This is a genomic window from Streptococcus alactolyticus (genome assembly GCF_012277075.1).
GTDB classification, from domain to species: Bacteria; Bacillota; Bacilli; order Lactobacillales; family Streptococcaceae; genus Streptococcus; species Streptococcus alactolyticus.
The window spans coordinates 57672-115342 of sequence record NZ_JAAXMT010000004.1; the positions used below are offsets into that span (position 1 = coordinate 57672).

The window sequence follows — 57671 nt, forward strand, 5'->3', positions numbered from 1 at the left end:
AATAAAATCAACGCCAGGGTTAAAGTAATTGGCAGCCTTGAAATGAGCCACGGTTTCCACTTCACCATAATCCACGTGCAGCGCTGCTTGAATGAGTTTTTCGCCGTAACCTGTCACGCAAGAGCGCGCGATATAGGCTTCCTGTGGCAATTGGTGGTAAACTTCTTTCAAAATGGCAATGACATTTTCCAGCGGTTGTCCTTGGTTATTGCCGTAATGTTGGAACAAAATAGCGCCGTCAGGGTCAGTCAACACCACTTTTGAAGTGGTCGAACCTGCGTCAATGCCCAGAAAAACAGGCCCAGAAGCTTGGGCAATGTCTTTGTAGGTCACGCTGGCTTGGTTGTGACGTGCTCGCCAAGCGTCCAATTCGGCTTGGTCTTTAAAGAGCACATCCAAGGTATTTTTAGGGACCAAGGCTTGTGAACTGTTGGTCTTGAGGTTGTTAATGATTTCTGACAAGGCTAATTGAGCTTGTTCTTCGTCTAAGGCAGCTCCCATTGCCACAAATAGTTGTGGGTGTTCAGGGAAAATCACATTTTCTGGCTTAATATCAAGCGTTTCGATGAAACGTTGACGCAATTCGCTCATAAAGAACAAAGGTCCACCAAGAAAGGCAACATTCCCTGTGATTTTACGTCCTGATGCTAATCCAGCGATGGTTTGATTGACCACGGCTTGGAAAATAGAGGCTGCAATGTCCTCTTTGCGTGCGCCCTCGTTAATCAAAGGTTGAACGTCAGTTTTAGCAAAAACCCCGCAACGACTGGCAATAGGGTAAATGGTTTCGTACCCCTTGGCCAGTTTATTAACCCCATTGGCATCTGTTTTCAAGAGTTCTGCCATTTGGTCAATAAAGGCACCTGTTCCACCAGCACACGTACCGTTCATGCGTTGTTCAAGCGCGTCCCCAAAGAAGGTCATTTTGGCATCTTCACCGCCTAGCTCAATGACCACATCTGTTTCAGGAATAAAATGCTCAACGGTTGTTGTGGCCGCTATAACTTCTTGTACAAATGGAATTTTGGCCACATCTGCCAATCCCATGCCCCCAGAACCTGTGATGGCAATACTGACCGTTTGGTCGCCAATTTCTGAAATGGCATCGTTTAAGACCTTAATGGTTGCTGTTTTGACATCTGAAAAATGCCGTTCATAACGTGAAAAGACGAGCTTTTCATGATCATCGAAAATCACAACTTTAACCGTTGTCGATCCGACATCTACACCTGCTTTATACATATTCCAGTATCCTCGATTAGTGATTTAGACTTTGTTTTGCCTTTTTCTTTTACATAGGATAAGAAAAACAGATAGGCTTAACAACATTCTGTTGTTTATTCAACAAAGTGTCTGCTATAATACTATTATAAAATAGTCCTAATAAAATACAATCGTTAATTTTGATGGTTATGTTGTTTAAACAACACAAGGTGCTAAAACTGTTGATTATCTTGGAGGAAGACGGATGAAATTTACAGATATTCGCTATTTAAGAACCGAGAAGTTGATTTTTGATGCCTTTGCAAAACTTTTGAGTGAGAAATCTTATGAAAAGATTACGATTCAAGACATTGCGGATGAGGCTATGATTAACCGCGCCACTTTTTATGCCCACTATGCTGACAAAGACGAGCTTCGTGATGGGATTCACCAACAAATTGTGGAGCAAATGTCAGATATGATTGAGGCAGCACAAATCGCCAAAGGTGACACAGTCAAGGTCAAACGTGCCGAAAAACTCTTGGCAGACTTTTACCGAGGACTTGAAAAAAATCCATCGATTGCTAAAATTGTCTTGCGTAGTATTTCCCAAGAAGTCATGCAAGAACAATTTGGAAGCTTAATGCATGACAAGTACGACCATTTACTGGCCAAGCTAAATGTGACGGAATCAGGCAAGAAAGTTCCAACAGAGTTTGTGGTGGCTTATTTGACCAGTATTTTCACAGGGACTTTGCTGTGGTGGATTAAGTCAGATTTTGCCATGCCAGCAAAGGAATTGTCACGTTTGGTTTTGACCCTGATTAGCAATGGTCATTTGACGGTAATGGGGGTTATCATTGACCGTGACGATTGTGACTAAGAGCTTGTGAGAGCAACAAAGAAAGAGGGTAATTATGAAAAATGACAATAAGGTTCGTGATGCTATTGACCATCGCTTATACCCAGTAGCAGAAGGTAGCTTTTTATCTGAAATGGACACGCGTTTGCACCACCTTCTCAGACAAAGTCATCCTGATCTGCAAGACGGTGATTTTATCAGTTATAAACAGCTGACGCCTTATCGAATGCAGCTTTTAGAGGAAATTATCGACCAAGCCAACTGTAAAAATGAGTTCATTCGTGAGGCGGTTCACGGGGTGGCAAATGATGAAAATTACGCTGCCTTGGATATCCAAGACCAATTGGATAAGAAAATTACTTTTGGGCAAAAAATCGCGGACGACGTGGCTCGGTTTGGGGGTTCTTGGACCTTTATCATTTCCTTTATCGTCTTTATGGTAGTTTGGATGCTAATCAATATCATTCAACCGTTTGGGATTGCTTTTGACAAATACCCATTTATCTTGCTTAATCTCGCCCTATCAACTATCGCAGCCATTCAAGCCCCTTTGATTATGATGAGCCAAAACCGTGCCTCAGATTATGACCGCTTGCAAGCCAAAAAAAACTACAATGTTAACAAGGTGTCTAAAGAAGAAATCCGATTTTTGCACAAAAAATTGGACCACTTGGTGCAACAAGACCAGTCAGATTTACTGGAAATTCAAAAATTGCAAACCGAAATGCTGGCCTCAGTCACCAATCAGGTAGTGGATTTGAAAGAGCAAAACCAAATCTTGCGAGAAGAAATCGCTAAATTACAAAAAGCAACCGAGAAGAAGTAGGAACATTTAGCGTGCAGACTGGCTTAAATTTGTTATAATAAAAGCAAAAGAATCAGGGGAGAAGGACTATGTCTGATAAAACTATTCATTTAGTCATTGTAACTGGGATGAGTGGCGCTGGAAAAACAGTTGCCATTCAATCCTTTGAAGATTTAGGGTATTTTACGATTGATAATATGCCCCCTGCCTTAGTGCCTAAGTTTATTGAATTGGTGGAACAATCAAGCGACAATAATCGCGTGGCACTTGTGGTGGATATGCGTAGCAGGCTCTTTTTTAACGAAATCAATTCTGTCTTAGACCAAATTGATGCCAGTCCCAATATTGACGTAAAAATCTTGTTCTTAGATGCCACAGATGGTGAATTGGTATCACGTTACAAGGAAACGCGTCGTAGCCACCCACTAGCAGCGGATGGCCGCATTTTGGACGGGATTAAATTGGAGCGTGAGTTGCTAGCACCTCTAAAAAATCTGAGCCAAAATGTGATCAATACCACAGATTTGACCCCACGCCAGTTGCGCAAAACCATTTCTGAGCAATTTTCAAGTGAGCAAAACCAAGCTTCTTTCCATATTGAAGTGATGAGCTTTGGTTTCAAATACAGCCTGCCTTTGGATGCGGATTTGGTTTTTGACGTACGTTTCTTGCCAAATCCCTACTACAAACCAGAATTGCGTAACTTAACCGGATTGGACAAGGATGTCTATGATTACGTTATGGACCACGAGGAATCCGAAGCCTTCTACCAACATTTGATTGGCCTTTTAAAACCAATCCTACCAGGCTACCAAAAAGAAGGCAAATCAGTCTTAACCATTGCGATTGGTTGTACAGGAGGTCAACACCGTAGCGTTGCCTTTGCCCATCGCCTAGCAGAAGACTTGAAAACAGACTGGGTGGTCAATGAAACCCACCGTGATAAAAATCGTCGTAAGGAGACTGTTAATCGTTCATGAGAAAATCGAAGGTTACTGTTATTGGAGGCGGAACGGGGATACCTATCATTTTAAATAGTTTAAGGCACGAAGAGGTGGATATCACTGCTATTGTAACGGTTGCAGACGACGGTGGCAGTTCAGGAAAATTGCGTTCGGTGATGCAATTGCCCCCACCAGGTGACTTGCGCAATGTGCTAGTTGCCATGAGTGATATGCCTAAATTTTACGAAAAAGTCTTTCAGTACCGGTTTGCAGATAGCGACGGTGCTTTGGCAGGACACCCTTTGGGCAATCTGATTATTTCAGGAATTGCTGAAATGCAAGGCTCAACCTACAATGCCATGCAATTGTTAACCAAGTTCTTTCACGTTACAGGCAAGATTTACCCTGCAAGTGAGAACCCTTTGACCCTGCATGCGGTTTTCAAAGACGGTCATGAGGTGACTGGGGAGAGCTACATTGCTGACTACAAGGGCATAATTGACCATGTTTATGTGACCAATACCTACAACAACGAAGAGCCAACTGCCAGCCGTAAAGTAGTCGAAACCATTTTAAACAGTGATATGATTGTGCTGGGGCCAGGTTCTCTCTTTACTTCGATTTTGCCTAACTTGGTTATCCCAGAAATCAAGCAAGCTCTGCTGGATACGTCTGCTGAGGTGGCTTATGTGTGTAATATCATGACACAATACGGCGAAACCGAGCATTTTACCGATGCCAACCACGTGGAAGTCTTGAACCGTCACTTAGGACAAGATGCCATTGACACCGTTTTGGTGAATATCCAAGAAGTGCCGCAGGATTATATGAATTCCAACCAATTTGACGAGTATCTGGTTCAGGTGGAGCATGATTTTAAAGGACTACGCCAGCAAGTGAAACGTGTGATTTCATCGGATTTTCTTCGTTTGGAAAATGGCGGTGCTTTTCACAATGGGGACTATGTGGTGCGAGAATTGATGAACCTATTGAGGTCAAAAGAAAGATGAGTTTTACAGTAAAAGTCAAAGAAGAATTGATTAACCAATCGCGGTTTGACAAGAGCGAATTATCAGCCATCATCAAAATGTCAGGGAGTTTGGGGTTAAATGGCAACCGTTTGACTCTGTCTATCACTACTGAAAATGCCAAAATTGCTCGCCACATCTATGCTTTGATAGAAACCCTCTACAAGGTTCAGCCAGAAATTCGTTACCACCAAAAGACTAACTTACGCAAAAATCGTGTTTACCATGTCTTTGTCGCGACGGACGTCAAAGACATTTTAAATGATTTGCAGTTGGCAGATTCCTTTTTTGGTATCGAAACAGGTATTAATCCCTTGATTTTAGAAGATGATGACAAGGGACGGGCTTATTTACGAGGGGCCTTTTTGGCGACAGGAACCATTCGGGACCCAGAATCAGGCAAGTACCAGTTGGAAATTTTTTCCGTTTACCAAGACCACGCGGAAGACTTAGCTAATCTCATGCGAAAATTCATCTTGGATGCCAAGGTCATCGAGCACAAGAGTGGTGCAGTGACGTATCTGCAAAAGGCTGAAGATATCATGGATTTTCTCTTGATTATCGGTGCGGTGGATTCCAAGGATGTGTTTGAAGAAGTGAAAATCATGCGTGAAACTCGCAACGATGTTAACCGTGCCAACAACGCTGAAACGGCCAATATTGCCAAAACCGTGATGGCCAGCATGAAAACTATTAACAATATCATCACCATCATGGATACCGTTGGTCTGGATACCTTGCCAATTGAATTACAACAAGTGGCTAAAATCAGAGTGGCTCACCCTGATTATTCGCTGCAGCAAATTGCTGACACCTTGGGCAACGGATTAACCAAGAGCGGCGTCAATCACCGTTTGCGTAAAATCAATAAATTAGCAGAAAGTTTATCATAATTAGGAGGAAGATGACTTATGTCATGTACAACGATTTTAGTAGGAAAAGACGCTTCTTATGATGGCTCAACCATCATTGCGCGAACTGAAGACTCACAAAGTGGCGAATTTACCCCAAAACAATTTATCGTGGTGAAACCTGAGGACCAACCTCGCCACTACAAATCAGTTTTGTCATCATTTGAGATTGATTTGCCTGACAATCCCATGCGTTATACTTCTGTGCCAGATGCCTTGCGCAAGGACGGGATTTGGGGAGAAGCAGGTATCAACGAAGCCAATGTTGCCATGAGCGAAACTGAAACCATCACGACCAATGCGCGTGTTTTAGGAGCTGATCCGCTCGTTGCATCAGGAATTGGTGAAGAAGATATGCTGACTTTGGTATTACCTTATGTTCGCACAGCGCGTGAAGGGGTAAAACGCCTTGGTGAAATTCTTGAAACCTATGGAACTTACGAGTCAAACGGCGTGGCCTTTTCAGATGTCGATGAAATCTGGTGGCTAGAAACCGTTGGAGGACACCACTGGATTGCCCGTCGTGTGCCAGATGATTGTTACGTGACCAATCCTAACCAACTAGGTATTGACCATTTTGAATTTAACAATCCAGACGAATATATGTATTCAACTGGTTTGCGTGATTTTATTGAGGATAACAACCTTGATTTGACTTATTCAAATGAGCATTTCAACCCACGTTATGCCTTTGGTAGCCAACGTGACAAAGACCGTCACTACAACACTCCACGCGCTTGGGCTATGCAACGTTTCTTAAACCCTGAAATCAAACAAGACCCTCGCAGTTTCTTCATTCCTTGGGCACAAAAACCTTATCGCAAAATCACTATCGAAGACGTCAAATACGTGCTTAGCAACCATTATCAAGATACGGAATTTGACCCTTACGGACCAGAAGGCAATAAGGTAACCCAACGTGCCTTCCGTACCATTGGTATCAATCGTACCAGTCAAACCGCTATTCTTCAATTGCGCCCTGACAAACCACATGACACCACTGGTATTCAGTGGCTGGCCTATGGCTCAATGCCATTTGGTACAATGGTGCCGTTCTTTACTCAAATTTCAACAACACCAGCCTACTTTTCCAATACAGGTGCCAACGTGTCAACGGATTCCTTCTACTGGGCAAACCGTTTGATTGCTGCCATTGCTGACCCGCATTTCCACCAACACGAAGGGGATATCGAAGCCTACGTTGAAAGCACAATGGCGGCTGGTCATGCTCGCATTGGTCGTGTCGATGCTGCTTTGGCTAGAGGCGAAAAAGTAGATTTTGACGCTGAAAACCAAGCCATGAGTGATGACGTACAGCAACAAACCCAAGACTTATTGAATAAGGTTCTTTTTGATGCAAGTAACTTGATGACCAATCATTTTTCAGTTAGTGACTAATATTAAACTAGTAAATCCTTTGGGAGCCAGTCTCCCAAAGGATTTTTTGCTATTTTGAAAAGAAAACCTTGCAAAAACGGGAGAATATGATATACTTAACCAGTAAAATATTAACCAGTTAATAAAAGGAGTGTTATGAAAAGACTGTTTGTAACGATTGTCGCAGGTGTTGCCTTGCTTTTACTTTGCTTGACAGGAGCCAACAAGCCTGTCGCTGCAGATGATAAAATCAGCGTGGTAACCACTTTCTACCCAGTGTATGAATTTACCAAGGCGGTCACAGGTGACACAGCTGATGTTACTATGTTGGTAAAAGCAGGAACGGAACCCCATGATTTTGAGCCATCAACCAAAAATATTGCCACTATTTCAGATGCTGATGTTTTTGTTTATCTAGATGACAATATGGAAACCTGGGTGGATAGCGTGGTATCTTCTGTCAAAGCCCCACAATTGACCGTAGTGAAAGCAACAGGTGATATGTTGCTCTTGGCTGGCACGACTGAGGAGGAAGAAGAAGGGGAAAGCCACGAAGGGCACTCTCATGCCTACGATCCCCATGTCTGGTTGTCGCCCAAGCGTGCAATGATGTTGGTGGAAAATATCCGAGATGCCTTTATCGCCAAATACCCTGATAAAGCTGAAGTTTTTACCAATAATGCAGCAGCCTACCTAACAGAACTAAGTGACCTTGACGCTTTGTACACGGATAAATTGTCCCAAGCCAAGCAAAAAAGCTTCGTCACTCAGCACGCAGCCTTTGGCTACTTGGCTTTAGATTATGGTTTGACGCAAATTCCGATTACAGGTATTTCAGCAGATAGCGAACCGTCAGCCAAACGTTTGGTTAATCTGGCTAAATATGTCCAAAAATACGATATCCACTATATTTATTTTGAAAAAAATGCCTCAAGTAAGGTAGCAGAAACCTTGGCGGATGAAACAGGTGTTAAGACCGCTGTCCTCAATCCCATTGAAAGTTTGACCAGCAAAGAGATGAAATCAGGCGAGAATTACATTAGTGAGATGAAAGCCAATCTCAAGGCTCTGGAATTGACGACAGATGTTGCTGGTAAGACCATTAAAGCAGAAGAGGACACCGGCAAAACCGTAGAAAACGGCTATTTTAAAGACAAAGATATCACCGACCGTTCTTTGAAAGATTGGTCAGGAAAATGGCAGTCGGTTTACCCTTATCTCGTTAACGGTGATCTCGACCAAGTCTGGGAATACAAGGCTCAGTTGTCAAAAGGGGAAAAAACAGCTGAGGAATACAAAGACTATTACACCACAGGCTATCAGACCGACGTTGACCACATCAATATTAATGGCAAAAAGAATACCATCACCTTTATCAAAGGCGACCAAAAGTATCAATTTACTTATAAATACAGTGGCTATAAGGTCTTGACCTATGAAAAAGGCAATCGTGGCGTGCGTTACCTATTTGAAACCGACGATCCAAATGCTGGTGAATTCAAATACGTGCAATTTAGCGACCACAATATCTCTGAAACAGATTCGACCCATTTCCACATTTTCTGGGGTGGTAAAAGCCAAAAAGCCCTCTTGAAAGAGATGTCGCATTGGCCTACCTATTACCCTGATAATTTGACTGGAAAAGAAATCGCCCAAGACATGGTTGCTCACTAATCACAAAAGCTTGAAGTTAGAAACTTCAAGCTTTTGTGATTAGTGCCTTGAATTGATAAGAAACGTACACAAAAAACCACTCGATTTCTCGAATGGTTTAAGTCGTAAATCGTACTTCTTATTTGAAGCCGTATTTTTTGTTGAAACGATCCACACGACCATCTGCTTGAGTGAATTTTTGACGACCTGTGTAGAATGGGTGTGAATCTGATGAAATTTCCACACGGATAAGTGGGTAAGTAGCACCTTCGAATTCTACAGTTTCGCTAGATGATTTAGTAGAACCGCTAAGGAATTTGTAACCAGTAGTTGTATCCATAAATACTACTGGACGGTATTCTGGGTGAATGTTTTGTCTCATTTTAAAAAAGATTTCCTTTCTGCCATGATACTTTCCGCATCATAGTTATTTAACTCTTACATTTTATCAAATAAATACGTCCTTGGCAAGTCTTTTCTCCAAATAAATAGAAAAAATAGGACGGTTTTCTAGTCTTTTGTGGCTTGCAAGAGGTCTTTGATTTCTTGGAAAATGGATTCGTTTTCTTCCAAGCTGTAAGAGTTGGCCCCGCTGGCAAGAGGGTGTCCGCCACCGTCGTGACGTTTGGCAATTCCGTTGATGACTTGTGTTTTACTTCTGAGGTGAACGCGATAATGACCGTCAGCTTGCTCAACGAAAACACCCCAAGATTGAACGGTATCGATTTTGCCAGGAAGGTTCACGATAGCAGAGGTTTCTGCTTCGGTCACGTTAAATTCCTTGAGCACGTCTTGTGTTAATAGCACACGCGCAGCCCCATTATCATCTACTTCAAGGTGTTCCAAAACATAACCTTGGAGTTTAGCAATTTTCAATGGGAAGGAATCCATTTGACGGCTCAATTGTGCAAAATCAAAGTCGTAGCTTCTAAGTTTGGCCGCCATTTGGAAGGTTTTGCTGCTTGTTGCAGGGTAGAGAAAGCGTCCTGTATCACCAACAATACCACAATACAAGAGGCGTGCGGCAGACGTTGGCACGGTCAAATGCGTGCTTAAAGCAAGGTCGGTAATGATTTCACTGGCACTAGAAGCACTCGTATCCACGTGCATCAAATCTCCGTAAGGGTCATCATTTGGGTGGTGGTCAATTTTAATGAGAAATTGACCTGTGTGGTAACGCTCGTCATCAACTCGAGGGCGATTAGCCGTATCAGTGACAATAACCAAGGCATTAGCATAGTCATCGTCGCTGACCTCGTCCATTTGGGCTAACCAAGCAAGGGTTGGTTCATCTTGACCTGTTGCTAAGACGGTTTTAGTTGGAAAATTCTCCCTAATAATATCACGCAAGCCCACCTGACTACCGATAGCATCAGGGTCAGGTCTTTGGTGACGGTGAATAATAATGGTGTCATAGGCTTTAATAGCGTCCACAATTTCTGCGAATGTATTCATAATGATATCTCCCATCGTTTTAAAGATTCTCTTATCTTTTCATTATACCACACTTTAAAAATGACCTAGGCCATGAATTTTGATAAAAACTTTACAAAAACAAGATAGAAGACAAGAACGTTCGTCATGTATGATTAATAGAGTAAAAAAGATGTGGAAGGAACCAAAAAGTGTGGTAGAAATTGCATTAAAAAATATTTGCAAAGAATACAAAAATAAGAATTACGCCGTACGAGATGTTAACTTAGATATTTACGATAAAGAGTTTGTGATTTTTGTTGGACCGTCTGGGTGTGGCAAGTCAACAACTCTTCGCATGATTGCTGGTCTTGAAGAGATTAGCGACGGGGAACTTTGGATTGATGGGGAACTTAGTAATTACTCAGAACCTAAGGAAAGAGATATGTCCATGGTTTTCCAAAACTACGCTCTTTACCCAAGCATGACGGTTTATGGCAATCTGGCTTTTGCCTTGAAAGTTCGGAAAACGCCTAAAAAAGAAATCGACCAAAAAGTGCATCAGATTGCTCAAATTCTTGATATCGAACATTTGTTGGACCGCCGTCCATCAGATTTGTCAGGTGGGCAAAAGCAACGTGTGGCCATTGGTAGTGCCATTATCCGCCGTCCAAAAGTTTTCCTCATGGATGAGCCCTTGTCAAACTTAGATGCCAAGTTGCGTGCGCAAATGCGTATCGAACTAGCAAAATTGCATAAGGAATTGGGTATCACGATTATTTATGTGACGCATGACCAGACCGAAGCCATGACCCTAGGAACCAAAATTGTTGTCATGAAAGAAGGGGTCATTCAACAAATCGCGGCACCGTCTGTGCTTTACAATAACCCAATCAACCGATTTGTCGCAGAATTTGTTGGTTCACCGTCAATGAATTTCTTTGAGGCTGTGGTTCAAAAAGAAAAAGACCGTGTGGTTCTCATCTTTGGTGAACAACAAGATAAGAAAGTTTACCCAACGCAAGCCGATAGCCTTCGCTTGAAAGATGTTGTTGGCAAAACCGTGCAATTGGGTATTCGTCCTGAGGATATCCACGAAAAAGCAGAAGCTAGACAAGGTGGCTTTGATACCTTTAGCCAAGGCATCGTGGAACGTGTGGATTCGCGTGAGTTACTTGGTTCTGAGGTTATTCTTTACTTCCGTGAATCAGAGCGCAACCACTGTGTTCGCCTAAGCCCTGACAATAACACAGCGGCTGGAGAATCCATTGAATTGTACTTTGACCCTGAGAAAATTCACGTGTTTGATTTAGAAACGCAAGAAAACTTGTTATATAGAGAGGAGCTGTGACGTGGGAAAAAAGATTAAAAAAATAAGCGTGGGTCCTTATGGTTACCTGGTTCCAAGTTTGCTTATTTTTGCCGTATTCCTATTTTATCCATTTTTCAAAACCATTTACCTAAGCTTTTTCAAGACCAATAAACTGGGTGAAGCCAAGTTATTTGTTGGTTTTGAAAACTACCAAAACTTGCTGCAATCGGATTCTTTCCGCAACAGTTTGGGCGTTACCTTGATTTTTGTGGCGATTGTTGTTCTTGGAGGAATGTTCCTGGGCTTGATTACCGCTCTACTATGCAACAAAGCTTTTCCTGGTATTCGTGCCTTTAGTACGGTTTACGCTTTGCCAATGGCGATTGCCTCAAGTTCGGCAGCCATGATTTTCCAAATCATGCTCCACCCAGCTGTCGGAATTGTGAATAAGCTTTTGGGCTTAGATATCAATTGGTTAAATGATCCTAATACAGCGCTTTACTGTGTGGCTTTCCTAACAGCTTGGCTAAATAGTGGGATTAACTTCCTGTATTTTTCAGCAGGACTTGGTAATATCGACGATAGCATCTACGAACGTGCCTCTCTTGATGGGGCAAGCCCGCTACAACAATTTTTCCACTTAACCTTACCAGGTTTGTCACCAATCATGTTTTATACCCTTGTGGTCAACATCATTCAAGCCTTCCAGTCATTTGGACAAATCAAAATCTTGACAGAAGGTGGGCCAAACGAAACAACCAACGTGATAGTGTACTCTATTTACCGTGATGCCTTCTTTAACTACAAGTTTGGTAGTGCAGCGGCACAATCGGTTATCTTATTTATCATTATCATGCTCATCACGCTTGTGATGTTCAAAGTTGAAAAGAAAGGAGTGAAATACTAATGGAACAAATGGGAGAAATGGAACTCTATTGTCAAGAAACGCTCACGCAAGAGCAAATTGTTGATATCAAGGAAACTATGCGTGCCAAGGCTCTAGCTAAGAAAAGGGCTAAAACAGGTTTTCGCTTGTTGACCAATATCGTGGTGGCTTTGATTATTTTGTTGCCGCTCTTGTACGCAGTAAGCATTGCCTTTATGCCATCTGGTGAGTTGTTTACCACTAAGCTAAACCTCTTCCCGAAAAATCCGACCCTTGATAACTTTAAAAATGCCATCACGCAAGTACCGTTGATGCGATTCATCCTGAATTCTTTCATCATTGCGAGTTGCATTACGGTTGGTCAGATTATTTCTTGCTCGCTGGCTGCCTTTGCCTTCTCGTTTTTAGAATTCAAAGGAAAAGGCATTCTCTTCATGATTGTCATGGCTACCATGATGGTGCCTGGAGAGGCAACTATTATCTCAAACTATTTAACCGTTGGTAAGCTTGGATTATTGGATACTTATCCTGTACTGATTGTCCCTTACTTGACGTCGGCGATGGGAATTTTCCTCTTCCGCCAATTCTATATGACTTTCCCTAAATCTTTGTATGAATCAGCTAAATTAGACGGTTGCTCTAACTTGACTTTTATCATCAAAATCTTGCTTCCTTTGACCAAACCAGCGATTGGTGCTATGGCGGTTTACACCTTCATCAACGCATGGAACCTTTATATGTGGCCATTGTTGGTAACAGGTTCTGAGTCAATGCGAACTGTTCAGATCGGGATTAGTATGTTAAATAGTGTGGATTCGCAATCTATCACTTTGATGATTGCTGGTGTTGTGATGATTATCATCCCATCTATCGCTATCTTTGTTGTTGGTCAAAAACAACTGATTCGTGGCCTTTTCTCAGGTGCCGTTAAAGGTTAAGAGAAAAGCATCCGACTTACTCAATTTAATGTGTTAATTAAAATTTTTTAAGGAGATATATAAACCTAATGAAGAAAAAAATCATGGCAGGGCTTCTTGCTACAACAATGACGCTTGGTACTTTGACTGGTTGTGGTAGCTCATCAACCTCATCAAGCAAAACGGACAACGTTGAAGTTGAAACCGTTGAAATGGCTGCAGCTAACGAAGTTAGCGGTACAGAAATCACTTTCTGGCATTCTATGGGTGGCTCTGTTGCCAAAGCAATGGACGAATTGGTGGACCGTTTCAACGAAGAAAACGAATACGGTATCACGGTTAACGCTCAATACCAAGGGGAATACGATGATTCGCTAAACAAATTGAAGAGTGCGCAAATCGGAAACATGGGAGCAGACCTTGTCCAAGTTTATGAAATTGGAACACGTTTCATGATTGAATCTGGTTGGACTGTTCCAATGCAAAACATGGTTGACGCTGATAACTACGACCTTTCTCAAATCGAGCCAAACTTGTCAGCTTACTACACTATTGATGACCAATTGTACTCAATGCCATTTAACTCATCAACACCAATCATGTACTACAACAAGGACATCTTTGACAAAGCTGGCATAACAGAAATTCCAGATAGCTTGGAAGAGCTTAGCGAAGTTGGTGGTCAATTGATGGAAAAAGGTGGCGCTGACCAAGTTATCTCTCTTGGTATTTATGGTTGGTTCTTCGAGCAATTCATCAGCAAACAAGGCCTTGATTACGCAAATAACGGCAACGGTCGTGAAGACATTGCCACAGCAGTTGCCTTTGACGAAAATGGAGCTGCTGAAAACATCCTTTCAATCTGGAAAGAATTGAACGACAAAGGTTATGCACCAAACGTTGGTCGTGGTGGCGATGCTGGTCTTGCTGACTTCTCATCAGGTAAATCAGCTATCACTCTTGGTTCAACAGCATCACTTAACCAAATCCTTCAAGACGTTAACGGTAAATTTGAAGTAGGAACAGCTTACTTCCCTAAAATCAGCTCATCTGACGAAGGTGGCGTATCAATCGGTGGTGCATCACTTTGGGCTTTGAACAACAACGATCCGAAAAAACTTCGTGCAACTTGGGAATTTGTTAAATTCTTGATCTCACCAGAATCACAAGCTTTCTGGAACGCTTCAACTGGTTACTTCCCTGTAACAGTAGCTGCCCACGAAGAGCAAGTCTTCAAAGACAACATTGCCAAATACCCGCAATTTGAAACTGCGATTGAGCAATTGCACGCTTCTTCACCTGAATATGCTGGTGCATTGCTAAGTGTATTCCCTGAAGCACGTTCTATTGTTGAAACAGAAATTGAAAAAACCATCAATGGTGAACAAAGTGTTGATGAAGCTGTTGAAAGCATGTCATCTTCAATCAACGACGCTATTGAAGAGTATAACCTTGTAAATGAATAATAGAGTGCTACAATAGAGTTATGAAGCAGGGCGGATGAGGTATTATCCCCCTGTTTCGTTTTTTATGAGCATTATTAAAGAATTGTTGGGAGTGAGAAAATGAAAACCGTTAGTATTTTTGCCCATAGAGGAGCCAGTCATCAGGCTCCTGAAAACACCCTTGAAGCCTTTCAAAAAGCCGTTGACCAAGGAGTTGATGGTATTGAATTAGACGTTCAAATGACCAAAGACCAAGTGCTTGTGGTTGCCCACGATGAGCAGTTGGAGCGTGTCAGCAATGGAAAAGGTTACCTAAAAGACCATACTTTACAAGAATTGCGCGCCTTGGATTTTTCATGTGGACACGATGAATACAGTCAGGTAAAGATTCCGACCTTGGCTGAAGTTTTGGAATTGGTCAAAGATAGCGACATTGTCCTTAATATTGAACTAAAGACGAGTTTGTTTTGGTACCCAGGTATCGAGGATGCCACGGTTCAATTGGTGCAAGAAAAAAGCATGGAAGACCGTGTGATTTATTCATCGTTTAACCATTATAGCATCCAAAAAATCAAGACCCTTGCCCCACAAGCCCAGACGGCCTATCTCTTTTTTGATGTCATTGTTGATGCAGAACATTACACGCTTAATGCTGGTGTGCCAGCCATTCATCCTTGTTTTTGCCAATTGCTCATGCCTGAGATTTTAGAGCGTTATAAGAATTCAGATGTGAAAGTGCGTGTCTGGACAGTGGATGAGCCACAGTTAATCAAGCAATTCATGGCAGCAGGAGTGGATGCCATCATTACCAATGAGCCAGAGTTAGCCTTGAAAATACGTCGTGAAATGGAGGAAAACAAATGTTAGGCAAGAAGAAATTATTCTTATTTGATATTGACGGTACGGTTTGTTTGGGTGACAAATTGATACCAGGGGTTAAACCTTTTTTACAAGACATCAAGCAAAGTGGTGGTCAATTTATTTTTGTTACCAATAACGCCACAAAAAGCGTTGCTGATTATGTGACCTTTTTCAAAGGACTGGGTGTGGCTTGTGATGAGGCCAATTTTATCACGGCTTCGTACGTGACGGTGTACTATTTAAAAACGCACTATCCTGACCAATTGATTTATGTTTTGGGAACAGATTCTTTACAAGAAGAACTCAAATGCAACGGTATTCGTGTGACAACGGATTGCCATGAAGAAGGCATTGCTTGCGTCCTTGTGTCTTATGATAATCAACTCACTTACGACAAATTAGTGGATGTTTGCTGGTTATTGACCAAGGCAGATGTGGATTATGTGGCAACTAATCCTGACATGGTCTGTCCTGTGGAATTTGGCTATGTACCAGATTGTGGAGCTATTTGTGAAATGATAGCCCATGCGGTCAAAAAAGAGCCTTACTATATCGGTAAACCTGAAACGGCTATGGTGGATTTTGCCTTAAAACAAAACCCTTACACCAAGGAAGAAACCATGTTGGTTGGTGATCGTTTGTACACCGATATTCGTTGTGGGAAAAAAGCAGGCGTGGATACGGTCTTGGTTTTGACAGGTGAAACCACTAATGCAGATGTTTCTGCGAGTGTCGAAAAACCCAATTACGTGGAAAATTCAGTAGCAACCTTGTACAAGAAATGGAAGAAAGACAGACAATACCTTCATCACAATGAAGAAAGTGAGGTTGGTTAAGACCAAATCCGCACCTAGCTTCCTAAAAAATTCGGTTTTTGTTAGCCTTTTTTTAATAAAATATGCTACAATAAAAGTAATTTATGTTTGGAGGAAACTATGGCTTTAGTAAAAATTGTCTATGCTAGCATGACAGGAAATACAGAAGAAATTGCTGATATTGTTGGAAATGCCTTTGAGTCACTAGGACATACCGTTGAAGTGGACGAATGCACAACTGTTGACGCAGCTGATTTTGAAGATGCCGATGTGGCTATCGTGGCATCATATACTTATGGTGATGGGGATTTACCAGATGAAATCGTTGATTTCTACGAAGACCTTGCTGATGTTGATTTGGCAGATAAAGTCTTTGGTGTGGTTGGTTCTGGTGATACCTTCTACGATTATTTCTGTAAAGCCGTTGATGACTTTGAAGCTCAGTTTGCTCTAACAGGAGCAACTAAAGGAGCTGAGTCTGTGAAGGTGGACTTGTCAGCTGATGATGAGGATATCCAAAAATTAGAGGCATTTGCGCAAGCTATTTCCCAAAAAGTCAATGGATAATAGATGAAAAGGGGTCTTCAGAAGACCTCTTTTTTACTGAAGGTGTCAGGATTCCCTTTTCATTAGATAAGGACTTATAGTATAATAAAAAGACAATAGTAAGCAATCTTATTGGGAAAGACTAATGATTTAAGGGTGAAACGATGAAAAAAGTGAAGTATGGCTATGATGAACTCCGCCGCTTCTTGGTGTTGTTTGGTGTGGTTCTAGTTCTAGGTTATTTTATTCTTTATGTGATTGGGCACTGGGAATTGCTGGTGCGTTTTTGGGAATCCAATTCGCAAGCTGAAATCAATCGAGTGATTTCCCAGCTTCGTCATAAGACTATTTTGAATTTTGTAGTCTTGGTTATTCTGACGGCTGTGACGGCGGCTATTCCATTTATGTCTAATGCCATTTTTGCCATTTTTAATGGGGTGGTTTATGGTCCTTATATCGGCTTTGGCATGAATTTGCTGGGAAATGTCTTGGGGAATTTTATCTTTATCAAGTTGCTCAATGTCGTGGATATCACCGATAGTGAAAACAAATTGAAAAAGCGTTTTAGTGGCATTCAAGCGCTAGAAAACAAGAATTATGGGATTATTTTAGGCTACATGATTCCTGTTGTACCAACGATTTTGATCAATTATCATGTAGCAGAAGAAAAGCTTCCTTGGCGCAAATGGCTGCTCTATGTTACCATTGGGGTGGCTCCGAGTAGTCTAATTTATGCCTTGGGTGGTGACGCTGTGATTGCTGGTAATGTCAGACGTTTGATTGTGCTTGGTGTGATTATCGCTCTTGGTTATGTCTTAGTAACCGTGATTAGACGCCGAAATAACAACAAAATGTAAAAGGAAAGTGCAGCTTAAAGAATGGTAAGAAAAACAATGATAGATTTAGATGTGACGCGCCAAAAAATTGATGCCATAGATGCAGACTTGGTGGCGCTTTTGGAAGAACGTATGCAACTAGTCAATGATGTCGTCGCTTACAAAAAAACGGTTGGCAAGCCAATCTTAGACACAAGCCGTGAACACGCCGTCCTTCAAAAAGTAGCCGATAGGGTTCAAGAAAAAGCGTTTGAGGATACGATTGTTAATACTTTTTCAGATATCATGAAACGTTCCCGCGACTACCAAGCCACACAAATAGACTAGACTATTTTGCTAAAAAAACTCTCGCGAAAATGGTTTCTATCTCTTTACACAACTTACCTTTTTTGCTAGAATAGTAAGAGTGTGTGATGGACACACGAAATATGGCTAATCCGCTGGGACAAGCACTTATGATTAGTAAGATAGGAGAAAAATAGAATGAATCCATTAATTCAAAGTTTGACTGAAAGTCAATTACGTACTGACATCCCTACATTCCACCCTGGTGATACTGTTCGTGTTCACGCGAAAGTTGTCGAAGGAAACCGCGAACGTGTCCAAATCTTCGAAGGTGTGGTTATTTCTCGTAAAGGTCAAGGGATCTCAGAAATGTACACAGTTCGTAAAATGTCAAGTGGTATCGGGGTAGAACGTACTTTCCCAGTTCATACACCACGTGTTGAAAAAATCGAAGTTGTTCGTCATGGTAAAGTGCGTCGTGCTAAACTTTACTACTTGCGTGCATTGCAAGGTAAAGCAGCTCGTATTAAAGAAATCCGTCGTTAATGAGCACTGCTATGTAACGAGAAAAATCTGTCCTCGGGACAGATTTTTTCATAACTCCCCTTAGTTCAATGGATATAACAACTCCCTCCTAAGGAGTAGTTGCTGGTTCGATTCCGGCAGGGGAGATCCACGTTTCTAAGGTAGCTGGTCATTTGGACGAAGACAGGTGACGAATTGGCATAAGAAAGGCGTTTTTCTCATATACGCCTTTTAAAGTTCTTCTGAGTTCAGCTATTTTTAGATAAGATGTTTTATAATAGAGACAAGTATTTTACCTAAAATACCTATCTCTATTGTGATGAAAAATGAAGGAAGTATCATGGCAAAAAGAAAGTATTCAATTGAAAGTCGTGTTGATTATTCGGTGATTTTACCCGTTTTTTTCCTGTTGTTGATTGGTTTGGTAGCCATTTACATTGCCACCTCAAATGACAGTCCCACTGCGGTGATGAAGGTCATGACGCAACAAGTGGTCTGGATACTTTTGGGTTGCGGTATTGCCTTTGTTGTCATGCTCTTTAGCACGGAATTTCTATGGAAAATCACGCCTTATCTATATGGTTTGGGTTTGGTTTTGATGGTTTTGCCCTTGATCTTTTACAGTCCAGCCTTGGTTGAATCCACAGGGGCTAAAAACTGGGTAACTATTGGATCGGTGACCTTATTTCAGCCGTCCGAATTTATGAAAGTGTCCTATATTTTGATGCTGTCGCGGTATTCCATTTGGTTCCGACAAAAATACAAGGAAGATTCCTTAGCAAATGACTGGAAATTATTGGGTGTCTTTGCCTTGATTACCTTGCCCGTCATGATTTTACTTGGCTTGCAAAAAGACTTAGGAACAGCCATGGTTTTTGCGGCTATTCTATCTGGTTTAGTGCTTTTATCAGGGATTTCTTGGTGGATTATCGCTCCTGTTTTGATCTTAGTGGTCCTATTGATCGGTGGTTTCTTGATGATCTTCCTGTTTCCGCACGGCAAAGATTTGTTGCATAGTTTGGGGATGGATACTTACCAAATTAACCGTATTTCTGCTTGGTTGGACCCATTCTCTTACGCGAGAACTATCGCCTATCAACAAACACAAGGAATGATTTCGATTGGTAGTGGTGGATTTGCCGGAAAAGGCTTTAACGTCATTGATTTATCGGTGCCTGTTCGTGAAAGTGATATGATTTTTACGGTTATTGCAGAGGACTTTGGTTTTCTTGGTAGTGTGGCTGTGCTTGGGCTTTACCTCTTATTGATTTACCGTATGATTCACGTTATTTTTGAGTCAAATAACCGTTTTTACTCTTACATTGCGACTGGTTTTATCATGATGATTTTGTTCCACATTTTTGAAAATATCGGTGCTGCGCTAGGCATTTTGCCTTTGACAGGGATTCCATTGCCTTTTATCTCTCAAGGGGGGTCATCGCTCATCACCAATCTAATCTGTGTGGGCTTGATTTTGTCGATGAGTTACCAAAATAACCTGCACCGAGAAGAAGAAATGCGAAAACATTTTAGACGCAGTGATCGCTATTAAAAAAGTTGGGGAAACCCAGCTTTTTTTATGAAAACATTCCTTGAAAACGACATGGATTCTACTATAAAAATTGTCTAAAATGTGATATAATAAACATATGAATTATCGTGATTATATATGGGATTTGGGAGGTACGTTGCTCGATAATTATGAAATATCGACACAAGCTTTCGTAGATACCCTCAAAACATTTGGAAAACAAGCCTCACACGACGAGGTGTACAGTAAATTAAAGGAGTCAACGGACGCTGCTATTGCCCGATTTATCCCTGATCAACCTCAGTTTTTAAAGGCATACAAGGAAAAAGAGGCTGAACTGTTGGAGTCGCCTATTTTATTTCCTGGAGCGCGTGAGGTCTTGCAGGCTATTGTGGCTGATGGCGGGCGAAATTTCTTGGTGTCTCACCGCAACAAGTTAGTGCTGGACATTTTGAAAAAGACCCAGCTCTTGCCCTATTTCACAGAAGTGGTGACCTCAGAAAGTGGTTTTGCCCGTAAGCCTAATCCAGAGTCCATGTTGTACCTCAAGAAAAAGTATGATATCAAGGACGCTTTGGTTATTGGTGATCGTGATATTGATAGGCAAGCTGGTCAGGCGGCAGGCTTTGATACGTTATTAGTTGATGGGACCAAGTCCCTAATGGAGATAGTGAAATAATGACGGAAGAAACGAAAAATTTATCAGAATTAGCAAAGGAATATGATGCGAGCCAAATCCAAGTTTTAGAAGGCTTGGAAGCTGTTCGTATGCGACCAGGGATGTACATTGGTTCGACCTCAAAAGAAGGTCTGCATCACTTGGTTTGGGAGATTGTTGACAATTCGATTGACGAAGCTCTAGCAGGCTTTGCCACGCACATCGAAGTCTTTATCGAAAAAGACAATTCCATCACTGTTGTGGATGACGGTCGTGGGATTCCTGTTGACATTCAAGAAAAAACAGGACGTCCAGCCGTTGAAACCGTCTTTACGGTCTTACACGCCGGTGGTAAATTTGGCGGCGGAGGCTATAAGGTTTCAGGTGGTTTGCACGGGGTTGGTTCATCTGTTGTTAATGCTTTATCAACACAGCTAGATGTTTCTGTCTATCGTGATGGGCATATCTATTACCAAGAGTATTTCAAAGGGCAGGTTCAGGACGATTTGAAGGTTGTCGGCGAAACGGATCGCCACGGAACAACCGTTCATTTCACACCAGACCCTAAGATCTTTACAGAAACGACGACTTTTGATTTTGACAAATTAGCCAAACGTATCCAAGAGTTGGCTTTCTTAAACAAAGGCTTGCGGATTTCCATCACCGATCGACGCGAAGAGCTAGAGCAGGAAAAACATTTCCATTACGAAGGTGGTATTTCAAGTTATGTTGCCTTCATCAATGAAAATAAAGACGTGATTTTCCCAACACCGATCTACACTTCAGGTGAAATGGATGGTATTTCGGTTGAAGTGGCCATGCAATACACAACTGGTTACCACGAAACGGTCATGAGCTTTGCCAATAATATTCATACCCATGAGGGTGGAACTCACGAACAAGGTTTCCGAACAGCTTTGACGCGTGTGATTAATGATTACGCTCGCCAAAACAAGCTCATTAAGGAAAAAGAGGACAATTTGACAGGTGAAGATGTCCGTGAAGGCTTGACTGCCGTGATTTCGGTCAAACACCCAAACCCACAATTTGAAGGGCAAACCAAAACTAAGCTGGGCAATTCAGAAGTGGTGAAAATCACCAACCGTTTGTTCAGCGAAGCTTTTGGACGTTTCTTGTTAGAAAATCCTCAGATTGCCAAGAAAATCGTTGAAAAAGGGATTTTGGCTTCCAAAGCTCGCATTGCAGCAAAACGAGCTCGTGAAGTGACCCGTAAGAAATCAGGGCTTGAAATCTCAAACCTTCCTGGCAAATTGGCAGATTGCTCGTCAAACGACCCATCAATGAATGAATTGTTTATCGTTGAGGGGGATTCAGCCGGTGGTTCTGCCAAATCAGGCCGTAACCGTGAACACCAAGCCATTTTGCCAATTCGTGGTAAAATTTTGAATGTGGAAAAAGCCAGCATGGATAAAATTTTAGCCAACGAAGAAATTCGCAGCTTGTTTACAGCTATGGGAACTGGTTTTGGGGCTGATTTTGATGTGTCAAAAGCTCGTTATCACAAATTGGTTATCATGACCGATGCCGATGTTGACGGTGCCCACATTCGTACCTTGCTTTTGACCTTGATTTACCGCTTTATGCGTCCTATTTTGGAGGCTGGCTATGTCTATATTGCTCAACCACCAATTTATGGGGTCAAAGTGGGAAGTGAAATTAAAGAATACATCCAGCCTGGTGCCAATCAGGAAGCCGAATTGCAAGCAGCGATGGAGCGTTATAAAGAAGGACGCTCTAAACCAACGGTTCAGCGTTACAAAGGGTTAGGAGAGATGGACGATCATCAGCTTTGGGAAACAACAATGGATCCAGAAAACCGATTGATGGCAAGGGTTTCTGTTGATGATGCCGCTGAAGCAGATAAAATTTTCGATATGCTGATGGGAGATCGAGTGGAACCTCGTCGAGTTTTCATTGAAGAAAATGCGGTCTATAGCACGCTTGATTTTTAATGAGAAAGATGAGTAAAAAATGCTGCATACTCTCTTTAAGTATGTTATAATCGTAATGTTATAGATATTTTACGATAAAAAGACAATTTATAAGGAGTTTTAAATGTCGAGCGGAATTATATTACTGCTTGTGGCAATTGTTTTAATCATCATCATTGCTTACTTAGTCGGTGTGGTTGTGCGCAAGCGAAATGATTCATTGATTGCAACTTTAGAAGAAAAGAAGCAGTCCTTATTTGCTTTACCGGTCAACGATGAAATTGAAGCTGTTAAGAGCCTTCATTTGATTGGTCAAAGTCAGACAACTTTTCGTGAATGGAATCAAAAATGGGTAGATCTTTCTCTCAATTCTTTTTCTGATATTGAAAATCATATCTTTGAAGCTGAAAATCTTAACAACAGCTTTAAATTCATCAAAGCCAAACATGAGATTGACAACGTTGAAAGCCAATTGAACGTCATCGAAGAAGACATCAATGCCATTCGTGAGGCTCTCTCAGTCTTGAAAGAACAAGAAGAGAAAAACAGTGCTCGTGTCAAACACGCTTTGGATTTATACGAAACCCTTCAAGCTTCTATCTCGGAAAAAGAGGACAATTTTGGTTCTACGATGCCTGAGATTGACAAGCAATTGAAAAATATCGAAACCGAGTTTTCTCAATTTGTCACATTGAACTCAACAGGGGATCCCGTTGAGGCTTCTGAAGTTTTGGATCGTGCTGAAGAGCATACCATTGCACTTGGTCAAATTTCAGAACAAATCCCAGCAATTGTTGCGAAACTAGAAGATGATTTTCCTGATCAAATGGATGACTTGGAACAAGGTTATCGCCGTTTGCTAGAGCAAAATTATCACTTTGCTGAAAAAGATATCGAAACCCGTTTCCAAGAAATCCGCGATGCCATTCGTGCCAACTCTTCAGAGTTAGTCACACTTGATTTGGACCGTGCTCGTAATGAAAATGAACGTATTCAAAGCAAGATCGACACCATGTATGAGTTGTTTGAACGCGAAATTGCAGCGCATAAATTGGCTTTGAAAGACAGCAAGATTATTCCAGATTATTTGGCACACGCAAAAGCCAACAACGACAAGTTGGAAAATGAAATCAAACGCCTATCCCATAAATATATTTTAGGGGATAGCGACAGTTTGAGTCTTCGTTCATTTGCTCAAAAATTAGAAGAAATTGATCTTGAAGTGATGCCAATTGTTGAAGCCTTTGGTACACAAGAACGTCCATTTACTGAGTTGCAATTGATTTTTGACAAGACTTTGAAAACCCTTGACTCTGTTGAAGAAGGTCAAATGGAAGTCTTTGAACAAGTCAAAAACATTGAAGAAATCGAAACAGTGGCTCGTCAAAAACTGGAAAAATACATCAATCGTTTGCACATGATCAAACGTTATATGGAAAAACGCAATTTGCCAGGTATTCCACAAGATTTCTTGAGTACTTTCTTCACGACAAGTTCTCAATTAGAAGCCTTGATTAGTGAATTGAGTCGTGGACGTATTGACATTGATGCTGTGGCTCGTCTGACAGATGTTGCAACAGCTGCCATTGCCAATCTTGAAGAAGCAACTTACCAAGTCGTGCAAAATGCAACATTGACTGAGCAACTCTTACAATATTCAAACCGTTACCGTAGCTTTGAACCAAGCGTTCAAAATAGTTTCGAACACGCGTTGAAATTGTTTGAAGTGGATAATGATTACCAAGCGTCATTTGATGAAATTTCATATGCTCTTGAAACTGTTGAACCAGGTGTTACAGACCGCTTCGTTTCATCATATGAAAAAACACGTGAACAAATTCGTTTTTAATCAGCTAAGAAGGCCATATGGTCTTCTTCTTTTTTTGTCTAAAATTGTATAAATATAAAAAATCTTATTTTAAGCTTGCTATTTTTAGAATTTTCTTGTAAAATATTTTTAAATCATAGTAAAGCGATGATAGAAAAAGCCCAAGACAACAGACAGAGAGTGCTCGGTGGTGAGAAGAGTGTGCAATCCTTGGGTGACACATTCTTGAGCGCGTGTGCGAACTCAGCAGATAGTAGTGCACGACGGGCGGATTCACGTTACGAATCAGAAGTCACGTACTTCATGAGAACAGTTGAGGCGACTGGCTGTTGAATCAAAGGTGGAACCACGTTTTGAACGTCCTTGCAATTTTTTTGCGAGGGCGTTTTTTTGAACATCAAAAAGAGAAAGGGTATGTTTATGGCAAAGATTAAAGGATTACGGGCGATTGAGCCTTATGTTGCTGGCAGTCAGCCAAGCGGCGAGCACATTATCAAATTGAATACCAATGAAAATGCTTATGGACCAAGTCCAAAGGTGGCGGATGCTTTTTCTCATTTTGATGCCCATCGCTTGCGCAAGTATTCCACTTTGAACCAAGAAGCCTTGCGGGTGGCACTAGCCAAGCAACATGGTCTTGACCCTAGTCAAATTATTATTGGCAATGGGTCGGATGACATTTTGTCTATGGCTTTTCTTGCTTTTTTTAACAGTGGACAACCTGTTTTGTTTCCAGATTTGACTTATGGGTTTTATAAGGTTTGGGCGGACTTGTACCACATTCCTTTTATCGAAGTGCCGCTCAATCAAGCTTTTGAAATAGATGTGGAAGATTATATGAGGGATTGTGGGGGCATTGTTTTGGCAAATCCCAATGCGCCGACAGGCATTTACAAGTCCCTTGATGATTTGGAAAAACTTATCAAAGCTCATCCTGATGTGGTGGTTATCGTTGATGAGGCTTATATCAATTTTGGAGGGAAAACGGCTCTGCCTTTGCTGAAGAAATACGATAATCTGTTTATCACACGAACCTTTTCCAAGGATGCTTCACTGGCGGGCTTGCGCGTTGGTTACGGTATCGGAAATCCCAACTTGATGGCGGTCATCAATGCAGTGAAAAATGCCATCAATCCTTACAATGTTGATTTGATTGCGGAAGAATTGGCAGTCGCGGCAGTGGAATCTTGGGACTATTACGAAGGTACTTGCCAAAAAATCATGGCGACACGGCACTGGTTTAGTGAGGCGCTTTCTCAGCTAGGTTTTACTGTTTTGGAGTCGCAAACCAATTTTGTATTGGCAGAATGCCCAAATCACGAAGCACCAGCCTTATTTGATTACCTGCAAGCCCATCATATTCATGTGCGGTATTTTCCAAAAGTTAAACGCCTTCAAAATCATCTGCGGATTTCTATTGGAAATCAGGCGGAGATGGGGCAGGTTATTGTAGTGATTAAGGCTTTTCAAGAGGCATCATAAGATGCAAGCAGGAGTTGAGCGTATGAAAAAGACAACATTACCTGTCGGCATGCACGATAAATTATTTAAGCGTGCGCGTGTGACTTATACCATTGAGCGTGATATTAGTGATTTTTTGATGAGCCAAGGCTTTCATCGCATCGAAACCCCAACTTTAGAGCATTTTGAAGTGTTTAATGACAGTGTGACGAGCAATCATTACCATTTTTTTGATAAAAGCGGAGAATTGTTGACGCTACGTCCTGACATTACGAGTCAGATTGGGCGTGTTATCGCCTCAACACAGGTGGAAACGCCTATTAAATTTTCTTATTCAGGAAAGGTGTTTAAGTACAATGAGGAAATGCGTGGCTTGACCAATGAGCACACCCAAGCTGGGATTGAAATTGTGGGTTACCCTGCCAAGGAAGCGGTTTGTGAAGCTATTGTTTCAGCCAAAAAAGCTCTGGATATTGCAGGCATTCCATCTTACCAATTTGAATTGTCCCATGCAGCGATTTTGCAGACGATTTTTGAAACCTTGGCTTTGCCACAAGATGCTGGGGAAGCATTGGCACAAGCCATTCGGGACAAAAATATAACCCAGCTAAACACTTTTACCAAGCGCTACCCAAGCGAATTGGACGCTTTCTTGAAAGCTCTACCTTTCTTGTTCGGGGAAAGCTATCAGGTCTTGGATAAAGCACGATACTTGGTGGAAAATGAAAGGATTTTAGCAGCCTTGACTGACTTGGAAATGCTTCTAGAGCAAGTGTCAGATGTCTTGACAGAAAGCTATATTGATTTGGCCCAAATGCCTACCATGCCTTATTACACAGGGGTGATGTTCAAGGTATTTGGAAATAAAGTGCCAGATGCTTTTGCGTCAGGTGGGCGTTACGATAAATTGTTTGAACGATTTGGTGCTACAAAATTGACCGCAGTTGGGTGGGCAGTAGATATTGATGCCATTTACCAAGCGGTGCATGACCATTTAGAAGGAGGTGCTTAATGACTCATAAAATAACCATCGCTCTAACCAAAGGGCGTATTGAAAAAGATACGGTGAAACTCTTAGAAAAAGTTGGTTTTGATATGTCTTTTATGGACAATAAAGGGCGAAATTTGATTTTTGAAAGTCCTGACAAAACCTTGCGATTTTTACTGGTCAAGGCGCCTGATGTGACCACTTATGTGCGGCATGGGGTAGCTGACCTTGGGGTAGTTGGCAAGGACGTGCTGATTGAACACCCGACTGGCTATTTAGAAATGCTGGATTTGAATTTTGGATTGTGTAAGTTTTCCGTGGCTTCGACCCAAAATTATAATCCCTACGACCACAAGCGTAAGCGCATTGCCACAAAATACCCAACGATTGCGACGGATTATTTTAACAGCAAGGGGGAGGATGTAGAGATTATTTCCATTCAAGGAAGTGTTGAGATTGCCCCCGTGATTGGTTTGGCGGATGCTATTGTTGATATCGTAGAAACGGGAAACACACTGGCTGCAAATGGTTTGACTGTTTATGAGGATATTTGCCGTATCTCGGCGCGCTTGATTGTCAATAAAGCAGCATTGAAAAACAACCCAGAAATTATGCCTTTTATTCAAAAACTGGAAACGATTGTTGGAAATGAGGAGGTAGCTTTTATATGAAACGCTTAACAGGAACGACCAAAGAGATTTCAGAACTCTTGTACCAAGAACAACTGGAATTGAGCAAGGACAACCGTGACGTGGACGACGTGGTTCGTCAGATTTTGGAAGATGTCAAGGAAAATGGCGACCAAGCCCTAAGAAAGTATTCTGAAACCTTTGACAAGATTAGCCTTGATGATTTTGAGGTGGGATCCGATTTAATTGACCAAGCTTTTGCGACCATTGATGCAGATGTCTTAGAAGCCCTCAAACGCGCCAAAGCCAATATTGAAAGCTATCACAAGCAACAATTGGAAACAGGGTTTGAGGACGCTCCTAGTGATGGTGTCATTCGTGGGCAACTGGTTCGTCCCATTGAACGTGTGGGGGTTTACGTTCCAGGTGGGACGGCAGCCTATCCTTCATCTGTCTTGATGAATGTGATTCCAGCTAAAATTGCAGGCGTAAGGGAAATTATCATGATTACCCCACCGCAAGAGCACTTTGAACCAGCTATTTTGGTGGCGGCATCATTGGCTGGCGTTGACAAAATATATCAAGTTGGTGGGGCGCAAGGTATCGCAGCCTTGGCTTATGGGACAGAAAGCATTCCGCGAGTGGATAAGATTACGGGTCCTGGCAATATCTTTGTTGCAACGGCTAAGAAAATGGTGTACGGCATTGTTGGGATTGATATGATTGCAGGTCCGTCAGAAATCGGCGTCATAGCAGATCACACGGCCAATCCAAAATACGTAGCAGCTGATCTGCTTTCTCAGGCCGAACACGACGTGCGAGCACGTGCCATTTTGGTGACCAATTCTAAAGAGTTGGCAGATGCGGTTGAACTAGAAATTGAAGAGCAGCTCAAACGCTTGCCACGTGAGGAGATTGCGCGTGCCTCTATCGAAAACAACGGACGAATTATCTTGGCAGAATCGGCTCCAGCCATGTTTTCCTTGATGAATCAGGTGGCTCCAGAACACTTGGAAATTGCCATGGATAATGCCTATGATTACCTTGATGCGGTTGAAAATGCGGGTTCTGTTTTCCTTGGGCATTTCACAAGTGAACCGATTGGGGATTATTATGCTGGTGCCAACCACGTTTTGCCGACAACCAGCACCAGCCGATTTTCATCAGCTCTTGGGGTGCATGATTTCATCAAACGCATCCAGTACATGCAGTATTCAAAAGCAGCCGTGCAAGCAGCAAGTCAAGACATCACACGTCTAGCTTATGTCGAAGGTCTGCAAGCTCACGCCAAAGCAATCGAGGTGCGCCATGACTAAAGTAAAGGGATTATTGGTAATGGATGTGGATTCAACCCTCATTCAAGAAGAAGGTATTGATTTATTGGGTGAAGAAGCTGGTGTCGGGGAAAAAATTGCGGATATCACAGCGCGTGCTATGAATGGCGAATTGGATTTCAAACAGGCCTTGGATGAACGTGTTAGCTTGTTAAAGGGCCTGCCAGAAAGCATTTTTGAGCAGGTACTCGAGCGCATGCATTTTACTAAAGGTGCTGAAAAATTAGTGGCAGAATTGCACCGCCGTGGCTACAAAGTCGGTGTGGTATCAGGTGGCTTTCACGAAACGGTGGATGTGTTAGCCAAACGCCTAGGGCTGGATTATGTCAAGGCTAACCGCTTGGAAGTGGCAGAAGGTGTCTTGACAGGTAGAGTGCTTGGCGAAGTGGTTACCAAAGAGGTTAAAAAGGCCAAATTACAGGAGTGGGCAGCTGAAAATGGTTTGGAACTCAGCCAAACCATTGCTATGGGTGATGGTGCTAATGACTTGCCTATGATAAAAACGGCGGGTATGGGTATTGCCTTTTGTGCCAAGTCTATTGTGCGACAAGAAGCACTTTATCAGATCAATGAACCTGATTTGTATCACCTTATTGACCTCCTAGACCAGAAGGAATCAAGGGTGTGATTCCCATTTTGGAAAGGGAAATTTTATGAGAACAGCAAGTATCGAACGCAATACATTTGAAACCAAGATTCAATTGAGTCTTAATTTAGACGCTCAAGAACCTGTGAGTATTGACACTGGGGTGGGCTTTTTTGACCATATGTTGACCCTTATGGCCAGACACGGCCGCTTTTCCTTGGTGGTTAAAGCAGACGGTGATTTGCACGTTGACAGCCACCACACAGTTGAAGATGTGGGCATTGTGCTTGGTCAAGCCTTGAAAGAAGCTTTGGGGGATAAGGCTGGTATCAATCGCTACGGCACGTCTTTTGTGCCCATGGATGAAACGTTGGGCCTGGCAAGTCTTGATTTGTCAGGACGTAGTTATTTGGTGTTTGATTGCACATTTGATAATCCCAAGTTGGGTAATTTCGATACCGAGTTGGTGGAGGAATTTTTCCAAGCCTTGGCTTTCAATGTGCAGATGAATTTGCATTTGAAGATTTTGCATGGTAAAAACAATCACCACAAATCAGAAAGCTTGTTTAAAGCAACTGGGCGGGCGTTACGCGAAGCCATTACCATCAATCCTGAAATCCAAGGGGTTAATTCTACAAAAGGCTTGCTCTAAAACAAGAGAAAGGAAATCAGCCACAATGCAGCTTAACTAGGCGGTGTTGTTAGGGCTTTGGTAGCGTAAATGAAAATAATTGTTATTGATTACGATGCAGGAAATACGGCTAATGTGCTGCGAGCCTTGAGCAAGATTGGTATGCCAGCGGAATTGTCCCAAGATGCCAGCAAAATCTTGACAGCAGACGGTCTGATTTTACCAGGCGTTGGGGCCTATCCAGCAGCCATGGCAGAGCTTCACAAACGTGGCTTGGTTTCGGTTATTAAGGAAGCTGTTGCACAGGGGACGCCTTTATTGGGCATTTGTCTAGGAATGCAAGTGCTGACAGAAGTGGGGCTCGAGCACCAAGAAACCGAGGGATTTGGTTTTATTCCAGGGGTCTGTCGTCCCATTAAGGCGACCAAAACCATGCCTGTGCCCCATATAGGTTGGAATGATCTTTCTGTGATCCAAGATAGTCCGCTTACTGATGGACTAGCTAGGCAATCGGTTTATTTTGTGCACAGCTATTTTACAGACGTTCCTAAAGCCTACATCGATGTGACTACTGATTATGGCATGGCTATCCCAGCCATGATTCACAAGGACAATGTGTACGGGGCTCAATTTCACCCTGAAAAATCAGGCGACGTTGGTCTGGGGATTTTAAAAGCTTTTACCCAGATTTGTGAACAAAAATAGGCAGTAGAAAAAAAGGAGGTTCCTATGCAAATTCTTCCAGCTATTGATATTAAAGATGGGCAAGCGGTTCGCTTGTTCAAGGGCGATTTTCAGCAAAAAACGGTGGTTAATCCTGATGTGATAGACCAAGCCAAGCAGTTTGCTCAAGCAGGGATTCAGTTTATTCATGTTGTGGATTTGGACGGTGCCCTTGATGGCAAGGCAACCAATCGTGAATTAATTGCACGTTTGAAAGAAGTCACAGGATTGGGCGTTGAAGTGGGTGGCGGCATTCGCACCCTTGAACAAATTGAGGACTATTTAAGCCTTGGCATTGACCGTGTGATTATTGGGTCGATGGCAGTAAAAGCGCCAGCTTTTGTGCAAGAAGCTCTCAGTCGATTTGGTAGTGATAAGATTGTTGTTGGAATTGATGCCAAAGATGGTTGGGTGGCGACAGAAGGTTGGCTAGAAACCAGCAATGTTGACTACATTAGCCTAGCCAAAGCCATGGAAAAAATGGGTGTGACCTTGTTTGTCTATACCGATGTTGACCGTGATGGTACGCTAATGGGACCAAATATCGAGCATTATGAACGTCTAGTGTCAGAGCTCAAAATAGCCAAGGTCATCGCTTCTGGTGGCATTTCACAGGTACAAGATTTGGTTAAATTGCAAGCCATTGGTGTGGCTGGTACGATTGTCGGAAAAGCTTATTACAACGGCAATATCAGCCTTGAGGAACTCAAAGCATTTGGAGGGTGATTTATGCTGAAAAAACGCATTATTCCTTGCTTGGATGTTAAAGACGGACGTGTGGTTAAGGGGGTTAATTTTGTCAATCTCGCTGATGTTGGTGATCCTGTTGACGCGGCGCGTGCTTACTATGAGGCAGGTTGTGATGAATTGGTTTTCTTGGACATTACCGCAACGCACGAAGAACGCGAAACCACGGTGGAAATGGTCAAACGCGTGGCAGAACAAGTTTTTATTCCTTTTACCGTAGGAGGAGGCATTCGCTCGGTAGAGGATATGCAGAAGATGCTTAAAGCTGGGGCGGATAAGGTGGCTGTCAATTCCTCAGCCGTTGCCAATCCGCAACTTATCAAGGATTGTGCAGAGAAATTTGGCAGTCAATGTGTGGTCGCAGCTATCGATGCCCACAAGGTTTCTGACGGAACTTGGCACGTTTATGTGGCAGGTGGTCGCAAGGACACAGGAATTGACTTGTTAGAATGGGCAAAAACGGTGGTTGAGCTTGGTGCGGGTGAAATTTTGCTGACCAGTATGGATAAGGACGGCACCAAGTCAGGCTTTGATTTGGAGATGCTAAATGCCGTTGCAGATGTGGTCAATGTGCCCTTGATTGCTTCTGGAGGTGCAGGTAAGATTGACCATATCGTTGAGGTTTTTGAAAATACCACTGCCACAGGTGCCCTTGCTGCTTCTATTTTCCACTTTGGCGAAGTTTCAATTGCTGACACCAAAGCTGCCATGGCTGCTGCAGGAATTGAGGTGAGACAATGAGTGAAATAAAACTTGATTTTGCGAAACAAGATGGTCTTGTTCCTGTGATTGTGACGGATTACCAAACAGGACAAGTACTGATGTTAGCCTACATGAACGAAGAAGCGTATCACTTAACATTGGAAACCAAGCAAATGCACTACTGGAGCCGCTCACGTAAAGAAATCTGGCATAAAGGGGCAACCAGCGGTCATTATCAATACGTCAAATCAATCAAAACGGATTGCGACTGTGATACCTTATTGGTTGTCGTTGAGCAAGAGGGTGCTGCTTGCCACACAGGCGCTTATAGCTGCTTTTTCAATCAAATTTTGTAGGCAAAAAGAAGGGGGATATTCATGTTAGATACATTATACCAAGAGGCTAAAGACCGTAAGAACAATCCAAAAGAAGGTTCTTACACCAATTACCTTTTTGACAAAGGCTTGGATAAAATTCTCAAAAAAGTCGGTGAAGAAGCCACCGAAGTGGTTGTCGCTGCCAAAAATGCAGACAAGATAGAAATCGCTAATGAAACAGCAGATGTTCTGTACCATTTGGCAGTAATGTTGGTCGAAACTGGCGTTAGTATTGAAGATGTTGATGCTGTTTTAAAAGCACGCCAAGGTAAGAAAAGCAGGCTTCACGACCGCCCAGAAATTACCAATTATTGAAAGTTTAAATGAAAATAAAGAAAGCCAATATTCACATAGAAAACGCTTGCGTAATTGCATAATATTGTGTATACTGTGAGCAGAAAAAAGGTTTTAAGTGTTTTTTGTTACGTTTGGGGATGATAATGGTCAACGATTGGTTGGCGTCAGGTGTCAGACGCTTCAGCCTAACTTGAGTGTTAATCCCCTTTTCAAAGGCAAAAAACTAGAATGGGTGAGAGGTAGGGGATTACATAATGTATATGAAGTCATGTGTTTTAAGTACCGTTAGTATTCTGTCTGTTCAGCAAACCAGTTCCAAAAAAGTGGTTATTTTTGTGGATAATCTGATGGGCATTGCTAGAGAGGAACTCTTTCAAACGCTTAGAATGAATGACAAATATGGTCATGACGTCGTGGTTTCTGATATTTTCTTGGATGCTGAACACAACAGAATTATTGTTGTAGGGGATTTTTCAGAGCATTTAGCCCCTTATTATGTTGATTATTTAGGCGGTTATTTCCGTGCGAAAAAGACTTGGCGATATACGGATTATTTATATGCTTATGATGGGGAATTGGGTACGCGCGTGTCAGATAAAGGTGCGCGTGTTGACTTGACTGTTTGGGCACCAAGCGCCAACCAAGTGTCTGTGATTCTTTATGATAAGGACAATCAAAATAATGTCCTTGCTAAATTGCCAATGACTAAAGGTGCCAAAGGCGAGTGGTCAATCAGTCTGACTTCAGCCACTGGATTAAGCATTTCAGATTACCGTGGTTATTATTACCATTACGAAATGGAACGTGATCGAGAAACCGTCTTGACCCTAGACCCTTATGCCAAATCTTTAGCCGCTTGGAACAGTGATTGGATTGGTCTTGACCCATCGCATAAGGTTGCCAAGGCTGCCATTGTGGACACCGCATCGATTGGCAACCAAAAATTAGACTATGCTCATATCAAAGGCTACACCAAACGTGAAGATGCCATTATTTATGAGGCACACGTTCGTGATTTCACGTCAGACCCAGCTATTGCTGACGACTTGCACCATCCTTTTGGAACCTTTTCAGCCTTCATTGATAAATTGGATTACCTAAAAGACCTTGGTGTGACCCACATCCAGCTTTTGCCTGTGATGAGCTATTATTTCGCCAATGAATTTAAAAATGATGTGTGCTTACTGAATTACGCTTCTAGCAATACCAATTACAATTGGGGTTATGACCCACAAAGTTATTTTGCCTTGACAGGGATGTATTCAGCTGACCCGCAAGACCCACAAGAACGCATTGCAGAATTCAAAGACTTGGTTCATGCTATTCATGAGCGTGGAATGGGGGTTATCTTGGACGTTGTTTATAACCATACGGCTGATCTAGCTATTTTAGAGGACTTGGAGCCAAATTATTACCATTTCATGGAAGAAGACGGCACTGCTAAGACAAGTTTTGGTGGTGGTCGCCCAGGGACAACCCACTACATGACTCGTCGTTTGGTCATGGATTCCGTGCTTTACTGGGTTAAAGAATTCAAAGTGGATGGTTTCCGTTTTGACATGATGGGGGATTTGGATGCCCAAACCGTGCAAATGGCTTACGATGCTGCTAAAAAATTAAACCCTAATATCATTATGCTTGGGGAAGGGTGGATTTCTTATGCAGGTGATAGCAACGATTGGCGTCAACCTGCCGACCAAACTTGGATGTCACAGACAGACAGCGTTGGTTCTTTCTCTGATGACATGCGTAATTTGTTAAAATCTGGCTACCCAAGCGAAGGCTCACCTGCCTTTCTAACAGGCGGTGCAAGGCCCCTAAATCTGCTATTTAATAATATCAAGGCTCAGCCAAATAACTTTTTAGCTGATGATCCAGGAGATGTTGTGCAATACATCGCCGCACACGATAATTTGACTTTGCATGATGTGATTGCCAAATCCATTCACAAAGACCCAAGCATTCCTAAGCACGAAGCAGAAATCCAACGCCGCTTGCGTTTGGGGAATGCCCTCATTTTAACCTCACAAGGAACAGCCTTTATCCACTCTGGACAAGAATACGGTCGTACCAAACAATTCCGTGACGAAGCTTACCGTGGACCTGTTGCTCTTGACCAAGTTCCCGCCAAATCAGATCACTTGACTTACGAAGACGGCACACCGTTTGACTACCCTTATTTCATCAGTGATTTTTATGATTCGACAGATGCGATTAACCATTTTGATTGGAGCAAGGCTACAGATAGCGATCATTATCCTGACAATACCCAAAGCAGAGCTTACACCAAGGGATTGATTCATCTGCGTCGCTCAACGGATGCCTTTACCCTGGCCACCAAGGAAATGATTGACCAAAATATCAGCCTAATCACCATTCCAAATGAAAATGGCATTGGTTACGATGATTTAGTGATTGCTTACCAAACCCTCGCTAGCAACGGCGACCGTTACGCTGTCTTTATCAATGCTGATAGTGTGGCGCGTCATGTTTTCTTGACCGATGCTTACAAAGATCTATTAGCCGCAGAGGTCGTTGTGGACGGGGAGCAAGCTGGAGTGGAAGCCATTCCTGATCCAAGTGGTGTTACGATGACTGAAACAGGATTAACCCTCGAGCCACTAACAGCTACCATTTTACGTTTGAAAAAAGCTAGCGCTGAAACGGAACGCACGCTTTATGATGAAGCAAGTGGTGTTAGCGTTATTTTAGGAGCAGGTGAACGTGATGACATCAAGAAAATCAAGGTAAGCCACCAAGAAACAAATGATGTCAAAACACCAGAAGTTCTAAAGGGAACAGATTACGATTTGTTTGATATTCAGCCAACTGACAATTTTGGAAATGTCTTAGCTATTACAAAAACAGCGCGAGTTATTTTACCAATTGATGCTGGCAAGACTGTTGCTCAAGTCTTTTATCTCCCAGAAAATGGACAACCACAGTCACTAGCATTTGAAGAAATCAGCCGTACTGTGGCAGGACAAACATTGAAATTTGTCATCTTTAACACAGAACATTTTAGTCAAAACGACATTATTTATGCTCAAGAAGCTACTCAATCATCATCAGCTATGGCAACACAAACCTCAGCTGAAAATGGGGTGACACCTGATGATCAAGCACAAGCTTCTGTCGTGGAAACGACAACTACACCTATCACAGTAGATGCCAATCTTGAAACACTATCAGGTACTGATACTGCTGATATTTTACCAGCGACAGGTGAAAAAGATGGCACACTTCATAGCTTTGCAGGTGTTTTAAGCCTAGCAAGCATAGCTTTGCTCGAACTCAAACGCCGCAAAAAATCAGAATAACTTACAGTAGGCACAAAAAGAGAGGTTAGGAATAAAATCCTAGCCTCTTAATCATCTAAAAACAATGTTTTTATCAGTAAGCGGTGTCGTGGGACGACTGGGTGTGTTTCTAAAAATGCTTTTAACTTTTCTTTTGCCACCCATTGGTACGAAATGGTTTCGCTATTTTGGAGAGTTATGGTATCTTTGAGAGAATTTACCAGAGCAAGGTAGCTATCCATGATACAATTGTCATCTTTGTAAACAGTCCTTTTTGAAAATGTTAATTCAACTGGTACAAGCCCAGTTTCTTCCAGTAACTCACGTCGGACAGCTTGTTTAGAATCCTCACCATAAAGAGCAGAGCCACCTGCACTAGCTTCAAAAAATCCTGGAAAAGACTCTTTTTCTAAATGTCTTTGCACAAACAAAATGTCATTGTCAACATGTTGCACCAAACAATCTACTGCCAAGTGGTACAAATCATCAGGAATTGACTGACCACGCGTTAAGATACGATCTGTTTTTTGCCCATTTGCTAAGTAAGCATCCCATTTTTCCATTTTGTTAACCTCGTAACTTTCAAAAACGTTATAATAGTATTAAAGAAATAAAGGAGAGTGGGTTATATGCATATCCTGATAGCACCCGATTCATTTAAAGAAAGTTTGTCCGCTTCTGAGGTGGCTAAAGCCATTCAGAAGGGGTTTCAAAAAGCTTTGCCAGAGGCGACTTTTGACCGTATGCCGATTGGTGATGGTGGAGAAGGCACCCTAGCAGCCTTGGCAGAAGGTCTACACCTAGAAAGTCACAGTCACACGGTGACCGGCGCTTTGGGGCAAGCTGTTCAAGCACATTACGCGACAAATGGCCACTTAGCTGTTTTTGAAATGGCTGACATTTGCGGCTTGGAAAAAGTTCCTCTTGTTAAACGCAATCCTTTAACCTTAACCACAGAAGGTGTTGGCGAGATGTTGGCACACCTGATTGACCTTGGTATCACGGATATCATGGTGGGCGTTGGTGGGAGTTCGACAAATGATGGCGGACTGGGTATGGCAACTGGTCTTGGTTATCATTTCTTTGATGAAACTGGTCAAGAACTCGCTGCTATTGGTGACAATCTTGGGAATATTGTCAGATTCTTTCGCGATTCTAATTCTCCAGACCTTTCGCAAGTCACCCTTACTATCATTACTGATGTCACCAATCCCTTGTGTGGTCCCAAAGGAGCGACCTACATTTTTGCAGGGCAAAAGGGATTGCCCAAGACTGACTTTGCCCATGTGGATAAGGCCATGGAACAGTTTTACCGCCAATCCTTTCCAGAACTTCTTGATTTGGCAGGAGCAGGAGCTGGTGGGGGTATGGCAGCTGGCTTAGTTGCCTTTGCTGGTGGAAAAATTATCTCAGGTATTGATGCTGTTCTTGATGTGCTTGATTTTGATCGCCGAGTTCAAGCAGCTGATTTGGTTATTGTTGGAGAAGGACGCATGGATCAGCAAAGCCTATCAGGGAAAGCCCCTGTTGGTGTTGCTAGACGCACTCCAAAGGGCACGCCGGTTATTGCTATCTGCGGTAGCTTGAAAGACGATTTGCCTGACTTTCCTGTTGCCGATATCCAAGCCGCTTTTCCAATTATTTCAGGTGTGGACTCCTTGGAAAAGACTTTGGCAAAAGCCCCTCAAAACCTAGAACGCACCGCTCAAAATATTGGCAATCTTTTAGCCTTGACGGATTTTTAATCCTTGTGGAAGAGTCTAGACCAAAAGCCACTTTTCTTGGCATTTTGAGGTTTTTCCTCATCGACGGGCTGTGGAAAGCGCACGGACAATAAAGGATTGTCCACATTTTCTGCCTTGTCAGAATGAACGATGATACCATAAGGCGAATGGGCATTTTTTTCATCAACAATCGTGGCTTGAATAGAAAGGTTTTGAGCCACTTTCATATAATAACATTGGTCCGTAAAAGACAAAGATGGTGAGATTTTGACAAATAAAGTGGTGTATTCTTGGGATAATTCTTTTAAAATGCCTTTAAATCGTCCTTTAGTCGCTTTTAAACGGCTATCTTCTACAGGGATAGACAAAACGACTCGTTCAGCGAAAGTCCCAAAATAAAGCCGTTGTTCATCTGGATTCAAGCGTTTTTCACCTGCTGCAGCGTGCAGCACCTTGTTTTCTAGTTCACTCATATTAACACCTCACATTTATTAGTCTTATTATAGGCTAAATCCCGCTAACTGTCATTTTTTTAACCAAATGAAGTAAGAAAATGGAAATTCACAAAAATATTGTGACAACATTTACAAAAATTCTCGTTTTTATTTGCCTAAGCCGTGATATTATGGTATTATTTGTAGTGTAAAATATTAAAACTCATAAGGAGAGTAACATAATGTCAATTATTAATGATGTTTACGCTCGCGAAGTCCTTGACTCACGCGGTAACCCAACACTTGAAGTAGAAGTTTGCACTGAATCAGGTGCATTTGGACGTGGTATGGTTCCTTCAGGAGCTTCTACTGGTGAACACGAAGCAGTTGAACTTCGTGACGGAGACAAATCTCGTTACAATGGTCTTGGTACTCAAAAAGCTGTTGACAATGTTAATAACATCATTGCTGAAGCTATCATTGGTTTCGATGTTCGTGATCAACAAGCAATCGACCGTGCAATGATCGCTCTTGATGGTACTCCAAACAAAGGTAAACTCGGTGCAAATGCTATCCTTGGTGTTTCTATTGCCGTAGCTCGTGCAGCAGCTGACTATCTTGAAATTCCACTTTACAGCTACCTTGGTGGTTTCAACACTAAAGTTCTTCCAACTCCAATGATGAACATCATCAACGGTGGTTCTCACTCAGACGCTCCAATCGCTTTCCAAGAATTCATGATCGTACCTGCTGGTGCACCTACATTCAAAGAAGCTCTTCGTTGGGGTGCTGAAATCTTCCACACTCTTAAGAAAATCCTTAAAGAACGTGGTCTTGAAACAGCTGTTGGTGACGAAGGTGGATTCGCTCCTAAATTTGATGGTACTGAAGACGCTGTAGAAACTATCATCAAAGCAATCGAAACTGCTGGTTACAAACCAGGTGAAGATGTATTCCTTGGATTTGACTGTGCATCATCAGAATTCTACAACGATGGAATCTATGACTACACTAAATTCGAAGGTGAAGGTGCTGCTAAACGTACTGCTGCAGAACAAATCGACTACATCGAAGAATTGGTTAACAAATACCCAATCATCACTATCGAAGATGCAATGGACGAAAACGACTGGGACGGATGGAAAGAACTTACTAAACGTCTTGGTGACCGTGTTCAATTAGTTGGTGATGACTTCTTCGTAACTAACACTTCATACCTTGAACGTGGTATCAAAGAAGGTGCTGCTAACTCAATCCTTATCAAAGTTAACCAAATCGGTACTTTGACTGAAACATTCGAAGCTATCGAAATGGCTAAAGAAGCTGGTTACACTGCTGTTGTATCACACCGTTCAGGTGAAACTGAAGATTCAACAATCGCTGACATCGCAGTTGCAACTAATGCTGGTCAAATTAAAACTGGTTCACTTTCACGTACTGACCGTATCGCTAAATACAACCAATTGCTTCGTATCGAAGACCAACTTGGTGAAGTAGCTGAGTACCGTGGATTGAAATCATTCTACAACCTTAAAAAATAATTGTTGATATAACAATATTTTAAGAGTCTATCTATTTCAGATAGGCTCTTTTTTGTGTATAAGGAGCAAAATAAAAAGATTGCAGATGCAATCTTTTTGGTATTATTTGTCGAATTCAGCTTTGCTTTTGGTATCGGCATATTCTTCAGCGACTTCTTTTGAGAGAATAGCGTCGTAGCTTGGTAGTTGAATATCGGCTCCGTATTTATTTTTTAGGGCGGTAGTAACAAGTCGATAGGCTAGGTTGGCATTGCGTGATAAGATAGGGCCGTGGAAATAACTGCCATACACATTTTTGTAATGAACACCTTCTGTGCCATCTTCGTTATTATTCCCATTTCCGTAAACGCAAGTGCCTAGCGGTTTTTCGTCGTCTGATAAGAAGGTACGTCCTTGATGATTTTCAAAACCGTAATAGGTTTCTTTGAATTCATCATTGTAAATTTTGATATCTCCGATGAAACGGTTGTTGTCTTGGTTGAGGGTGTAGTGTCCCATGACGCCAATGCCGTTGATTTTTTCGCCATTGGCTTGCACATAATATTGTCCAAGAAGTTGGAAGCCGCCGCAAATAGCTAGGATAACTTTGTCTTGGTTGATGAAGTTGGCTATAGCTTCTTTTTTACTTGGTAGGTCTTTGGCAACAATAGATTGTTCGTAATCTTGACCACCACCAAAAAAGGCCATGTCATAGTAATCAGCGTCAAAATCGTCGCCCAAAGACACAATATCAAAGGTCATTTTGGCACCGAGTTTCTCACCAACGTATTTCATCATGAGAATATTACCATTGTCACCATAAGTATTCATAAGATTGCCGTAAAGATGGGCAACATTTAGCTCGTAAGTGTAATCTTTGGTGTCAGGTGATTGGAGTGAAGTGTAAGTCATCTTAGTTCATCTCCTTTCCAACAGCATGACGATTGGCTAAAATCTCGCGGAATTGCAGCATAGCCGTGTAAGTAGCGAGAATATAAGCGTGCTCGGTTGGTTGTGATTCAATCAATGTCATAATATCTTCTAAATTTTCAGCTTCGGTGATTTTGGTGTCATCGTAGCCTGTCACGCGAAGGCGGCGGGCAATTTCAGAATGACGAACCCCACCAGCAAATAGTTGAGGAATGTCCATGTCTAAAATAGCCTCAAAATTAGCATCCCAAATCCAGCTGGTGTCAATACCATCTGCATAGTTAGCGTTGAGCAAGACTGACAAAGTGAAAGGATAAGGTGCTAATTTAATCATATCCAGTGCTTGACTAGCACCAACAGGGTTTTTAATCAGAACCAAGGTACATGATTTGTCACCGATTTTGAAGGTTTCTTGACGGCCAAAGACGGCACGACTCTTGTCAAAACCAGCTTTGATTTGCTCAGGAGCAACACCGAAAAATTCAGCAACTGATACTGCCGCGAGGGCATTGTAAATGTTATAAAGACCTCCTACGTTAATCTTGTAGGATTGGTTATCAATGACAAATTCTGAAGTGGTATTGGTAATCTTTGTCAATTCAGTCAAGGCATAGTCCAATTTTGGACGATGGAAACCACAATGTTCACACACATAATCTCCTAAGTTGGCATAGGTGTTGAGTTTGTATTTCAAAATGTGTTGGCAATGTGGGCAAAGAATACCTTCGGTATTGTAGTGAGCCAGTTTTGGAGCGTGTTTTTCCGTATCAAAGCCATAATATTTGACAGGATTAACCACCTTAGTGGAATGGAACAGAGGGCTATCTCCATTGGCTAGAATCGTCGCTTTTGGTGCCTTGGCTGCCCCGTCCAAAATCATTTGGTAGGTGGTGTAAATCTCACCGTAGCGGTCCATTTGGTCACGGAAAATATTAGTGAACACAAAAAGGTTTGGTGTGATGTATTCTGTGATTTTTGGCAAACTAGCTTCGTCAATTTCAAGCACCGCAATTTTCTTGCCTGATTTGGCTCTTTTTGCTGTCAGGAAAGTTGACGTAATACCTGTAATCATATTGGCACCGCTTGGATTGGTGACAATTTCGCCAAAGGCTTCTTTCAAAATACCGACTGTCAGAGCAGTTGTAAGGGTTTTACCATTTGTCCCTGTCACCACAACAATTTCATAGTCTTTAGCAATGGTATCTAGAATATCTTTATCGAATGTGAGGGCGATTTTTCCTGGCAAGGTCGAGCCACGTCCCATTTTAGACAAAACAAAATGAGCAGACTTCCCAGCCGTTAGTCCCATAAGTGTGTTTAATTTCATAAGGTTATTGTACCATAAAAAGATATATTATAATAAAGAAAATCTTTTGAAAACGTGGTATAATGTAGTGGAAACTTTAGTGAGTTAGATGAAAGAGATGCTTGTATGAGAAATTTAACCCTTATTGATGCTAAATTTTGGGCAACCTTATTTGAAAATCCATGGGAGATTGTTGTTCATCTTTTAGACATTTTAATTGTGGCTTATTTTATTTACCGATTAATACGAGCCTTGGCGGGGACGAAAATCATGTCCCTCATACAAGGGGTCGTGCTCTTTATTTTATTAAAATTTGTCGCTGAGTGGATTGGTTTTACAACGATTACCTATCTGATGAATCAAGTCATTACCTACGGTGTCATTGCAGGGGTTGTGATTTTTGCCCCAGAAATTCGGACAGGGCTGGAGAAATTTGGACGAACCACACAGGTTTTCATGCAAACCCAGCAAGCCAGTGACGAGGAAAAATTGGTTGAAGCCTTGCTAAAATCAGTGGCCTACATGAGCCCGCGTAAAATTGGTGCCTTGATTGCGATAGAGCGGACACAGACCTTGCAAGAATACATTTCGACAGGGATTCCCTTGAACGCGGATATTTCCAATCAATTGCTAATTAACATTTTTATTCCCAACACGCCTCTTCATGACGGTGCTGTAATTATCAGGGGTAATAAAATTGCGACGGCTTGTTCTTATTTGCCTTTGTCAGAATCTATGGTCATTTCAAAGGAATTTGGAACGCGTCACCGTGCGGCCATTGGTCTGTCAGAAAACTCAGATGCCTTGACCATAGTGGTTTCAGAAGAAACAGGTGGTATTTCTATCACATCCAAAGGAGAATTCTTGCATGATTTGAGCAAGGAAGAATTTGAGGCGATTCTGAGAGAACAATTGATTACAGAGCAAAAAACCGAGGAACCTTGGTACCATAAAATTTGGAGGAGGGGATAAATGAGGCGATTTTTCAATAGTCAAGTTTGGTTGGTTGTTGTATCAATAATATTTGCGATTTTGCTGTTTTTGACAGCAACGTCTAGTAATTACAACAGGACTGGTTCGCAGGTGTCTGGAGCAACCGAAACCTATACCCACACCTTAACCAATGTTCCTATTGATATTAAGTATGACAGTGATAAATACTTTATCAGCGGTTATTCTTATGAAACAGAAGTGTACTTGACGTCTATCAATCGAGTGAAATTAGATTCGGAAATCAATAGCGATACGAGAAGCTTCAAGGTCGTGGCTGATTTGACAAAATATGGAGAAGGAACCCAAACCGTTCCTTTGAAAGTCACTAATTTACCGACAGGGGTAACAGCAACGGCTTCACCCAGCCATATTTCAGTAACCATTGGAAAGAAAAAAACAAAAACATTTGACGTTAAAGGAGAAGTGGACAGCAACCAAATCGCATCAGGTTACGAATTGAAGAAAGTGTCAACAGACCTTTCAGAAGTAGAAGTGACCAGCGATGAGAGCATCATCAATCAAATTGACCATGTGGTAGCTAAATTGCCAGAATCTGAGGTCTTAGATAGTGATTATAGTGGTCGTGTTGCCTTGCAAGCTGTGGCAGCAGATGGAACTATCTTAGCCAGTGCCATCAATCCTTCAAAGGCAAAATTGGATGTCACGGTTAAAAAATTAACCAAGTCAGTGCCATTAACGGTGCGGACAACGGGTGAGATGAACAGCAGTTTATCTGACATTGCTTATAAACCAAGCCAAACGCAAGTAACAATTTCAGGAAGTCAAGAGGCCTTGAATGCGGTAAATGAAGTCGTAGCGACGGTAGATATTTCTAATATCACCAAGGATACCAATGTTAGTGTCAATCTATCGGCGGATGATGTGACCGTTATCCCGTCTGTTGTGACTATTCAGTTGACAGTGACTAAAAAATAATAGATAATAGCAAAGATATAACGATGGGTAATGCCTTGTTACCCATTCTTGGAAATGAATGAAGTAAAATGGAGGAGCGAATTTTCGCTAAAGAATAATGGGAAAATATTTTGGAACAGATGGCGTTCGTGGAGAAGCAAATGTTGAGTTAACACCGGAATTAGCCTTTAAACTTGGGCGTTTTGGTGGTTACGTTTTAAGTCAACACGAAACAGAACGTCCTAGAGTGTTTGTAGCACGCGATACGCGTATTTCTGGGGAAATGTTAGAATCAGCTTTGATTGCTGGCTTACTTTCTGTGGGGATTGAGGTTTACAAATTAGGCGTTTTGGCAACTCCTGGGGTTTCTTATCTTGTTCGTACTGAAAAAGCTAGCGCAGGTGTTATGATTTCAGCTAGTCACAACCCAGCTTTGGACAATGGCATCAAATTCTTCGGTGGCGATGGATTTAAATTAGCCGATGACCAAGAAGAAGAAATTGAAGCTTTGTTGGATGCGGCAGAAGACACGCTTCCACGCCCATCTGCAGAAGGTTTGGGGACTTTGGTTGATTACCCTGAAGGACTTCGCAAATACGAAAAATTCCTCGTTTCAACAGGTACTAGTCTTGAAGGCATGAAGGTTGCCTTGGATACAGCTAACGGTGCAGCTTCTGTGTCTGCTCGAGATGTTTTCTTAGATTTGGATGCTGACATTACGGTTATTGGTGAAAATCCAGACGGTCTTAACATCAATGCTGGTGTTGGTTCAACCCATCCAGAACAATTGCAAGAATTGGTTAAAACATCAGGTGCTGCCGTTGGTTTGGCCTTTGACGGTGACAGTGACCGCCTTATTGCTGTTGATGAAAACGGTGATATCGTTGACGGTGACAAGATTATGTATATCATCGGAAAATACCTATCAGAACAAGGTAAACTAGCGCATAATACAATTGTTACGACCGTTATGTCAAATCTTGGTTTCCACAAAGCACTTGACCGTGAAGGTATTCACAAGGCCATTACAGCCGTAGGTGACCGCTATGTTGTAGAAGAAATGAAAAAATCAGGCTACAACCTAGGTGGTGAACAATCTGGTCACGTTATCATCATGGACTACAACACTACTGGTGACGGTCAATTGACAGCTATTCAATTGACAAAAGTCATTAAGAAAACAGGTAAAAAACTCTCTGAATTGGCTGCAGAAGTGACGATCTACCCTCAAAAATTGGTTAATATTCGTGTGGAAAACAGCATGAAGAGCAAGGCAATGGAAGTGCCTGCTATCGCTGGTATTATCAGCCAAATGGAAGAAAAAATGGACGGCAACGGTCGTATCTTGGTTCGTCCAAGTGGAACAGAACCGCTCTTGCGTATCATGGCTGAAGCGCCCACGGATGAGGAAGTTGACTTCTATGTTGATACCATCGCAGCCGTTGTGAGAGATGAAATCGGATTAGACTAAATATCAAGCATAGAGAAGTGAGGCATTTTGATACCTTGCTTCTTTTTTCTTTGGAAAATTGGTTAAGTTTTTTTAAAAATGTTATAATAACGTCATGCTAAAAAAACCAACATCAGCTTATGTTCATATTCCTTTTTGTACTCAGATTTGTTATTATTGTGATTTTTCAAAAGTGTTTATCAAAAATCAGCCTGTCGATGCGTATTTGCAGGCTCTTATTCGTGAATTTGAGCGTTACGATATTAAACAACTGCGTACCTTGTATATCGGTGGTGGGACTCCTACTGCCATCACTGCTCAGCAATTGGATTATTTGCTGACAAATCTTACTAAAAATTTGGATTTAAGTGTCTTGGAAGAATTCACCATTGAAGCCAATCCAGGTGATTTGACTGAGGACAAAATTGAGGTACTCAAACAATCAGCTGTCAATCGTGTGTCTTTGGGGGTGCAGACCTTTAACGACAAGCAATTGAAACAAATAGGTCGCAGCCACAATGAAGCTCAGATTTATGACACCATTGCCAGTTTAAAAGAAGCTGGATTTGATAACATTTCGATTGACTTGATTTATGCCTTGCCAGGTCAGACCATGTCTGATGTTAAGGAAAATGTTGCCAAGGCTTTAGCGCTAGATATTCCCCACCTCAGTTTGTACAGTTTGATATTGGAACACCACACGGTTTTCATGAATAAAATGCGCCGTGGTAAGCTTAATTTGCCTCAAGAAGACCTTGAGGCGGAGATGTTTGACTACATCATTACAGAACTTGAGAAAAATGGCTTTGAGCATTATGAAATTTCCAATTTTACCAAACCTGGTTTTGAAAGTCGACATAATCTCATGTATTGGGACAATGCGGAATATTATGGTGTTGGTGCTGGGGCGTCTGGTTATATTGCTGGGGTGCGTTACCGTAACCAGGGGCCTATTCAACATTATTTGAAGGCTGTTTCAGAAGGTAATGCAAGATTGTCAGAAGAAGTTCTGACCAAAGAGGAAATGATGGAAGAAGAGCTGTTTCTAGGTTTACGTAAGAAATCAGGCGTTTCCATTGCCAAATTTGAAGAACGTTTTGGGATTTCCTTTGAGGAGCGTTATGGTCAAGTGGTTGCTGAATTGCGTCAACAAGGTCTTTTGGTGCCAGATGACGAGATGATTCGCATGACGAAAAAAGGTCTTTTCTTAGGCGATACTGTCGCAGAAAAATTTATCATATAGTAGGTAGTATTATGGGTTGTCATTATCAAGAAAAATATACGGTTCCTTTTTATGAAAGTGATATCAATTTCAACATGAAATTGCCAGAACTATTGTCCTTGGTCTTACAAGTGTCTGGTAAGCAATCGATGGCATTAGGCATCAGTAATGAGTTTATTTATGAAAAGTATCAGTTAGTTTGGATTGTGACGGACTATGCGATTGAAATTGAGCGTTTGCCCAAATACGCAGAAACCATCACCGTTGAAACCGTGCCAACGTCTTACAACAAACTCTTTTGTTACCGTGATTTTTACGTTTACGATGCCACAGGGGCAAAAATCATCACTATTCATTCGACCTTTGTTTTGATGGATTATGAAACCCGCAAGGTGCATTTTGTGATTGATGATTTGGTAGCTCCTTATCAAGCTGAAAAAATCAAGAAAATTTACCGCGGTCCTAAGTACGAGGATTTGGAAAATCCAGAAGAAACCTTGTATCATGTGCGTTTCTTTGACCTTGATTTGAACGGTCATGTCAATAACAGCAAGTATTTGGCGTGGATGTATGAGGGATTGGATTTTGAATTTTTGCAACACCACGTTCCTCGCAATATCCACCTCAAATACGTTAAAGAAATTCACTATGGTCATGATATCATTTCGCGCGTGGAACAAAAGGATTTGTCGACTAAACACGAAATTGTGACCCAAGGAACTGTTCATGCCCAAGCTTGCATCGAATGGCGAAGCATCGAAGAAAGCAGATTGTAAACTTTAACAATACAGATAAAAAAGGAGAATAATGTGACTTATAAAGGATACCTGATTGACTTAGACGGAACGATTTACAAGGGAAAGGAACGTATTCCTGCAGGGGAACGGTTTATTCAACGCTTGCAAGAAAGACATATTCCTTATGTTTTGGTGACCAATAATACCACACGCACACCTGAAGCGGTGCAAGAAATGTTAGCCAAGCAATTTAACGTTCAAACGCCGCTTGAAACCATTTATACAGCGACCATGGCAACGGTTGATTACATGAATGACATGAAGCGTGGCAAAACAGCGTACGTCATTGGTGAAACGGGCTTAAAAACAGCCATTGCAGAAGCTGGCTACGTTGAAGATACTGAAAATCCTGCCTATGTTGTGGTTGGGTTGGACACACAATTAACCTATGAAATGCTGGCAGTAGCCACCCTAGCCATCCAAAAAGGTGCCTTATTTATTGGGACCAACCCTGATTTAAATATCCCAACAGAGCGTGGCTTGATGCCAGGTGCGGGGTCTATTAGCAAATTCTTGGAAATTGCAACACGCGTCAAACCGATTTTCATTGGCAAACCTAATGCCATTATCATGAACAAAGCCCTAGACGTTTTAAATGTGAAGCGCGACCAAGCCATTATGGTGGGTGATAACTATTTGACAGACATCATGGCCGGTATCAAAAATGATATTGCAACTCTATTGGTGACAACTGGCTTTACCAAACCAGAAGAAGTGCCAACCTTGCCAATTCAACCTGACCACGTTCTCTCAAGCTTAGACGAATGGACTTTCGATGAAAAATAAGATTTGGACCTTTGCCACATGGCTTTGGCTTTTATCTGTGGCTATTTTAATCACGATTTACGGTGCTTGGTTGCTTTACCCATTTGAGGTTGATTGGTTGCATCTCACCTTGCAAGTGACCTTTCCCAAAGCAGATTTGCTTGATAACTTTAACGTGTTGATGACCTATCTCACCTCGCCTTTTTCACACACCTTGTCTATGCCTGATTTTCCTTCTTCTGCGGCAGGGCTCAAGCATTTTCAAGATGTGAAACACCTCTTTCACTTAACACAAGCGCTCTTTGTCGTGCTACTTTACCTATCTTGGTGTTTTTTGAAAAATGGCATCGTTAATAAAACCCTTTTTCTCCACCAAAGAGCATTTGTTTGGGCAGCCTTTTTACCAGTGTTAATTGCAGTAGCAGGCGTCTTAATTGGTTTTGAACAATTTTTTACGCTATTTCACGAAATGCTTTTTCCTGGTGATTCTACTTGGCTCTTTAACCCAGCCACAGACCCTATTATTTGGGTCTTACCAGAAACCTTTTTTTTGCATTGCTTTATTCTTTTCTTTGTGGCCTATGAAGTATTAATGCTTGGTTTGTTATTGATTTCCCGCCGTCAATTTACACAAAGGCTAAAGGCTAGAAAGGAGGACTAATAATGTCTCTTGCCTGGTATTACTGGTTTTTATTTGCCTGTTCTTGGCTCTTTGCCATCACCTTTTGGGTCAAATCTACCAATATTCCCCAAAAGTGGCTAAAAGCCCTCTTTGTTATCTGTGGCGTAATCGCCTTTTGTCTCCCCTTTTTCTGGGGCTGGCTCGTGAGTTAATGATGAAAAAATTAGAAAACAAGCGTATGAAAACGCTTGTTTTTTGAAATAAAGAAAAGTAAAATAGAAGTATAATTTTTTATTCTCAATTAGAAAATAAAAAAGCACCCGAATCGGGTGACATACTTGGATACGGACTAGCCTTATTTTAGCAGCGATTTCTGCTAATTTAACGACTTTTTACCAGCAACACATTGCTTTTGGTATTAGTATGACAATCACATTCATTTTAGCTGGTTTGGCTAGCGAACTTGTGACGATTAAAAAAGACGATTAGCACGCGCATCGTCTTTTCTTTTTTAGGTTATAAAAAAGCGTAAGTTAGTTAATTCTTACGCTTTCTGCCACAGAATATTTGTGACACGTTCCTGCTCAACCTCTTTCGCTTTTTCAGCTTACCATGCAAGCATGGTTTTTGCTGGGCGAAAGGAGGTGTTCGCATGGAACAAATCATACTTGTTCTTATTTTACTTTATTTGTTGAAGAATGACAAGAGTAAATAGGCAGAAAGCATACCCCCAAACGGGAATCCCGTTTGGGGGTCTTAGTTTTAGAGCTGTGTTGTTTCGAATGGTTCCAAGTATGTGGGACACCTGACATCGAGTATTGAAAATGATATCTTGCGTCCTACATACTTTGATAAAATTCTCCCTAAAACAGGTGCCTTGCCAGTTTTTGTTATGACGTCTAGCATCAAAAGAGAACTCGACTTAACAAGATACCACTACTTTAACATAAAAGGAAAAGTAGCGAGTGCTTTCTCCTGTCGGGGGATTTTCTCACTACTAATCTTAGTATGTTTTTAACAGAGGAAAAGGCACCATAATTTCTAAAGTGGATTTACCTACTACAGAATTATAGATCCAGTTTTTATTGTACACTTATCATTGTAAAGTTAAGTGAAAAAGGGCTAAAAAAAACCGAAATAACAGGATTTTTTGGCCTAAGAGGCCTAGAGTTTTTGGTGGAGCTATGATAAAATGGGAGGTGAAGTTCTCGTAAGCGTCTGAGAGCAAATAAAGATGGGAGGAGAGAATGGACGCTTTTCAATACATAAAACCAAAACTGTTTAGCACGCTCAAGGGTTACACTAGAGCACAGTTTGCAAAAGATCTTGTGGCTGGAATTATCGTGGCAATCATCGCTCTACCGTTATCAATTGCTTTGGCAATTGCGTCAGGTGTGAATCCAGAACAAGGGCTTTACACCGGTGTTATCGCTGGTTTTTTTATTTCGTTTTTAGGGGGAAGCCGCGTACAAATCGGTGGTCCAACCGCCGCCTTTGTTGTGATTATTTATGGCATCGTCTCGCAATATGGCATGAGTGGCTTGGCAACGGCTACTTTTTTAGCGGGTTTGATGATGATTGTCATGGGCTTGTTAAAATTTGGAAATTTAATCAGTTTTATTCCTAAAACCATTACGGTTGGTTTTACCTTGGGGATTGCCATTGGTATTTTAGTGGGGCAATTAAAGGATTTCTTGGGATTAAGCATGGGAGCAGTTCCTGCTGAATTTACAGATAAACTAGTAGCTTATGCCCAACACCTTAATACCATTCATTTGCCAACCTTGCTAATTGGTTTGTTGGCTCTTAGCATTCAGATTTTTTGGCCTCGTGTTTCTCAAAAAATACCAGGCTCACTGGTAGTTATTTTTGTAACAACTGCCATTGTTCAGCTGGCCCATTTATCTGTCCCAACGATTGGAGATTTGTACACCATTAAGGCAGGTTTACCAACCTTTTCAATGCCCAACATCTCCCTTTCGTTGGTGCGTCAACTGTTATCACCTGCCTTCACCATTGCTATTTTAGCGTCAATTGAATCCTTGCTGTCTTGTGTGGTTTCAGACGGTATGATTGGCAGTCGTCATCGCTCAAATGCTGAATTAGTTGGGCAAGGTGTGGGAAATATGATGTCGGCCTTATTCGGTGGCATTCCTGCAACAGGAGCTATTGCTCGTACAGCAGCCAACGTTAAAAACGGTGGACGCACGCCAATCGCTGGTATGACGCATGCACTTGTTTTGTTGTTAATTTTACTCTTTCTCATGCCCTATGCCTCTTTGATTCCAATGAGTTGCTTGGCGGCTATCTTGATTATGGTCGCATACAATATGAGTGGTTGGCGAACTTTTGTATATATGCTACGTACGGCTCCAAAGAGTGACATTGTTGTTTTGGTAACTACTCTATTGTTAACCGTCTTTTTTGATTTGGTGGTTGCGATTGAGTTTGGTATGGTTTTAGCGGCATTTTTATTCTTGAAACGAATGTCAGACATCGCGGAAGTTCGCCAATGGGTTGATGAAGCAGATAATGAGAATACTGACGCGCTTGATTTAAAAGTAGTGCCAAAAAATACCGTGGTTTATGAAGTGTTTGGTTCTTTGTTCTTTGGAACGACCAATGACTTTCTTGACATTAGCTATGAGGAAGGTAAAAATGCCCTGATTCTTCGGATGCGAAATGTTCCTGCTATGGATATTTCAGGGTTGGATGCTCTTGAAGAAATCCGTGAAACCTGTCAGCAACGTGGCATGACCTTGATTTTATCGCACGTCAACCCCCAACCTTTCCGTGTGATGAAAAAAGCAGGTTTTCTTGAAAAAATCGGTGAAAAGAATATCTGCCCAAACATTGATGCTTCCTTAAAACGAGCAGCAGAATTACAATAATTTGATAAAACGATGGCTAAGGGCTGTCGTTTTTTTACTTTTATAGAAGAAAATCAAAAAAAATGAAATGAAATTATGGAATTTTTCAATAATTTAGAAATTTTCTGTATTTTTTGAAAACAGTATGTTATAATAGTATCAATCATGAAAGAAAGTTATGGTTAGGAGGAACCATTTATGAAGATCACTTCAAATTGGAAACGTGTTGGATTAGGTGCAGTGACCTTGCTGTCGGCAGTGACCTTAGCAGCTTGTGGAGGTAGCAGTTCATCTTCGTCATCATCAAAAAACGAAATCAACTGGTGCATTCCAACTGAAATCAATACGTTAGACATTTCAAAAAACACTGATACTTACTCATCTATTGCCATTGGTAACTCAGGTAGTAACTTGCTTCGCCGCAATAAAAAAGGTGAATTGAAACCTGACTTGGCTGAAAAAGTTGAAGTTTCTGACGACGGTTTGACTTACACAGCAACCTTGCGTGATAACTTGAAATGGTCAGACGGTAGCGACTTAACTGCTGAAGATTTTGTTTACACATGGCAACGTATTGTTGACCCAACAACAGCTTCAGAGTATGCTTACCTTGCTTCTGATGCACACGTTTTGAATGCCGAAGAAGTGATCGCTGGTACTAAGAGTGTTGACGAACTTGGTGTTAAAGCAGATGGCAATAAAGTTATCTTTACTTTGTCTAGCCCTTCACCTCAGTTCATGAGTCTTCTTTCGTTTACAAACTTCATGCCACAAAGCAAAGCATTTGTAGAAAAAGCAGGTGCTGATTACGGAACAAACTCAGATAAAGCCCTTTACTCTGGTCCATACACTGTTGAAGATTGGAACGGTACAAGTGGCACATTCAAGTTGGTTAAAAACAAATACTACTGGGATGCTGACAATGTGAAAAACGAAAAAGTCAACATTCAAACCATCAAGAAACCAGATACAGCCGTTCAAATGTATAAAGACGGCGAACTTGATGCAGCTGGTATCTCAGGTACAGAAGCCATCTACAACGCTAACAAAAACAATAAAGACGTTGTCCAAGTTCCAGAAGCAACAACAGCTTACCTGGTTTATAACGAAACTGGTACTGTACCAGCTTTGACAAATACTAAAATCCGTCAAGCTCTTAACTTGGCAACAGACCGCGAAGGTATCGTTAAAGCCGCTATCGACACCGGTTCTAAAGCAGCAACTGCCTTGGTACCTTATGGACTTGAAACGTTGCCTGATGGTACAGACTTGACTGATTACGTTGAGCCAGGTTATAGCTATGATGAGAAAGAAGCAACAAAACTCTTTAAAGAAGGTTTAGCAGAATTGGGTACAGACTCTGTTAAATTGACTATCACATCAGATGCTGATAGCCCAGTTGCAAAAGCGACTGTTGATTACCTCAAACAAACTTGGGAAGAAGCTCTTCCAGGATTGACTGTTGAAGAAAAATTCGTTACCTTCAAACAACGTCTAGAAGATACTAAGAACCAAAACTTTGATGTTGCCCTTGTTCTTTGGGGTGGTGACTACCCAGAAGGTTCAACATTCTACGGATTGTTCACATCAAATTCATCATATAACTATGGTAAATTCTCAAACACTGATTACGATGCTGCTTATAAAAAAGCTATCACAACAGATGCTCTAGATCCAGAAGCAGCTGCTGAAGACTACAAAGAAGCAGAAAAAATCCTTTACGAAAATGCTTACTACAACCCAATCTACTTCCGTAGTACAGAATCACTTCAAAATCCTTCATTGAAAGGACTTGTTCGTAACTCAACAGGATTATCAGTTGACTTTACTTACGCTTACAAAGAATAAGGCTTAGGTTATTAAACAAGGGTAGGGTTTACCTACCTTGTTTTCTTTGTGCTTTGAAAATGCTACAATAAAAAGAGTGCCATTATAGAAAGGTTAGTATGCGTTTAGATAAATTTTTAATTGAAGCAGGGTTGGGATCGAGAACAGAGGTCAAGCAATTGCTCAAGAAAAAACAAATTTGTGTGAATGATAAGATTGAAACGTCAGCAAAACGCCAAATAGATGCCTCAACTGATGAGATTGTCTTTGACAATCAAAGACTTGTTTATGAAAAATACGTTTATTATCTCTTGAACAAGCCAAAAGGGGTTATTTCAGCTACGGAGGACAACCATCATCAAACGGTTTTGGATTTGTTGGATAAAACGGCTTGGGATAAGGAAGTCTTTCCAGTGGGGCGTTTGGATATTGATACCCATGGGCTTTTGCTATTGACCAATAATGGGAAACTAGCTCATGCCATGTTATCACCTAAAAAACACGTGGAGAAAACCTATCGTGCCAAGGTGGCTGGTGTGATGACAAAAGAAGACGTAGCTGCTTTTGCTGAAGGGATTACCTTGAAAGACTTTGTTTGCCAGCCTGCTCGATTGAGCATTTTAGAGGTTGATAAGGTCACGGATACGAGTTTTGTTGAGATTACGATTAAAGAGGGAAAATTTCATCAGGTGAAACGCATGGTTCAATCTTGCGGGAAAACCGTGGTGGATTTGCAGCGCATCAGCATGGGACCTTTACAATTGGATACCTCGTTAGCATTGGGAGAATGGCGTCGCTTAAGTGCTGAAGAAGTGGCTTCTTTAGCAGAATTTGGTGTGGAATTGTAGTAGTTATTTGATTATTTGCTGCTTTAATGTTATGATAATAGGTATAAAGTAAATGAGCGAGGTATGTAATAGTGGCATTTGGTGAAAACGGACCGCGTAAAAAAACGCTATTTGAAAAATTAACAATGGTAGTTGTTATCTTGATGCTTCTTGTAACCGTAGGGGGCATTGTAGCGGCTGCTATCGGTTCTATTATGTAAGAAACGCTGAAGAGGCGTTTTTTTATGCTTTAGTGCAATTTTAATGAAAGAATAGGAAATAATCATGAGTATGTTTTTAGATACCGCAAAAATCAGTGTCAAAGCTGGTCGTGGCGGTGATGGAATGGTTGCATTTCGTCGTGAAAAATACGTTCCCAACGGTGGACCTTGGGGTGGTGATGGCGGAAAAGGAGGCTCAGTCATCTTTAAAGTGGATGAAGGTTTGCGCACCTTGATGGATTTTCGTTATAACCGCATTTTCAAAGCCAAATCAGGTGAAAAAGGTATGACTAAGGGAATGCATGGTCGTGGGGCAGAGGACTTGATTGTTCGAGTGCCGCAAGGAACGACAGTACGCGATGCCGAAACTGGCAAAGTTATCACTGACTTGGTTGAAAATGGTCAAGAATTTGTAGTTGCTCGTGGTGGACGTGGTGGACGCGGTAATATCCGCTTTGCGACTCCGCGTAACCCTGCACCTGAAATTGCTGAGAATGGTGAGCCAGGTGAAGAGCGTGAATTGCAGTTGGAATTGAAAATCTTGGCAGATGTTGGTTTGGTCGGTTTCCCATCAGTTGGTAAATCAACCTTGCTAAGTGTCGTGACAGCCGCTAAACCTAAAATTGGTGCTTATCACTTCACCACAATCGTGCCAAACCTAGGTATGGTTCGCACCAAATCAGGTGACAGTTTTGCTATGGCTGATTTGCCAGGCTTGATTGAAGGGGCTTCGCAAGGTGTTGGACTTGGAACACAATTTCTTCGCCATATTGAGCGCACTCGCGTTATTTTGCATGTGATTGATATGTCAGCTAGCGAAGGACGTGATCCATACGAAGACTATCTAGCGATTAACAACGAGCTTGAAACTTACAATCTTCGTTTAATGGAGCGCCCACAAATTATCGTGGCCAATAAGATGGATATGCCAGAAGCCGAAGAAAACTTGAAAGTCTTTAAGGAAAAATTGGCTGCGAATTACGATGATTTCGAAGAAATACCAATGATTTTCCCAATTTCAAGCTTGGCACATCAAGGTTTGGATAATCTTATGGAAGCAACAGCAGAATTGCTTGCTAAGACAGATGAATTCTTGCTTTATACTGATGATGACATGGTGGATGAAGAAGTTTACTATGGCTTTGATCCAGACGAACCTCCATTTGAGATTTCACGTGATGACGATGCAGCATGGGTATTGTCAGGTGAAAAACTTGAAAAGCTCTTTGTCATGACCAATATGGAACGCGACGAATCTATAATGAAATTTGCCCGTCAATTGCGTGGTATGGGTGTCGATGAAGCCCTTCGTGAACGCGGAGCCAAAGATGGTGATATCGTCCGAATCGGTAACATTGAATTTGAATTTGTAGATTAACCTGCCACTTGTCGTTGATAGCATAGTTATCTAACGATAGGAATTGTGATGATTTATAATTGATCTTATATTGTATTTTATTGGGGGTTCTTATGGGAGATAAACCGATATCTTTTAGAGATAAAGATGGGAATTTTGTATCAGCAGCCGATGTTTGGAATGCTGAAAAGCTAGAAGAACTGTTCAATACATTAAACCCAAATAGACGTTTGCGGTTGGAGCGCGAAAAGTTAGCCGCAAAAAAGCAGGAGAAATAAAAGAATAAAGCCTGCTTACTTTAAAAACTAGCCTATATGGCTAGGTTTTTTATCTAGAGTAAAAGTATTATAGCTGCAAAATGACAACACTCCTAATAGATTTAGAGAGTTACTAGTTCCTGATAAAAATAATATTGATTTTTATCGGGAGCTAGTAAGAAATCAAGTTATCTACCTGATAGTAGATAACGTAAAAAGTCGAGATACTTTAGCATCCGACCATTTTCAAAAGGTTATTAGCAAAAAGAGCAAGTTCGATAATAACTTGCTCTTTTTGCTAATAAGTGAGTTAGCTAAGTGTTATAACACTTAGCGTAGAAAAGCCAGCAACTTTAGTTGTTGGCTTTTCTTACTCAGTTACACGTTCAAGACTTTATCTAGGAAGTCTTTTAGACGTGGGTGCTGTGGGTTGTCGAAGATTTGTTCTGGTGTGCCGTCTTCGATAAATTCACCGCCGTCTGTGAAGATAACGCGGTTCGCCACTTGGCGTGCAAATCCCATTTCGTGGGTTACAATCAACATGGTCATGCCTTGTTCTGCCAAGTCTTTCATAACGTTCAATACATCCCCGACCATTTCAGGGTCAAGGGCAGATGTTGGTTCGTCAAAAAGCATGATATCAGGTTTCAAGGCCAAACTACGAGCGATGGCGACACGTTGTTTTTGTCCTCCAGATAGGCTATCTGGTTTGGCATCGCGTTTATCTGCAAGGCCAACTTTTTCAAGCAATTCCATCGCGTGTTTTTCAGCTTCTTCCTTGCTTTCTTTTCCTAATTCGACAGGAGCGAAAGTGATGTTTTCAAGCACGGTCATGTGTGGGAAAAGGTTGAAATGTTGGAACACCATACCGATGTTTTCACGGGCTTTATCGACGTTCGTTTTAGGGTCAGAAAGTTCGTAACCGTCAACGATGACTTTACCGCTAGTGATGGTTTCAAGTAAGTTGAGTGTGCGTAGGAAAGTTGATTTTCCTGAACCAGATGGTCCAATGATACAAACAACGTCTCCTTCATGAAACTGAGTGGTAATTCCTTTTAAGACTTCATTGTCTCCGTAAGATTTATGTAAATCTTGAACATCAATTTTCAATTCTGACATTACTTAAGCCTCTTTTCTAACAGTTTTGCTAAACGAGTCAAAAGGGTAATCATTACGAGGTAAATAACTGCTAAGATAGCGTACATACGGAATGATTGGTAGTTACGGGCGATAATGATTTTACCTGTTTGGAAGAGTTCCACAAGAC

General features: G+C 41.7%; 57 protein-coding genes, 1 tRNA gene and 1 pseudogene (2 of these 59 cut by a window edge). 50 read left to right on the plus strand and 9 right to left on the minus strand.

Annotation, left to right across the window (positions count from 1 at the left end; genetic code table 11):
• On the minus strand, window positions 1-1242 hold the 5' portion of the coding sequence (locus HFK82_RS08810; protein WP_239472475.1) for an acyl-CoA dehydratase activase. The gene continues 531 nt to the left of window position 1, outside the view; only the first 1242 of its 1773 coding nucleotides appear in the window; the start codon lies at window positions 1240-1242; its stop codon lies beyond the left edge, outside the window.
• A 226-nt stretch (window positions 1243-1468) separates the two neighbouring features.
• On the opposite strand from HFK82_RS08810, the gene HFK82_RS01445 reads away from it, so the two are divergent.
• From HFK82_RS01445 to HFK82_RS01475, 7 genes are all read left to right on the plus strand, one after another.
• Window positions 1469-2086, plus strand: coding sequence for a TetR/AcrR family transcriptional regulator (locus HFK82_RS01445; protein WP_168260535.1), 618 nt, complete (start codon window positions 1469-1471; stop codon window positions 2084-2086).
• Window positions 2087-2120: 34 nt separating this feature from the next.
• Window positions 2121-2891 (plus strand): DUF1003 domain-containing protein, encoded by a 771-nt coding sequence (locus HFK82_RS01450; RefSeq protein WP_168260536.1) that lies wholly within the window; start codon window positions 2121-2123, stop codon window positions 2889-2891.
• 68 nt (window positions 2892-2959) lie between these two features.
• Complete coding sequence (gene rapZ / locus HFK82_RS01455; RefSeq protein ID WP_168260537.1) at window positions 2960-3850, plus strand: RNase adapter RapZ; 891 nt, start codon at window positions 2960-2962, stop codon at window positions 3848-3850.
• The gene (locus HFK82_RS01460; RefSeq protein WP_168260538.1) at window positions 3847-4824 is read left to right on the plus strand and encodes a YvcK family protein; all 978 of its coding nucleotides are present in this window, start codon (window positions 3847-3849) and stop codon (window positions 4822-4824) included. Before rapZ ends, HFK82_RS01460 begins: the two co-directional genes overlap by 4 nt.
• Window positions 4821-5735 carry a DNA-binding protein WhiA gene (gene whiA / locus HFK82_RS01465; RefSeq protein WP_154454208.1) on the plus strand — a complete coding sequence of 305 codons (915 nt, stop codon included), beginning with the start codon at window positions 4821-4823 and terminating at the stop codon, window positions 5733-5735. Before HFK82_RS01460 ends, whiA begins: the two co-directional genes overlap by 4 nt.
• A gap of 18 nt (window positions 5736-5753) precedes the next feature.
• The gene (locus HFK82_RS01470; RefSeq protein ID WP_168260539.1) at window positions 5754-7151 is read left to right on the plus strand and encodes a C69 family dipeptidase; all 1398 of its coding nucleotides are present in this window, start codon (window positions 5754-5756) and stop codon (window positions 7149-7151) included.
• 135 nt (window positions 7152-7286) lie between these two features.
• Complete coding sequence (locus tag HFK82_RS01475) at window positions 7287-8804, plus strand: zinc ABC transporter substrate-binding protein AdcA (RefSeq protein ID WP_168260540.1); 1518 nt, start codon at window positions 7287-7289, stop codon at window positions 8802-8804.
• Window positions 8805-8922: 118 nt separating this feature from the next.
• Here HFK82_RS01475 and HFK82_RS01480 read toward each other — a convergent pair whose 3' ends face one another.
• Together HFK82_RS01480 and HFK82_RS01485 are read right to left on the minus strand one after the other, a co-directional pair.
• Window positions 8923-9165 carry a type B 50S ribosomal protein L31 gene (locus HFK82_RS01480; RefSeq protein ID WP_168260541.1) on the minus strand — a complete coding sequence of 81 codons (243 nt, stop codon included), beginning with the start codon at window positions 9163-9165 and terminating at the stop codon, window positions 8923-8925.
• A gap of 128 nt (window positions 9166-9293) precedes the next feature.
• Entirely contained in the window at window positions 9294-10238 is a 945-nt protein-coding gene (locus HFK82_RS01485; protein WP_168260542.1) for a DHH family phosphoesterase, read from the minus strand.
• A gap of 172 nt (window positions 10239-10410) precedes the next feature.
• Here HFK82_RS01485 and HFK82_RS01490 point away from each other — a divergent pair, with 172 nt between their 5' ends.
• The 27 genes and pseudogenes from HFK82_RS01490 to HFK82_RS01620 form a co-directional block, all read left to right on the plus strand.
• A complete protein-coding gene (locus HFK82_RS01490; protein ID WP_168260589.1) occupies window positions 10411-11547 on the plus strand; it encodes a sn-glycerol-3-phosphate ABC transporter ATP-binding protein UgpC in 1137 nt (378 codons plus the stop codon).
• Window position 11548: 1 nt separating this feature from the next.
• Complete coding sequence (locus HFK82_RS01495; protein WP_168260543.1) at window positions 11549-12415, plus strand: carbohydrate ABC transporter permease; 867 nt, start codon at window positions 11549-11551, stop codon at window positions 12413-12415.
• Window positions 12415-13332: a carbohydrate ABC transporter permease gene (locus tag HFK82_RS01500; RefSeq protein WP_168260544.1), complete on the plus strand. Its 918-nt coding sequence runs from the start codon at window positions 12415-12417 to the stop codon at window positions 13330-13332. Before HFK82_RS01495 ends, HFK82_RS01500 begins: the two co-directional genes overlap by 1 nt.
• Window positions 13333-13400: 68 nt before the next feature.
• Window positions 13401-14777 (plus strand): ABC transporter substrate-binding protein, encoded by a 1377-nt coding sequence (locus tag HFK82_RS01505; RefSeq protein ID WP_168260545.1) that lies wholly within the window; start codon window positions 13401-13403, stop codon window positions 14775-14777.
• Window positions 14778-14876: 99 nt separating this feature from the next.
• Complete coding sequence (locus tag HFK82_RS01510) at window positions 14877-15623, plus strand: glycerophosphodiester phosphodiesterase (RefSeq protein WP_168260546.1); 747 nt, start codon at window positions 14877-14879, stop codon at window positions 15621-15623.
• On the plus strand, window positions 15617-16453 hold the full coding sequence (locus HFK82_RS01515) for an HAD-IIA family hydrolase (protein WP_168260547.1): 837 nt from the start codon (window positions 15617-15619) through the stop codon (window positions 16451-16453). Before HFK82_RS01510 ends, HFK82_RS01515 begins: the two co-directional genes overlap by 7 nt.
• A 99-nt stretch (window positions 16454-16552) precedes the next feature.
• Window positions 16553-16999 (plus strand): flavodoxin, encoded by a 447-nt coding sequence (locus tag HFK82_RS01520; protein ID WP_154454218.1) that lies wholly within the window; start codon window positions 16553-16555, stop codon window positions 16997-16999.
• A 143-nt stretch (window positions 17000-17142) separates the two neighbouring features.
• A complete protein-coding gene (locus HFK82_RS01525; RefSeq protein WP_168260548.1) occupies window positions 17143-17835 on the plus strand; it encodes a TVP38/TMEM64 family protein in 693 nt (230 codons plus the stop codon).
• A 39-nt stretch (window positions 17836-17874) separates the two neighbouring features.
• Window positions 17875-18141 (plus strand): chorismate mutase, encoded by a 267-nt coding sequence (locus HFK82_RS01530; protein WP_167829248.1) that lies wholly within the window; start codon window positions 17875-17877, stop codon window positions 18139-18141.
• Window positions 18142-18297: 156 nt separating this feature from the next.
• Window positions 18298-18645 carry a 50S ribosomal protein L19 gene (rplS, locus tag HFK82_RS01535; RefSeq protein ID WP_168260549.1) on the plus strand — a complete coding sequence of 116 codons (348 nt, stop codon included), beginning with the start codon at window positions 18298-18300 and terminating at the stop codon, window positions 18643-18645.
• 54 nt (window positions 18646-18699) lie between these two features.
• A tRNA-Arg gene (locus tag HFK82_RS01540) sits at window positions 18700-18771 on the plus strand.
• Between the two features lie 193 nt (window positions 18772-18964).
• Window positions 18965-20176: an FtsW/RodA/SpoVE family cell cycle protein gene (locus HFK82_RS01545; RefSeq protein WP_168260550.1), complete on the plus strand. Its 1212-nt coding sequence runs from the start codon at window positions 18965-18967 to the stop codon at window positions 20174-20176.
• Between the two features lie 97 nt (window positions 20177-20273).
• A complete protein-coding gene (locus tag HFK82_RS01550; RefSeq protein WP_168260551.1) occupies window positions 20274-20834 on the plus strand; it encodes an HAD-IA family hydrolase in 561 nt (186 codons plus the stop codon).
• Window positions 20834-22786, plus strand: coding sequence for a DNA topoisomerase (ATP-hydrolyzing) subunit B (gene gyrB, locus HFK82_RS01555; protein ID WP_168260552.1), 1953 nt, complete (start codon window positions 20834-20836; stop codon window positions 22784-22786). Before HFK82_RS01550 ends, gyrB begins: the two co-directional genes overlap by 1 nt.
• A 103-nt stretch (window positions 22787-22889) precedes the next feature.
• The gene (gene ezrA, locus HFK82_RS01560) at window positions 22890-24614 is read left to right on the plus strand and encodes a septation ring formation regulator EzrA (RefSeq protein WP_168260553.1); all 1725 of its coding nucleotides are present in this window, start codon (window positions 22890-22892) and stop codon (window positions 24612-24614) included.
• A 399-nt stretch (window positions 24615-25013) separates the two neighbouring features.
• Entirely contained in the window at window positions 25014-26075 is a 1062-nt protein-coding gene (gene hisC, locus HFK82_RS01565; RefSeq protein WP_168260554.1) for a histidinol-phosphate transaminase, read from the plus strand.
• 22 nt (window positions 26076-26097) lie between these two features.
• A complete protein-coding gene (locus tag HFK82_RS01570; RefSeq protein ID WP_154454226.1) occupies window positions 26098-27066 on the plus strand; it encodes an ATP phosphoribosyltransferase regulatory subunit in 969 nt (322 codons plus the stop codon).
• On the plus strand, window positions 27066-27713 hold the full coding sequence (gene hisG / locus HFK82_RS01575; RefSeq protein ID WP_154454227.1) for an ATP phosphoribosyltransferase: 648 nt from the start codon (window positions 27066-27068) through the stop codon (window positions 27711-27713). The genes HFK82_RS01570 and hisG overlap by 1 nt, the downstream gene beginning before the upstream one ends.
• Window positions 27710-28987, plus strand: coding sequence for a histidinol dehydrogenase (gene hisD / locus HFK82_RS01580; protein ID WP_168260555.1), 1278 nt, complete (start codon window positions 27710-27712; stop codon window positions 28985-28987). Before hisG ends, hisD begins: the two co-directional genes overlap by 4 nt.
• Complete coding sequence (gene serB, locus HFK82_RS01585; RefSeq protein WP_168260556.1) at window positions 28980-29633, plus strand: phosphoserine phosphatase SerB; 654 nt, start codon at window positions 28980-28982, stop codon at window positions 29631-29633. The genes hisD and serB overlap by 8 nt, the downstream gene beginning before the upstream one ends.
• A 25-nt stretch (window positions 29634-29658) precedes the next feature.
• Window positions 29659-30243 carry an imidazoleglycerol-phosphate dehydratase HisB gene (hisB, locus tag HFK82_RS01590; RefSeq protein ID WP_154454230.1) on the plus strand — a complete coding sequence of 195 codons (585 nt, stop codon included), beginning with the start codon at window positions 29659-29661 and terminating at the stop codon, window positions 30241-30243.
• A gap of 69 nt (window positions 30244-30312) precedes the next feature.
• Complete coding sequence (gene hisH, locus HFK82_RS01595; protein ID WP_168260557.1) at window positions 30313-30927, plus strand: imidazole glycerol phosphate synthase subunit HisH; 615 nt, start codon at window positions 30313-30315, stop codon at window positions 30925-30927.
• A gap of 24 nt (window positions 30928-30951) precedes the next feature.
• Window positions 30952-31671, plus strand: coding sequence for a 1-(5-phosphoribosyl)-5-[(5-phosphoribosylamino)methylideneamino]imidazole-4-carboxamide isomerase (gene hisA, locus HFK82_RS01600; RefSeq protein WP_168260558.1), 720 nt, complete (start codon window positions 30952-30954; stop codon window positions 31669-31671).
• 3 nt (window positions 31672-31674) lie between these two features.
• Entirely contained in the window at window positions 31675-32433 is a 759-nt protein-coding gene (gene hisF, locus HFK82_RS01605; protein WP_168260559.1) for an imidazole glycerol phosphate synthase subunit HisF, read from the plus strand.
• Window positions 32430-32750 (plus strand): phosphoribosyl-AMP cyclohydrolase, encoded by a 321-nt coding sequence (hisI, locus tag HFK82_RS01610; RefSeq protein WP_168260560.1) that lies wholly within the window; start codon window positions 32430-32432, stop codon window positions 32748-32750. Before hisF ends, hisI begins: the two co-directional genes overlap by 4 nt.
• A gap of 21 nt (window positions 32751-32771) precedes the next feature.
• Window positions 32772-33086: a phosphoribosyl-ATP diphosphatase gene (gene hisE, locus HFK82_RS01615; protein ID WP_154454235.1), complete on the plus strand. Its 315-nt coding sequence runs from the start codon at window positions 32772-32774 to the stop codon at window positions 33084-33086.
• Window positions 33087-33313: 227 nt separating this feature from the next.
• Window positions 33314-36388: pseudogene (locus tag HFK82_RS01620) on the plus strand (pullulanase); the annotation flags it as partial.
• A 47-nt stretch (window positions 36389-36435) separates the two neighbouring features.
• Here the strand turns inward: HFK82_RS01620 and HFK82_RS01625 are convergent.
• Window positions 36436-36930, minus strand: coding sequence for an NUDIX hydrolase (locus HFK82_RS01625; RefSeq protein ID WP_168260562.1), 495 nt, complete (start codon window positions 36928-36930; stop codon window positions 36436-36438).
• A gap of 66 nt (window positions 36931-36996) precedes the next feature.
• Between HFK82_RS01625 and HFK82_RS01630 the strand changes: the two genes are divergently transcribed.
• Window positions 36997-38112 (plus strand): glycerate kinase family protein, encoded by a 1116-nt coding sequence (locus tag HFK82_RS01630; RefSeq protein WP_168260563.1) that lies wholly within the window; start codon window positions 36997-36999, stop codon window positions 38110-38112.
• Here HFK82_RS01630 and HFK82_RS01635 read toward each other — a convergent pair.
• Window positions 38109-38564, minus strand: a complete 456-nt coding sequence (locus tag HFK82_RS01635; protein ID WP_168260564.1) for a YueI family protein — start codon at window positions 38562-38564, stop codon at window positions 38109-38111. The two genes, HFK82_RS01630 and HFK82_RS01635, sit on opposite strands and share 4 nt — an antisense overlap.
• Before the next feature lie 203 nt (window positions 38565-38767).
• Here HFK82_RS01635 and eno point away from each other — a divergent pair, with 203 nt between their 5' ends.
• Complete coding sequence (eno, locus tag HFK82_RS01640) at window positions 38768-40066, plus strand: surface-displayed alpha-enolase (protein ID WP_168260565.1); 1299 nt, start codon at window positions 38768-38770, stop codon at window positions 40064-40066.
• A 102-nt stretch (window positions 40067-40168) separates the two neighbouring features.
• Here the strand turns inward: eno and gatD are convergent, their stop codons facing one another.
• On the minus strand, window positions 40169-40957 hold the full coding sequence (gatD, locus tag HFK82_RS01645; RefSeq protein WP_154455380.1) for a lipid II isoglutaminyl synthase subunit GatD: 789 nt from the start codon (window positions 40955-40957) through the stop codon (window positions 40169-40171).
• 1 nt (window position 40958) lies between these two features.
• Window positions 40959-42302 carry a lipid II isoglutaminyl synthase subunit MurT gene (gene murT, locus HFK82_RS01650; RefSeq protein WP_168260566.1) on the minus strand — a complete coding sequence of 448 codons (1344 nt, stop codon included), beginning with the start codon at window positions 42300-42302 and terminating at the stop codon, window positions 40959-40961.
• A gap of 105 nt (window positions 42303-42407) precedes the next feature.
• Here murT and cdaA point away from each other — a divergent pair, with 105 nt between their 5' ends.
• From cdaA to HFK82_RS01725, 14 genes are all read left to right on the plus strand, one after another.
• On the plus strand, window positions 42408-43253 hold the full coding sequence (gene cdaA / locus HFK82_RS01655) for a diadenylate cyclase CdaA (RefSeq protein WP_168260567.1): 846 nt from the start codon (window positions 42408-42410) through the stop codon (window positions 43251-43253).
• Window positions 43254-44210 (plus strand): CdaR family protein, encoded by a 957-nt coding sequence (locus HFK82_RS01660; RefSeq protein ID WP_168260568.1) that lies wholly within the window; start codon window positions 43254-43256, stop codon window positions 44208-44210.
• 97 nt (window positions 44211-44307) lie between these two features.
• Window positions 44308-45660: a phosphoglucosamine mutase gene (gene glmM / locus HFK82_RS01665; protein ID WP_168260569.1), complete on the plus strand. Its 1353-nt coding sequence runs from the start codon at window positions 44308-44310 to the stop codon at window positions 45658-45660.
• Between the two features lie 94 nt (window positions 45661-45754).
• A complete protein-coding gene (gene hemW / locus HFK82_RS01670; protein WP_168260570.1) occupies window positions 45755-46882 on the plus strand; it encodes a radical SAM family heme chaperone HemW in 1128 nt (375 codons plus the stop codon).
• A gap of 11 nt (window positions 46883-46893) precedes the next feature.
• Entirely contained in the window at window positions 46894-47637 is a 744-nt protein-coding gene (locus tag HFK82_RS01675; RefSeq protein WP_168260571.1) for an acyl-ACP thioesterase domain-containing protein, read from the plus strand.
• Window positions 47638-47670: 33 nt separating this feature from the next.
• The gene (locus HFK82_RS01680; protein WP_167829320.1) at window positions 47671-48444 is read left to right on the plus strand and encodes a TIGR01457 family HAD-type hydrolase; all 774 of its coding nucleotides are present in this window, start codon (window positions 47671-47673) and stop codon (window positions 48442-48444) included.
• Entirely contained in the window at window positions 48434-49084 is a 651-nt protein-coding gene (locus HFK82_RS01685; protein ID WP_168260572.1) for a TIGR01906 family membrane protein, read from the plus strand. Before HFK82_RS01680 ends, HFK82_RS01685 begins: the two co-directional genes overlap by 11 nt.
• Before the next feature lie 303 nt (window positions 49085-49387).
• Window positions 49388-49534 (plus strand): DUF1056 family protein, encoded by a 147-nt coding sequence (locus HFK82_RS09340; protein WP_168260590.1) that lies wholly within the window; start codon window positions 49388-49390, stop codon window positions 49532-49534.
• A 758-nt stretch (window positions 49535-50292) separates the two neighbouring features.
• Complete coding sequence (locus tag HFK82_RS01700) at window positions 50293-51936, plus strand: SulP family inorganic anion transporter (protein WP_168260573.1); 1644 nt, start codon at window positions 50293-50295, stop codon at window positions 51934-51936.
• 177 nt (window positions 51937-52113) lie between these two features.
• Complete coding sequence (locus HFK82_RS01705) at window positions 52114-53763, plus strand: peptide ABC transporter substrate-binding protein (RefSeq protein WP_168260574.1); 1650 nt, start codon at window positions 52114-52116, stop codon at window positions 53761-53763.
• A gap of 98 nt (window positions 53764-53861) precedes the next feature.
• On the plus strand, window positions 53862-54590 hold the full coding sequence (locus HFK82_RS01710) for a pseudouridine synthase (RefSeq protein ID WP_154454677.1): 729 nt from the start codon (window positions 53862-53864) through the stop codon (window positions 54588-54590).
• 71 nt (window positions 54591-54661) lie between these two features.
• Entirely contained in the window at window positions 54662-54790 is a 129-nt protein-coding gene (locus tag HFK82_RS01715; RefSeq protein WP_167829270.1) for a DUF4044 domain-containing protein, read from the plus strand.
• Between the two features lie 64 nt (window positions 54791-54854).
• On the plus strand, window positions 54855-56168 hold the full coding sequence (gene obgE / locus HFK82_RS01720; protein ID WP_168260575.1) for a GTPase ObgE: 1314 nt from the start codon (window positions 54855-54857) through the stop codon (window positions 56166-56168).
• 92 nt (window positions 56169-56260) lie between these two features.
• Window positions 56261-56425: a hypothetical protein gene (locus tag HFK82_RS01725; protein ID WP_168260576.1), complete on the plus strand. Its 165-nt coding sequence runs from the start codon at window positions 56261-56263 to the stop codon at window positions 56423-56425.
• Window positions 56426-56782: 357 nt separating this feature from the next.
• Here the strand turns inward: HFK82_RS01725 and HFK82_RS01730 are convergent, their stop codons facing one another.
• Both HFK82_RS01730 and HFK82_RS01735 read right to left on the minus strand, forming a co-directional pair.
• Window positions 56783-57523, minus strand: coding sequence for an amino acid ABC transporter ATP-binding protein (locus HFK82_RS01730; protein WP_168260577.1), 741 nt, complete (start codon window positions 57521-57523; stop codon window positions 56783-56785).
• On the minus strand, window positions 57523-57671 hold the 3' end of the coding sequence (locus tag HFK82_RS01735) for an amino acid ABC transporter substrate-binding protein/permease (protein WP_168260578.1). The gene runs 2032 nt beyond the window's last position; only the last 149 of its 2181 coding nucleotides appear in the window; its start codon lies off the right edge, out of view — the gene reads right to left on this strand; the stop codon is at window positions 57523-57525. Before HFK82_RS01735 ends, HFK82_RS01730 begins: the two co-directional genes overlap by 1 nt.

Excerpts from the sequence above, each read along its gene's own strand:
- cdaA (WP_168260567.1), top strand. The coding sequence starts at position 42,408 with ATGAGAAATTTAACCCTTATTGATGCTAAATTTTGGGCAACCTTATTT.
- HFK82_RS01675 (WP_168260571.1), top strand. The coding sequence starts at position 46,894 with ATGGGTTGTCATTATCAAGAAAAATATACGGTTCCTTTTTATGAAAGT.
- hisB (WP_154454230.1), top strand. The coding sequence starts at position 29,659 with ATGAGAACAGCAAGTATCGAACGCAATACATTTGAAACCAAGATTCAA.
- HFK82_RS01525 (WP_168260548.1), top strand. The coding sequence starts at position 17,143 with ATGAAAAAAGTGAAGTATGGCTATGATGAACTCCGCCGCTTCTTGGTG.
- hisC (WP_168260554.1), top strand. The coding sequence starts at position 25,014 with ATGGCAAAGATTAAAGGATTACGGGCGATTGAGCCTTATGTTGCTGGC.
- HFK82_RS01710 (WP_154454677.1), top strand. The coding sequence starts at position 53,862 with ATGCGTTTAGATAAATTTTTAATTGAAGCAGGGTTGGGATCGAGAACA.
- HFK82_RS01500 (WP_168260544.1), top strand. The coding sequence starts at position 12,415 with ATGGAACAAATGGGAGAAATGGAACTCTATTGTCAAGAAACGCTCACG.
- hisI (WP_168260560.1), top strand. The coding sequence starts at position 32,430 with ATGAGTGAAATAAAACTTGATTTTGCGAAACAAGATGGTCTTGTTCCT.
- eno (WP_168260565.1), top strand. The coding sequence starts at position 38,768 with ATGTCAATTATTAATGATGTTTACGCTCGCGAAGTCCTTGACTCACGC.
- hisE (WP_154454235.1), top strand. The coding sequence starts at position 32,772 with ATGTTAGATACATTATACCAAGAGGCTAAAGACCGTAAGAACAATCCA.
- ezrA (WP_168260553.1), top strand. The coding sequence starts at position 22,890 with ATGTCGAGCGGAATTATATTACTGCTTGTGGCAATTGTTTTAATCATC.
- HFK82_RS01570 (WP_154454226.1), top strand. The coding sequence starts at position 26,098 with ATGAAAAAGACAACATTACCTGTCGGCATGCACGATAAATTATTTAAG.
- HFK82_RS01445 (WP_168260535.1), top strand. The coding sequence starts at position 1,469 with ATGAAATTTACAGATATTCGCTATTTAAGAACCGAGAAGTTGATTTTT.
- hisA (WP_168260558.1), top strand. The coding sequence starts at position 30,952 with ATGCAAATTCTTCCAGCTATTGATATTAAAGATGGGCAAGCGGTTCGC.
- hisH (WP_168260557.1), top strand. The coding sequence starts at position 30,313 with ATGAAAATAATTGTTATTGATTACGATGCAGGAAATACGGCTAATGTG.
- whiA (WP_154454208.1), top strand. The coding sequence starts at position 4,821 with ATGAGTTTTACAGTAAAAGTCAAAGAAGAATTGATTAACCAATCGCGG.
- rplS (WP_168260549.1), top strand. The coding sequence starts at position 18,298 with ATGAATCCATTAATTCAAAGTTTGACTGAAAGTCAATTACGTACTGAC.
- HFK82_RS01545 (WP_168260550.1), top strand. The coding sequence starts at position 18,965 with ATGGCAAAAAGAAAGTATTCAATTGAAAGTCGTGTTGATTATTCGGTG.
- HFK82_RS01520 (WP_154454218.1), top strand. The coding sequence starts at position 16,553 with ATGGCTTTAGTAAAAATTGTCTATGCTAGCATGACAGGAAATACAGAA.
- HFK82_RS01510 (WP_168260546.1), top strand. The coding sequence starts at position 14,877 with ATGAAAACCGTTAGTATTTTTGCCCATAGAGGAGCCAGTCATCAGGCT.
- HFK82_RS01475 (WP_168260540.1), top strand. The coding sequence starts at position 7,287 with ATGAAAAGACTGTTTGTAACGATTGTCGCAGGTGTTGCCTTGCTTTTA.
- hisD (WP_168260555.1), top strand. The coding sequence starts at position 27,710 with ATGAAACGCTTAACAGGAACGACCAAAGAGATTTCAGAACTCTTGTAC.
- HFK82_RS01450 (WP_168260536.1), top strand. The coding sequence starts at position 2,121 with ATGAAAAATGACAATAAGGTTCGTGATGCTATTGACCATCGCTTATAC.
- hisF (WP_168260559.1), top strand. The coding sequence starts at position 31,675 with ATGCTGAAAAAACGCATTATTCCTTGCTTGGATGTTAAAGACGGACGT.
- HFK82_RS01470 (WP_168260539.1), top strand. The coding sequence starts at position 5,754 with ATGTCATGTACAACGATTTTAGTAGGAAAAGACGCTTCTTATGATGGC.
- HFK82_RS01705 (WP_168260574.1), top strand. The coding sequence starts at position 52,114 with ATGAAGATCACTTCAAATTGGAAACGTGTTGGATTAGGTGCAGTGACC.
- hisG (WP_154454227.1), top strand. The coding sequence starts at position 27,066 with ATGACTCATAAAATAACCATCGCTCTAACCAAAGGGCGTATTGAAAAA.
- HFK82_RS01730 (WP_168260577.1), bottom strand. The coding sequence starts at position 57,523 with ATGTCAGAATTGAAAATTGATGTTCAAGATTTACATAAATCTTACGGA.
- hemW (WP_168260570.1), top strand. The coding sequence starts at position 45,755 with ATGCTAAAAAAACCAACATCAGCTTATGTTCATATTCCTTTTTGTACT.
- serB (WP_168260556.1), top strand. The coding sequence starts at position 28,980 with ATGACTAAAGTAAAGGGATTATTGGTAATGGATGTGGATTCAACCCTC.
- HFK82_RS01550 (WP_168260551.1), top strand. The coding sequence starts at position 20,274 with ATGAATTATCGTGATTATATATGGGATTTGGGAGGTACGTTGCTCGAT.
- HFK82_RS01460 (WP_168260538.1), top strand. The coding sequence starts at position 3,847 with ATGAGAAAATCGAAGGTTACTGTTATTGGAGGCGGAACGGGGATACCT.
- gyrB (WP_168260552.1), top strand. The coding sequence starts at position 20,834 with ATGACGGAAGAAACGAAAAATTTATCAGAATTAGCAAAGGAATATGAT.
- HFK82_RS01485 (WP_168260542.1), bottom strand. The coding sequence starts at position 10,238 with ATGAATACATTCGCAGAAATTGTGGACGCTATTAAAGCCTATGACACC.
- murT (WP_168260566.1), bottom strand. The coding sequence starts at position 42,302 with ATGAAATTAAACACACTTATGGGACTAACGGCTGGGAAGTCTGCTCAT.
- HFK82_RS01505 (WP_168260545.1), top strand. The coding sequence starts at position 13,401 with ATGAAGAAAAAAATCATGGCAGGGCTTCTTGCTACAACAATGACGCTT.
- HFK82_RS01515 (WP_168260547.1), top strand. The coding sequence starts at position 15,617 with ATGTTAGGCAAGAAGAAATTATTCTTATTTGATATTGACGGTACGGTT.
- HFK82_RS01635 (WP_168260564.1), bottom strand. The coding sequence starts at position 38,564 with ATGAGTGAACTAGAAAACAAGGTGCTGCACGCTGCAGCAGGTGAAAAA.
- HFK82_RS01700 (WP_168260573.1), top strand. The coding sequence starts at position 50,293 with ATGGACGCTTTTCAATACATAAAACCAAAACTGTTTAGCACGCTCAAG.
- HFK82_RS01725 (WP_168260576.1), top strand. The coding sequence starts at position 56,261 with ATGGGAGATAAACCGATATCTTTTAGAGATAAAGATGGGAATTTTGTA.
- HFK82_RS01630 (WP_168260563.1), top strand. The coding sequence starts at position 36,997 with ATGCATATCCTGATAGCACCCGATTCATTTAAAGAAAGTTTGTCCGCT.
- glmM (WP_168260569.1), top strand. The coding sequence starts at position 44,308 with ATGGGAAAATATTTTGGAACAGATGGCGTTCGTGGAGAAGCAAATGTT.
- gatD (WP_154455380.1), bottom strand. The coding sequence starts at position 40,957 with ATGACTTACACTTCACTCCAATCACCTGACACCAAAGATTACACTTAC.
- HFK82_RS01625 (WP_168260562.1), bottom strand. The coding sequence starts at position 36,930 with ATGGAAAAATGGGATGCTTACTTAGCAAATGGGCAAAAAACAGATCGT.
- HFK82_RS01660 (WP_168260568.1), top strand. The coding sequence starts at position 43,254 with ATGAGGCGATTTTTCAATAGTCAAGTTTGGTTGGTTGTTGTATCAATA.
- HFK82_RS01480 (WP_168260541.1), bottom strand. The coding sequence starts at position 9,165 with ATGAGACAAAACATTCACCCAGAATACCGTCCAGTAGTATTTATGGAT.
- obgE (WP_168260575.1), top strand. The coding sequence starts at position 54,855 with ATGAGTATGTTTTTAGATACCGCAAAAATCAGTGTCAAAGCTGGTCGT.
- rapZ (WP_168260537.1), top strand. The coding sequence starts at position 2,960 with ATGTCTGATAAAACTATTCATTTAGTCATTGTAACTGGGATGAGTGGC.
- HFK82_RS01685 (WP_168260572.1), top strand. The coding sequence starts at position 48,434 with ATGAAAAATAAGATTTGGACCTTTGCCACATGGCTTTGGCTTTTATCT.